Annotated in this window: 60 protein-coding genes and 1 pseudogene (1 of these 61 running past the window's edge); 15 read left to right on the top strand and 46 right to left on the bottom strand. The window is 36.4% G+C overall.

The annotated features are described in order from the left end of the window. From ilvN to ACIQ7N_RS12100, 5 genes are all read right to left on the bottom strand, one after another. Window positions 1-480, bottom strand: the 5' portion of a protein-coding gene (ilvN, locus tag ACIQ7N_RS12120) for an acetolactate synthase small subunit (protein ID WP_402932288.1). It extends 36 nt beyond the left edge of the window; 480 of the gene's 516 nt are visible here — the first part of the coding sequence; it begins with the start codon at window positions 478-480; its stop codon lies beyond the left edge, outside the window. Continuing rightward, window positions 477-2,243 (bottom strand): biosynthetic-type acetolactate synthase large subunit, encoded by a 1,767-nt coding sequence (ilvB, locus tag ACIQ7N_RS12115; RefSeq protein WP_402932285.1) that lies wholly within the window; start codon window positions 2,241-2,243, stop codon window positions 477-479. Before ilvB ends, ilvN begins: the two co-directional genes overlap by 4 nt. 572 nt (window positions 2,244-2,815) lie before the next feature. Continuing rightward, entirely contained in the window at window positions 2,816-4,486 is a 1,671-nt protein-coding gene (ilvD, locus tag ACIQ7N_RS12110) for a dihydroxy-acid dehydratase (RefSeq protein ID WP_402932282.1), read from the bottom strand. Window positions 4,487-4,851: 365 nt separating this feature from the next. Next, window positions 4,852-6,174, bottom strand: a complete 1,323-nt coding sequence (locus ACIQ7N_RS12105; protein ID WP_402932279.1) for a D-arabinono-1,4-lactone oxidase — start codon at window positions 6,172-6,174, stop codon at window positions 4,852-4,854. Continuing rightward, window positions 6,162-7,337: an amino acid deaminase/aldolase gene (locus ACIQ7N_RS12100; RefSeq protein WP_402932276.1), complete on the bottom strand. Its 1,176-nt coding sequence runs from the start codon at window positions 7,335-7,337 to the stop codon at window positions 6,162-6,164. The genes ACIQ7N_RS12105 and ACIQ7N_RS12100 overlap by 13 nt, the downstream gene beginning before the upstream one ends. Before the next feature lie 408 nt (window positions 7,338-7,745). On the opposite strand from ACIQ7N_RS12100, the gene ACIQ7N_RS12095 reads away from it, so the two are divergent. Together ACIQ7N_RS12095 and ACIQ7N_RS12090 are read left to right on the top strand one after the other, a co-directional pair. After that, complete coding sequence (locus ACIQ7N_RS12095; protein WP_402932273.1) at window positions 7,746-8,291, top strand: cysteine hydrolase family protein; 546 nt, start codon at window positions 7,746-7,748, stop codon at window positions 8,289-8,291. Between the two features lie 207 nt (window positions 8,292-8,498). After that, window positions 8,499-8,756, top strand: coding sequence for a GlsB/YeaQ/YmgE family stress response membrane protein (locus ACIQ7N_RS12090; RefSeq protein WP_079562065.1), 258 nt, complete (start codon window positions 8,499-8,501; stop codon window positions 8,754-8,756). 143 nt (window positions 8,757-8,899) lie between these two features. Here ACIQ7N_RS12090 and ACIQ7N_RS12085 read toward each other — a convergent pair whose 3' ends face one another. Beyond that, complete coding sequence (locus tag ACIQ7N_RS12085; protein ID WP_402932268.1) at window positions 8,900-9,595, bottom strand: lytic transglycosylase domain-containing protein; 696 nt, start codon at window positions 9,593-9,595, stop codon at window positions 8,900-8,902. Window positions 9,596-9,763: 168 nt separating this feature from the next. Here ACIQ7N_RS12085 and mscL point away from each other — a divergent pair, with 168 nt between their 5' ends. Continuing rightward, a complete protein-coding gene (gene mscL / locus ACIQ7N_RS12080; protein ID WP_274067643.1) occupies window positions 9,764-10,153 on the top strand; it encodes a large conductance mechanosensitive channel protein MscL in 390 nt (129 codons plus the stop codon). 57 nt (window positions 10,154-10,210) lie between these two features. On the opposite strand, the gene ACIQ7N_RS12075 is transcribed toward mscL, so the two are convergent. After that, the gene (locus tag ACIQ7N_RS12075; RefSeq protein WP_402932265.1) at window positions 10,211-10,759 is read right to left on the bottom strand and encodes a Rossmann-fold NAD(P)-binding domain-containing protein; all 549 of its coding nucleotides are present in this window, start codon (window positions 10,757-10,759) and stop codon (window positions 10,211-10,213) included. A 185-nt stretch (window positions 10,760-10,944) separates the two neighbouring features. On the opposite strand from ACIQ7N_RS12075, the gene ACIQ7N_RS12070 reads away from it, so the two are divergent. Both ACIQ7N_RS12070 and ACIQ7N_RS12065 read left to right on the top strand, forming a co-directional pair. Beyond that, the gene (locus ACIQ7N_RS12070; RefSeq protein WP_402932262.1) at window positions 10,945-12,078 is read left to right on the top strand and encodes a methionine biosynthesis PLP-dependent protein; all 1,134 of its coding nucleotides are present in this window, start codon (window positions 10,945-10,947) and stop codon (window positions 12,076-12,078) included. Beyond that, window positions 12,062-13,228, top strand: a complete 1,167-nt coding sequence (locus ACIQ7N_RS12065) for an aminotransferase class I/II-fold pyridoxal phosphate-dependent enzyme (protein ID WP_402932259.1) — start codon at window positions 12,062-12,064, stop codon at window positions 13,226-13,228. Before ACIQ7N_RS12070 ends, ACIQ7N_RS12065 begins: the two co-directional genes overlap by 17 nt. A gap of 81 nt (window positions 13,229-13,309) precedes the next feature. Here ACIQ7N_RS12065 and ACIQ7N_RS12060 read toward each other — a convergent pair whose 3' ends face one another. After that, entirely contained in the window at window positions 13,310-13,738 is a 429-nt protein-coding gene (locus ACIQ7N_RS12060) for an NUDIX hydrolase (protein WP_402932256.1), read from the bottom strand. Between the two features lie 90 nt (window positions 13,739-13,828). Here ACIQ7N_RS12060 and ACIQ7N_RS12055 point away from each other — a divergent pair, with 90 nt between their 5' ends. Continuing rightward, window positions 13,829-14,293, top strand: coding sequence for a GNAT family N-acetyltransferase (locus tag ACIQ7N_RS12055; protein ID WP_402932435.1), 465 nt, complete (start codon window positions 13,829-13,831; stop codon window positions 14,291-14,293). 25 nt (window positions 14,294-14,318) lie between these two features. Here the strand turns inward: ACIQ7N_RS12055 and ACIQ7N_RS12050 are convergent, their stop codons facing one another. The 5 genes from ACIQ7N_RS12050 to ACIQ7N_RS12030 all read right to left on the bottom strand — a co-directional run bounded on the left by ACIQ7N_RS12050 (window position 14,319) and on the right by ACIQ7N_RS12030 (window position 18,476). Further along, window positions 14,319-14,678, bottom strand: a complete 360-nt coding sequence (locus tag ACIQ7N_RS12050; protein ID WP_402932253.1) for a cupin domain-containing protein — start codon at window positions 14,676-14,678, stop codon at window positions 14,319-14,321. Window positions 14,679-14,692: 14 nt separating this feature from the next. Further along, a complete protein-coding gene (locus ACIQ7N_RS12045) occupies window positions 14,693-15,217 on the bottom strand; it encodes a GNAT family N-acetyltransferase (RefSeq protein WP_402932251.1) in 525 nt (174 codons plus the stop codon). A 367-nt stretch (window positions 15,218-15,584) separates the two neighbouring features. Continuing rightward, window positions 15,585-15,737, bottom strand: a complete 153-nt coding sequence (locus ACIQ7N_RS12040) for a YpzG family protein (RefSeq protein ID WP_082172689.1) — start codon at window positions 15,735-15,737, stop codon at window positions 15,585-15,587. Between the two features lie 90 nt (window positions 15,738-15,827). After that, window positions 15,828-16,613, bottom strand: a complete 786-nt coding sequence (locus ACIQ7N_RS12035) for a nucleotidyltransferase domain-containing protein (RefSeq protein ID WP_402932249.1) — start codon at window positions 16,611-16,613, stop codon at window positions 15,828-15,830. A 225-nt stretch (window positions 16,614-16,838) separates the two neighbouring features. Continuing rightward, window positions 16,839-18,476: a sensor domain-containing diguanylate cyclase gene (locus tag ACIQ7N_RS12030; RefSeq protein ID WP_402932247.1), complete on the bottom strand. Its 1,638-nt coding sequence runs from the start codon at window positions 18,474-18,476 to the stop codon at window positions 16,839-16,841. Window positions 18,477-18,685: 209 nt separating this feature from the next. On the opposite strand from ACIQ7N_RS12030, the gene ACIQ7N_RS12025 reads away from it, so the two are divergent. Further along, a complete protein-coding gene (locus ACIQ7N_RS12025; protein ID WP_402932245.1) occupies window positions 18,686-18,847 on the top strand; it encodes a hypothetical protein in 162 nt (53 codons plus the stop codon). A 346-nt stretch (window positions 18,848-19,193) separates the two neighbouring features. Here the strand turns inward: ACIQ7N_RS12025 and ACIQ7N_RS12020 are convergent, their stop codons facing one another. Further along, entirely contained in the window at window positions 19,194-20,294 is a 1,101-nt protein-coding gene (locus ACIQ7N_RS12020; RefSeq protein ID WP_402932243.1) for a C45 family autoproteolytic acyltransferase/hydrolase, read from the bottom strand. Window positions 20,295-20,381: 87 nt separating this feature from the next. Continuing rightward, entirely contained in the window at window positions 20,382-21,236 is an 855-nt protein-coding gene (locus ACIQ7N_RS12015; RefSeq protein ID WP_402932241.1) for a MerR family transcriptional regulator, read from the bottom strand. 266 nt (window positions 21,237-21,502) lie between these two features. Here ACIQ7N_RS12015 and ACIQ7N_RS12010 point away from each other — a divergent pair, with 266 nt between their 5' ends. Next, complete coding sequence (locus tag ACIQ7N_RS12010) at window positions 21,503-21,646, top strand: hypothetical protein (protein ID WP_402932239.1); 144 nt, start codon at window positions 21,503-21,505, stop codon at window positions 21,644-21,646. Window positions 21,647-22,000: 354 nt separating this feature from the next. Continuing rightward, window positions 22,001-22,582 (top strand): ATP-binding protein, encoded by a 582-nt coding sequence (locus tag ACIQ7N_RS12005; RefSeq protein ID WP_402932237.1) that lies wholly within the window; start codon window positions 22,001-22,003, stop codon window positions 22,580-22,582. 199 nt (window positions 22,583-22,781) lie between these two features. Here ACIQ7N_RS12005 and ACIQ7N_RS12000 read toward each other — a convergent pair whose 3' ends face one another. The 11 genes from ACIQ7N_RS12000 to ACIQ7N_RS11950 form a co-directional block, all read right to left on the bottom strand. Beyond that, window positions 22,782-24,074: an alpha/beta hydrolase gene (locus ACIQ7N_RS12000; RefSeq protein ID WP_402932235.1), complete on the bottom strand. Its 1,293-nt coding sequence runs from the start codon at window positions 24,072-24,074 to the stop codon at window positions 22,782-22,784. Between the two features lie 13 nt (window positions 24,075-24,087). Further along, complete coding sequence (locus ACIQ7N_RS11995; protein WP_402932233.1) at window positions 24,088-25,167, bottom strand: DUF1648 domain-containing protein; 1,080 nt, start codon at window positions 25,165-25,167, stop codon at window positions 24,088-24,090. 7 nt (window positions 25,168-25,174) lie between these two features. Then, window positions 25,175-25,552 (bottom strand): GntR family transcriptional regulator, encoded by a 378-nt coding sequence (locus ACIQ7N_RS11990; RefSeq protein WP_402932231.1) that lies wholly within the window; start codon window positions 25,550-25,552, stop codon window positions 25,175-25,177. A 412-nt stretch (window positions 25,553-25,964) separates the two neighbouring features. Beyond that, window positions 25,965-26,342: a carboxymuconolactone decarboxylase family protein gene (locus ACIQ7N_RS11985; protein ID WP_402932229.1), complete on the bottom strand. Its 378-nt coding sequence runs from the start codon at window positions 26,340-26,342 to the stop codon at window positions 25,965-25,967. A 210-nt stretch (window positions 26,343-26,552) separates the two neighbouring features. Beyond that, window positions 26,553-27,926, bottom strand: coding sequence for an argininosuccinate lyase (gene argH / locus ACIQ7N_RS11980; RefSeq protein WP_402932227.1), 1,374 nt, complete (start codon window positions 27,924-27,926; stop codon window positions 26,553-26,555). 83 nt (window positions 27,927-28,009) lie between these two features. Next, window positions 28,010-29,203: an argininosuccinate synthase gene (locus ACIQ7N_RS11975; protein WP_068984675.1), complete on the bottom strand. Its 1,194-nt coding sequence runs from the start codon at window positions 29,201-29,203 to the stop codon at window positions 28,010-28,012. Between the two features lie 679 nt (window positions 29,204-29,882). Then, a complete protein-coding gene (locus tag ACIQ7N_RS11970; protein WP_402932224.1) occupies window positions 29,883-31,223 on the bottom strand; it encodes a serine hydrolase domain-containing protein in 1,341 nt (446 codons plus the stop codon). Then, entirely contained in the window at window positions 31,210-31,665 is a 456-nt protein-coding gene (locus tag ACIQ7N_RS11965; protein ID WP_402932222.1) for a MarR family winged helix-turn-helix transcriptional regulator, read from the bottom strand. Before ACIQ7N_RS11965 ends, ACIQ7N_RS11970 begins: the two co-directional genes overlap by 14 nt. Window positions 31,666-31,891: 226 nt before the next feature. Next, window positions 31,892-32,059, bottom strand: a complete 168-nt coding sequence (locus ACIQ7N_RS11960; protein ID WP_402932220.1) for a hypothetical protein — start codon at window positions 32,057-32,059, stop codon at window positions 31,892-31,894. 240 nt (window positions 32,060-32,299) lie between these two features. Next, on the bottom strand, window positions 32,300-33,055 hold the full coding sequence (locus tag ACIQ7N_RS11955) for an SDR family NAD(P)-dependent oxidoreductase (RefSeq protein ID WP_402932218.1): 756 nt from the start codon (window positions 33,053-33,055) through the stop codon (window positions 32,300-32,302). Window positions 33,056-33,063: 8 nt separating this feature from the next. Further along, window positions 33,064-34,011 carry an MBL fold metallo-hydrolase gene (locus ACIQ7N_RS11950; protein ID WP_402932216.1) on the bottom strand — a complete coding sequence of 316 codons (948 nt, stop codon included), beginning with the start codon at window positions 34,009-34,011 and terminating at the stop codon, window positions 33,064-33,066. A gap of 566 nt (window positions 34,012-34,577) precedes the next feature. Between ACIQ7N_RS11950 and proC the strand changes: the two genes are divergently transcribed. Then, complete coding sequence (proC, locus tag ACIQ7N_RS11945; RefSeq protein ID WP_402932214.1) at window positions 34,578-35,384, top strand: pyrroline-5-carboxylate reductase; 807 nt, start codon at window positions 34,578-34,580, stop codon at window positions 35,382-35,384. Between the two features lie 196 nt (window positions 35,385-35,580). Continuing rightward, window positions 35,581-36,591 carry an NADPH dehydrogenase NamA gene (gene namA, locus ACIQ7N_RS11940; RefSeq protein ID WP_402932212.1) on the top strand — a complete coding sequence of 337 codons (1,011 nt, stop codon included), beginning with the start codon at window positions 35,581-35,583 and terminating at the stop codon, window positions 36,589-36,591. Window positions 36,592-36,697: 106 nt separating this feature from the next. Here namA and ACIQ7N_RS11935 read toward each other — a convergent pair whose 3' ends face one another. From ACIQ7N_RS11935 to ACIQ7N_RS11905, 7 genes are all read right to left on the bottom strand, one after another. Then, window positions 36,698-37,051: an immunity 51 family protein gene (locus ACIQ7N_RS11935; RefSeq protein ID WP_402932210.1), complete on the bottom strand. Its 354-nt coding sequence runs from the start codon at window positions 37,049-37,051 to the stop codon at window positions 36,698-36,700. An 80-nt stretch (window positions 37,052-37,131) separates the two neighbouring features. Further along, the gene (locus ACIQ7N_RS11930) at window positions 37,132-37,293 is read right to left on the bottom strand and encodes a hypothetical protein (RefSeq protein WP_248716286.1); all 162 of its coding nucleotides are present in this window, start codon (window positions 37,291-37,293) and stop codon (window positions 37,132-37,134) included. 314 nt (window positions 37,294-37,607) lie between these two features. Further along, a complete protein-coding gene (locus tag ACIQ7N_RS11925) occupies window positions 37,608-38,246 on the bottom strand; it encodes a DUF1963 domain-containing protein (RefSeq protein ID WP_248716287.1) in 639 nt (212 codons plus the stop codon). 205 nt (window positions 38,247-38,451) lie between these two features. Next, window positions 38,452-39,081 carry a hypothetical protein gene (locus ACIQ7N_RS11920; protein ID WP_402932208.1) on the bottom strand — a complete coding sequence of 210 codons (630 nt, stop codon included), beginning with the start codon at window positions 39,079-39,081 and terminating at the stop codon, window positions 38,452-38,454. Window positions 39,082-39,710: 629 nt separating this feature from the next. Next, complete coding sequence (locus tag ACIQ7N_RS11915; protein WP_402932206.1) at window positions 39,711-39,995, bottom strand: hypothetical protein; 285 nt, start codon at window positions 39,993-39,995, stop codon at window positions 39,711-39,713. A gap of 170 nt (window positions 39,996-40,165) precedes the next feature. Next, on the bottom strand, window positions 40,166-40,618 hold the full coding sequence (locus ACIQ7N_RS11910) for an SMI1/KNR4 family protein (protein ID WP_402932204.1): 453 nt from the start codon (window positions 40,616-40,618) through the stop codon (window positions 40,166-40,168). Window positions 40,619-40,966: 348 nt separating this feature from the next. Next, window positions 40,967-41,116, bottom strand: a complete 150-nt coding sequence (locus ACIQ7N_RS11905) for a hypothetical protein (RefSeq protein WP_248716290.1) — start codon at window positions 41,114-41,116, stop codon at window positions 40,967-40,969. A 673-nt stretch (window positions 41,117-41,789) separates the two neighbouring features. On the opposite strand from ACIQ7N_RS11905, the gene ACIQ7N_RS11900 reads away from it, so the two are divergent. Together ACIQ7N_RS11900 and ACIQ7N_RS11895 are read left to right on the top strand one after the other, a co-directional pair. Further along, entirely contained in the window at window positions 41,790-41,999 is a 210-nt protein-coding gene (locus ACIQ7N_RS11900) for a hypothetical protein (RefSeq protein ID WP_248716291.1), read from the top strand. 27 nt (window positions 42,000-42,026) lie between these two features. Then, on the top strand, window positions 42,027-42,995 hold the full coding sequence (locus ACIQ7N_RS11895) for a DUF2167 domain-containing protein (RefSeq protein ID WP_402932202.1): 969 nt from the start codon (window positions 42,027-42,029) through the stop codon (window positions 42,993-42,995). A gap of 375 nt (window positions 42,996-43,370) precedes the next feature. Here ACIQ7N_RS11895 and ACIQ7N_RS11890 read toward each other — a convergent pair whose 3' ends face one another. The 5 genes from ACIQ7N_RS11890 to ACIQ7N_RS11870 form a co-directional block, all read right to left on the bottom strand. Beyond that, the gene (locus ACIQ7N_RS11890) at window positions 43,371-44,258 is read right to left on the bottom strand and encodes a sensor histidine kinase (protein ID WP_402932200.1); all 888 of its coding nucleotides are present in this window, start codon (window positions 44,256-44,258) and stop codon (window positions 43,371-43,373) included. A gap of 14 nt (window positions 44,259-44,272) precedes the next feature. Next, window positions 44,273-45,055 (bottom strand): hypothetical protein, encoded by a 783-nt coding sequence (locus ACIQ7N_RS11885; RefSeq protein ID WP_402932198.1) that lies wholly within the window; start codon window positions 45,053-45,055, stop codon window positions 44,273-44,275. Further along, entirely contained in the window at window positions 45,048-45,971 is a 924-nt protein-coding gene (locus ACIQ7N_RS11880) for an ABC transporter ATP-binding protein (RefSeq protein WP_132359933.1), read from the bottom strand. The genes ACIQ7N_RS11885 and ACIQ7N_RS11880 overlap by 8 nt, the downstream gene beginning before the upstream one ends. An 82-nt stretch (window positions 45,972-46,053) precedes the next feature. Further along, window positions 46,054-46,725 (bottom strand): response regulator transcription factor, encoded by a 672-nt coding sequence (locus ACIQ7N_RS11875; RefSeq protein WP_402932196.1) that lies wholly within the window; start codon window positions 46,723-46,725, stop codon window positions 46,054-46,056. Between the two features lie 566 nt (window positions 46,726-47,291). Next, the gene (locus ACIQ7N_RS11870) at window positions 47,292-47,417 is read right to left on the bottom strand and encodes a LysR family transcriptional regulator (RefSeq protein ID WP_402932194.1); all 126 of its coding nucleotides are present in this window, start codon (window positions 47,415-47,417) and stop codon (window positions 47,292-47,294) included. Between the two features lie 251 nt (window positions 47,418-47,668). On the opposite strand from ACIQ7N_RS11870, the gene ACIQ7N_RS11865 reads away from it, so the two are divergent. Beyond that, window positions 47,669-48,694, top strand: a complete 1,026-nt coding sequence (locus ACIQ7N_RS11865; RefSeq protein WP_402932192.1) for a DUF2332 domain-containing protein — start codon at window positions 47,669-47,671, stop codon at window positions 48,692-48,694. A gap of 357 nt (window positions 48,695-49,051) precedes the next feature. Here the strand turns inward: ACIQ7N_RS11865 and ACIQ7N_RS11860 are convergent, their stop codons facing one another. From ACIQ7N_RS11860 to ACIQ7N_RS11830, 7 genes and pseudogenes are all read right to left on the bottom strand, one after another. Further along, complete coding sequence (locus ACIQ7N_RS11860; protein WP_402932190.1) at window positions 49,052-50,110, bottom strand: LLM class flavin-dependent oxidoreductase; 1,059 nt, start codon at window positions 50,108-50,110, stop codon at window positions 49,052-49,054. A 15-nt stretch (window positions 50,111-50,125) separates the two neighbouring features. Continuing rightward, window positions 50,126-51,067, bottom strand: coding sequence for a ring-cleaving dioxygenase (locus ACIQ7N_RS11855; RefSeq protein WP_402932188.1), 942 nt, complete (start codon window positions 51,065-51,067; stop codon window positions 50,126-50,128). A 52-nt stretch (window positions 51,068-51,119) separates the two neighbouring features. Then, a complete protein-coding gene (locus ACIQ7N_RS11850; protein WP_132359942.1) occupies window positions 51,120-51,563 on the bottom strand; it encodes a MarR family winged helix-turn-helix transcriptional regulator in 444 nt (147 codons plus the stop codon). A gap of 98 nt (window positions 51,564-51,661) precedes the next feature. Then, the gene (gene cdaS, locus ACIQ7N_RS11845; protein WP_142507065.1) at window positions 51,662-52,282 is read right to left on the bottom strand and encodes a sporulation-specific diadenylate cyclase CdaS; all 621 of its coding nucleotides are present in this window, start codon (window positions 52,280-52,282) and stop codon (window positions 51,662-51,664) included. Between the two features lie 593 nt (window positions 52,283-52,875). Then, window positions 52,876-53,106, bottom strand: coding sequence for an acyl-phosphate glycerol 3-phosphate acyltransferase (locus ACIQ7N_RS11840; RefSeq protein WP_132359946.1), 231 nt, complete (start codon window positions 53,104-53,106; stop codon window positions 52,876-52,878). Between the two features lie 236 nt (window positions 53,107-53,342). Further along, window positions 53,343-53,912, bottom strand: coding sequence for a DUF6434 domain-containing protein (locus tag ACIQ7N_RS11835; RefSeq protein WP_402932185.1), 570 nt, complete (start codon window positions 53,910-53,912; stop codon window positions 53,343-53,345). A gap of 259 nt (window positions 53,913-54,171) precedes the next feature. Next, window positions 54,172-55,601 (bottom strand): annotated as a pseudogene (locus tag ACIQ7N_RS11830) (DHA2 family efflux MFS transporter permease subunit). 169 nt (window positions 55,602-55,770) lie between these two features. On the opposite strand from ACIQ7N_RS11830, the gene ACIQ7N_RS11825 reads away from it, so the two are divergent. Next, window positions 55,771-56,313 (top strand): TetR/AcrR family transcriptional regulator, encoded by a 543-nt coding sequence (locus tag ACIQ7N_RS11825; protein ID WP_402932183.1) that lies wholly within the window; start codon window positions 55,771-55,773, stop codon window positions 56,311-56,313. 145 nt (window positions 56,314-56,458) lie between these two features. Here the strand turns inward: ACIQ7N_RS11825 and rnz are convergent, their stop codons facing one another. Beyond that, window positions 56,459-57,391 (bottom strand): ribonuclease Z, encoded by a 933-nt coding sequence (gene rnz, locus ACIQ7N_RS11820; RefSeq protein WP_402932181.1) that lies wholly within the window; start codon window positions 57,389-57,391, stop codon window positions 56,459-56,461. Between the last annotated feature and the right edge of the window lie 280 nt (window positions 57,392-57,671).

Genomic DNA, 57,671 nt, shown 5'->3' with positions numbered 1-57,671 from the left:
TTGTGTTTCACGAACAGATGCTGTAGCCCCTGTACGCGTTAATTCTTTAATACCATAAGGTCGAATTAGTTCAATAAAGGCATCAATCTTATCTGGATCTCCTACTACTTGATAGGTGACAACGTTTTTCGCTGTATCAATAATTTGAGGACGGAATGGTTCCACTATTGAATTCATTTCTAGTCGTAAGTTTGGTGGTGAAATTACCTTCACAAGCGCTAACTCGCGTAGCACGATTGATTTATCTGTAATATCATTGACCTTTAATACATCAATTTGTTTCGATAATTGCTTCACTAGCTGTTCAATTTTACGCTCATCCTCAACGTTTACGACAAAAGTCATTTTCGAAAAGTTTGGTTGCTCTGTGTGACCAACTGTAATTGATTCAATATTAAATTGACGCTTCATAAGTAAGCCTGTTAAACGATTTAACACACCGCTTTGGTTAATCACTGTTACTGTAATTACTCGTTTCAATTCTTTTTCACCCCAATCATTTCATGTAGGCCTTTGCCTGGTGCTACCATTGGATAAACACATTGGTTCTGTTTTACACGACAATCAATTAACACTGGCTCATCGGAAAGTAGTGCCTCACGGAAAATACTTTCCGCTTCATCGATTGTGTTTATTCGGTAGCCTTTAAGACCATATGCATCCGCTAATTTAACAAAATCTGGTTGGATCGGCATTAAGGAAGATGAATAACGCTCCTCATAAAATGTTTCTTGCCATTGGCGTACCATTCCTAGACAGCTATTATTTAAAATCACTACTTTTACCGGTAAGTTGAATTCTTGTAGTATGGAAAGCTCTTGCGCAGTCATTTGGAATCCTGCATCACCTACAATGGAAACAACTTTTTTGTCTGGCTTCGCAAACTGGGCGCCAATTGCAGCTGGGAAGCCGAAGCCCATCGTACCAAGTCCACCAGACGTTACCCATCCGTGATCATTGTTTAAGCGATAATATTGCGCAGCCCACATTTGATGCTGTCCAACATCTGTAGTGACAATTGCGTCACCTTCAGTAATTTTATGCACAAGCTCTAGTGCTTCCTGCGGTAAAATCTCTTTGTCCCCTGGCTCCTTGCTGTACCATAATGGATATTCTTTGGCATGGTTCTTTAAGTACGCTAGCCATTCAGTTGTATTAGGACCATCAAAGTCCTTTTTCAATAATGCTTTTAATGCTTCTTTGGCATCTGCAACGATTGGAATATCTGTCGGCACGTTTTTTCCAATTTCCGCTGGATCAATATCAATGTGTATAATTGTTGCATTTGGAGCAAATGTTGCTAAATTACCAGTTAAACGGTCATCAAAACGAGCTCCGATATTCAACAGTAAATCTGATTTTGTAATAGCTGTGTTCGCTGTTGCAGTTCCATGCATTCCTGCCATACCTATGAATAATTCATGTTCTCCATGAATTGAACCTAGTCCTAATAGAGTGTTTGCTACTGGAATTTGATATTTTTCAGCGAATGCTGTTAACTCTTCTTTAGCATCTGCAAAGAGGACACCAGCTCCAGCTAAAATGATTGGATTTTTGGCCAGTGAAATCGCCTGAATGGCCTTTTGAACTTGTAAATAATTCGGTTTGTATGTTGGTTGATAACCTGGTAAATAAATTTCATCAGGAGCCTGCGGTGGATTCTCCACATCAAATAACATTTGAGAAACGTTTTTCGGGAAATCAACTACAACAGGACCCTTCCGACCAGTGCCTGCAATATGGAAAGCCTCTTTAACAATACGCGGGATATCATTAACATCCTGTACCTGATAATTGTGCTTCGTAATTGGTGTCGTAATTCCCATAATGTCCGCTTCTTGGAAAGCATCTGTACCAATCACAGATGTTGAAACTTGACCTGTGAATACAACTAATGGGATGGAATCAATCATCGCATCTGCAATACCAGTTACTAAGTTTGTTGCCCCCGGACCGCTTGTTGCAATAACAACACCAGTTTTATTGGAAACACGTGCATAACCTTCCGCTGCATGGATTGCACCTTGTTCATGTCTAGTTAAAATATGACGAATCGGATTTTTATACATTGCATCATAGATTGGTAGTACCGCTCCACCTGGGTAACCAAAAACAATTTCAACACCTTGTTCATGCAGTGCTTGCACTAATACGTCAGCACCATCTTTTGCTTGATAGGTTTGTTCAGCTTTTACCGTTGTTACTAATTCTTCTTTCTCATTGATAGAAACATTCGTACTCATCAAATAGGCCTCCTTCTTATCATTCAATTTCACATCAGTAATGCTCATCATTGAAGTATTACAAACTGCTTATCTCCTTGAATAGAGATGACAGACTCTTTCTAACGTCCTAAAAAAATAAAAAGCCTTTTTCTCCACACGCAAAGAATTACCTTACGTAGGGATGAAAAAGACTTTCCATGGTACCACCCTTTTTTATAGCAAATAATTGCTACCTCGTGAATAAATATAAGCATTTATGCACCAATGCGAGAACATTCGCATCCAATACGGTGTCATAAATTATTTATTCATTAATAACGAGCACTTTCGATTATGCCCGGAGCTATCTAATGGCGAACACGCGTTTAATAGCTCACTCAGAGGGGATGTCGGATCTAGTTGTATTGCCGGCTTCCAGCACGACCGGCTCTCTGGTAAATACAAGGCTCTAGAACCTTTAACCTCATCAACGCTTTATCTTTATCAATTGTGCCTTGGCATAATTGCGTCTGGAATCGGCTTTGTGCTTGCACAAAGAACTCCTTTCCGATTCCATGACATCCGCCGGAGGCTTTAACTTCTGAAAGAAGTTAAATTTTCATAACGCCACCTGTAGAGGCGCTTGTTACTAATTTTGAATATCTTGCTAGCCAGCCACGCTTAATTTTCGGTTCAAATACCGGTAGTTTTGCACGACGTTCAGCTAATACTTCATCTGAAACTTCTAAATTGATAGTACGGTTTGGTAGATCAATTGTGATAATGTCACCGTTCTCTACTAAAGCGATTGGACCGCCTTCTGCTGCCTCTGGTGAAATATGTCCGATTGAAATACCACGAGATGCGCCTGAGAAACGTCCATCTGTAATTAACGCAACTTTTGTGCCAAGACCGCGTCCTTGAATCGCAGACGTTGGTGCAAGCATTTCAGGCATCCCTGGGCCACCTTTTGGTCCTTCGTAGCGAATGACGACTACATGGCCCTCTTTAACTGTCCCGTTATCAATATTTTCTTGTGCGGCTTCTTGTGAATCAAAGACGATTGCTTCGCCTCTGAATACTTTAATAGAAGGGTCTACAGCTCCTACTTTAATAACAGAACCATCTGGCGCAATATTACCAAATAACACTGATAAACCACCAACTGGGCTATATGGATTGTCTTTCGTACGAATAACTTCAGCATTTGTAATATGATAATCTTTTACAAGCTCACCCATTGTTACACCTGCAACTGTTGGTCGATCTGGGTGAATGGCACCTGGAATAGATGCTAATTCATTAATAATGGCGCTAACGCCACCTGCTTTATTAATATCATCCATTGAAATATCTGAAGCAGGCATGATTTTCGCTAGATATGGCACACGTTCTGCCACTTTATTTATATCTTCAATGTTATAATCGATTTCAGCTTCATTGGCGATTGCTAATGTATGAAGGACTGTATTTGTCGAGCCCCCCATCGCCATATCAAGTGCAAATGCATCATCAACTGCTTCTTTAGTAATAATGTCACGAGGTTTGATGTCCTCTTTAATCATACGGACTAATTGTTTAGCAGCTTCTTTAATAAGCTTATGGCGCTCTTCAGAAGTAGCTACGATTGTTCCATTACCTGGTAAAGCTACCCCTAGCATTTCCATTAAGCAGTTCATAGAGTTTGCAGTAAACATTCCTGAACATGAACCACATGTTGGGCATGCATTGTTTTCAATATCTAACAGCTCTTCAGCTGACATTTTGCCTGATTTATGAGCCCCTACACCTTCAAAAACGGATGTTAACGACAATTGCTTGCCAGTAACAGAAGTTCCTGCCTCCATTGGACCACCAGATACGAAAATGGACGGTACATTAGTACGAACTGCTGCCATTAACATTCCCGGTGTAATTTTGTCACAGTTAGGAATATAAAATACGCCATCGAACCAGTGTGCATTAATAACAGTTTCAGCAGAATCTGCGATAATTTCACGACTCGGTAAAGAATAACGCATCCCAATGTGACCCATTGCAATACCATCATCTACACCGATTGTATTAAATTCGAATGGAATACCACCCGCTTCAATGATGGCCTCTTTGACTACATCAGCAAATGTACGTAAATGAACGTGACCTGGTATAATGTCGATATATGAATTACAAACACCAATAAATGGCTTACCTAAATCTTTCGCTTTTACTTTGCCTGTTGCATATAAAAGACTTCGATGTGGCGCACGATCTACGCCTACTTTAATCATGTCACTTCTCATTTTAAACGCCCCTCATTTACCTCATTTATTGCTATGTTCGTTGCTATATACGAAATGTTCTGTCTATTCCATTTTTACGTATATGTTAATCTGTTAGAAGATTACTAACTGCTGTAACGAACGTTTTAAATTGTTGTAATCATAGTACGAAAAAAAGGTCTAGTCAACAGTATTTTTAGAATTGTTTGAACAATTTAAATAATACATAAAATTTGAAATCGTTTTCATGCTGATTAAGTGTCATTTTTATCTCGCTTTGAAGAATATTTTGACATTTTGTTCAAATTTTATTTTTTTAAATAATCTATCAATAATGTTGTCAAATCCTCCAAAAGTGGTTGGACAGCTTTTTAACAAGATTGCGCTTATAAAGTAAATATTTTTCTTAAGTACCTTGTCAAAAACACATGATCAGGATCATATTGTCTTCGAATGGCTAAAAATTTCTCGATATTTGGGTATAGTTCATAGACATATTTAGCAGTTAAATGACTTAGTTTCCCCCAATGCGGTCGTCCTTTATATTTCTTCATCATCGTATGGACCCATTCAAAATAAGGATCTTCCTGCATTCCTTTATACATATGGAAGGCAATAAACGCTGATTCTTGTCCTTGGGTAGGACTTAAAAAACCAGCTTCTCCTGCCGTTGTCCGACATTCTATCGGAAAATGCACATTAAAAATCCCACTTTTAAAGGTTGCGTGGATCTCTTCTATACATTCACCAAATTGTGCTAACGGAATAGCATATTCACTTTCTTGGAACTTCACGCTACGTGGAGATGGATAAATTTCATAGCTTATCCCCGTTTTCTCCCCCTTCACAACATTGGCTGCTGCTAGTTTACTCATAGTGCCACTTAACGTAGGCTTCCATTTACAAATTTCAGACATAGCGAAAAAAGCACCGTTCTCTACTATTTGAAGCTTCAATGTTTCGATTCTCTTATTCCAATTACTCTGATAAACAGGCGCTTTAGCGTTCATGCGCTTCACTTGAATGGTTTCGCTACCAGGGAAATAAAACCACTCAACATGTCGATGCAGTCGTATATCTTCAGCAAACATCGCCAGCCCATTTGCTAAAGTATCCTTTGTGCTCACATAATGTAAGCTATAAAGAGGTATCACCTTAATCGTTACTTTCACAAGCACACCAAGCATACCAAGTGAAACATGCAAAGCTTCAGATAAATCATCCATTCCTCTCGGATGCTCCCTATAAGTACCTGTACCATCTACAAACCCCCATCTTGTTACAGCTGAGGATAACGAACCGAGTGTTACACCCGTTCCATGGGTACCCGTTGACACTGCTCCTGCAATCGTTTGCTCTTGAATATCCCCCATATTGATTAGGGCAAATCCATGCTTCGCAAGCAATGGGCCTATTTCATATAAATACGTTCCAGCCCACAGTGTCGCCTCTTGCTTCTCCTCATTTACAGCTATGAGCCCACGCATATTATGTAAAGAAAGTGCTATATGTTCAGGCATCGCAACAGCGCTAAAGGAGTGAGCTGCCCCTGTGACACGAATCGTTTTTCCTAATTCACGTGCATGCTTCACGATATTTGTAACCTCTTCAATAGAGCGAGGCAAGTACATCTCAGATGGATAAGAGATGACATTACCAGCCCAGTTTGTCCACTTCTCACCATTTTTCCACTTATCTATAGAAAACATTGTCCATCCCCCCTATAGGTTGTATAAGCTCCTACATACTTGTCTCCTCTAATTCCATGTAGTTCTTGAAATCTTTCACAAAGTTCACCAGCCTTCGCATGTCGAAAATAAAGCGTGTCTCCTATATTAACTGTTTTACGCGTTACCTTAACGGGTGTTTGAACTTCTCCTGCTCCTTCTAAACTAAGATATGAAAAAAAGGTCGGCTCATAGAATACCGGTAAACGATCAGCACTAATTGCCCCAGACGCCGTATAACCTCCACCATGACAAACAACAATATTTCTTTCTGGCTTTCTTGTTACACTTAAAGCAAATCCAGCTGCCTTTTCCAGCTGTAGATGCGTAAATTGATCAAACAAAGCTGGCGCATAAAATGCAGAGCCAACCGTAATTTCTGTTATTTCCTTCTGTTGTGCCGTGTATGCCATACTTCCTGAACCACCACCATTCACAAAGTGCAAGCTTGGAAAATACGCTTTTATATGCGCAATTGCTAATCTACGAAACTGGGTAACCTGTTTTTTAGCTTGCAATTGCATTACTTCAATAAATTTCCCTTTAACAGCATTGACTGGACGATTACCGACTCCTGCAATTTGAGCCTCATAACCCATCGCTCCAACCACCTTAATAAATTCTCGATTTTTAATATAGTCGAGAAATGGTGTAAGTGACTCAAGTGAATGAAGCGAAGAACGTTTTGTACCAAAATAAAGCAACTTAAAATCGTTAGATACATTAATATCAATACATACTTGCACGCGGACACCTAGCTGTTGCCCTAGCTCCGCCAAAAATCTGACATGTTCCCGCTTATCCACCATAAAGGTCACCGTTTTTCCCGCCTTTACGAAACGTAATAACTGACGAACAGCAGCTACCTCCATCACCGGATATCCTATTAATAAATCATCAAAATGCTGTTGCAGTAAAAATATTGTTTCTGCCGCTGTAAACGTCATCAATCCCGTCACATTGGGTACATTCTTTTGTAAATAACGTAATATCTCCACAGAACGAACCGATTTCGTAGCGATACGTATATTTTTCTGTCCACAAGCATTGTGTACAGTTGAAATATTGTGATCCAATGCATCAAGATCCAACCAAGCAAATGGACGTTCTAGTTCATGAAACGCGTGATTAAATCTAGTGGTCATGCTATCATTCCTTTATTTGTACTTTGTCTTTAATATTTAAAAATTATATTAAAACAATAAAAAACAACCGTGGACATATAATCAAATTTGCCTTCACGGTTGTTTTAATAATGGACAAGCATTTAACTCACCTTTCTATTATGTTAAGAGATTACGAGGAAAATATGAAATCCGCTGCTAAATTTAACAATACTAGCAGATGTATGCCTGCAATCAGTAATCCTTGGCGATTTAAACGTTTCATAGCTGTCATATTCATATAGACCACTCTCCTTTTTTCACATTATACTCTCAGAAAAAACAATTTTCAAACTATTCGTAATATTGAATAAGAATCATTTTTCTGACAAACAGGCCCAAATATGGCATGATAAAAGTGAAATTATACCTATAGGGAGAGTGAAAAGGTTGAAAAAGGCTTTATTAGTTATTGATTATACGTATGATTTTGTCGCTTCTGATGGAAAACTAACTTGTGGAGAGCCCGGTCAAGCATTAGATAACAAAATTTCATCCTTAATTCAAAAATTTATGACTGAAAACGAATTTGTCGTTTTTGCGAATGATTTACATGAGGAAGATGATCCGTTCCATCCTGAAACAAAGCTATTTCCCCCTCATAATATTCGCGGCACTAAAGGACGTCATTTATATGGGCAAGTTGGCGAAATTTATAAGCTTCACAAGGATAAAGTTTTGTGGCTCGATAAAACTCGCTATAGCGCTTTTGCCGGAACCAATTTATCGATTTTATTGAATGAGCGAGGAATCAAAGAAATTCATTTAGTTGGCGTTTGTACTGATATTTGTATTTTACATACAGCAGTTGATGCTTATAATTTGGGCATTTCAACAGTTGTTTATGCAGATGGTGTTGCAAGTTTTGATGCTGCAGGTCATGAATGGGCATTACGTCACTTTGAACAGACATTAGGCGCAACTGTTATTAAGTAATCCATTTCGCTTGTAGTTTCTTCCCTAAAGAAAACACTAACAGTTGTTTTTTGCACAAAAATGAGGTATCAGCATAAGCTAAATAAAGATAAAACCTTTTTGTGAATTTGTAATAATTACTAAAGAAGCAAGGCGCGTTTAATATACTCCATTCAGGGCATAACTAAGCAATCGCCATTATATCTTAGTTTAAGGAGATGAAAAAAAATGATTAGCTTCATTTGGTATTTAATCATCGGCGGAGTATTAGGTTGGTTAGCTGGCGTAATTTTAGGTAAAGATGTACCTGGCGGCATTATTGGAAATATTGTTGCAGGGGTTGTCGGTTCGTGGATCGGTAGTATGGTTCTTGGCAACTGGGGTTGGCGAGTTAGTAATTTTTACGTATTCCCAGCATTAATTGGTGCTGTCGTGCTGATCTTCATCGTAAGCCTTATTTTAAAAGGTATGCGTAAAGCAACCTAAATATGTAATAAAGAGCCATCATTTTTTGATGGCTCTTTATATGTTGTTGAAAAAAATTTGTGTCCAAAAATAAAATGGCTCTTGGCAAAACGAGTGGTTGATCTTTGTTAGTAAAGTGTTTTTCATGCGAAAATAAACGCCATTTACTTTTCTTTATAATCGACTGCTTCCTTTAGCTCATCATGATAGTCGTTATACAAATTGAAATAATGTAAAACCTTTTTAACATACTCATCGCTATGATTGTACTTAAAAACAGCTTGCTTTATATGACCATCTGCTGCACCATTTTTCGATAAATAATTCGCAGCACTGAATATAGCGTCCTCAATATCATAAGGATCTGCTATGCCGTCTCCATTGGCATCTACGCCATATCCACCATATTTTTTTATGGTTTCTGGATTTATTAATTCAGCCTTCGATATATCCCCTTTTCCTAACCCCGAGCAGGAAGGGTGTTGCCAGCCGACAAAAGTACAAGGCATAAATTGCATCGGCCCCTCTGCCCCAGCTGGTGAAACAAGCGACTTCATTGAGGAAAATCGTGTTTCAATTCGATGATGGGCAGCAAGTAAAGTCCAAGGTACGCCGTATTTCTCTTCTGCTGCTACATAGATCGGAATATATTGCTCTGGAATTTTCATATCGAAATTTTGTTGAATTTCTTCCAGTGCTTTTTCTCGCGCTAATTTTTCAAATATAGGTAATGTTTGTAGCTCCTTCCATGCAAAAAAAGCGAAAACACAAACAGTTATCGCTATTGGTATTAATAAAGCTATCATGCCCAATTGAGCGGAAGGCGATAGCATTGGTTTTTTCTTGTTTTTTTTCGCCATATGTCACACCTAATCTTTTATTCTATTTCTATATTACCAAAATTTTTGATTATATAGCAGATTTTTCGGTATATAATTACCACTACTTTAATAGTTGAAAAGAGAGGGAAAAATATAGTAAAATATAATTCGATTATTTTATATGGATAATAATAGGAGGAATTGATTTTGTGGAAAGACTTTAAAGAATTTGCTATGAAAGGCAATATTGTCGATCTAGCAGTAGCAGTAGTAATTGGTGGCGCTTTCGGTAAAATTGTTACCTCTTTAGTTGAAAATATCATTATGCCATTAGTCGGTGTCTTAACTGGTGGTATTGATTTAACAAAAAGCTTTATGTATGGCTCAGGTGACGCTCAAGTAAAATTAGGCGTATTTTTACAGTCAATTCTTGACTTTTTAATAATCGCATTTGCAATTTTCATGGCATTACGAATTATGACTAAGCTAACTAGTAAAAAAGAAGAGGCTGTTGTGGAAGAACCAGCACCAGAATTAGATGCTAAAGAAGAGCTTCTAAAAGAAATTCGTGATTTATTAAAAAAAGAACAAGCTTAAAAAGAATCTGTCTAATTACCACTACTTTTCAGAGGTAATAGACAGATTCTTTTTTCTTTAAGGGCGTAAATTCCATGGTTCAAAAACGCCAACATGTTTTTCTGGTATTTCATGTTCTATTGCATCAATAATTCCTTGGGCAATTTCACTATTTGTTAGCCATCTTGAAGAGTTATTGTCTTCAATGATAAACCCAAGTTTCACCACTCTATAAGTTATGTTAGAAGGGATATTATTTTTTGTACGTTCATTATTTACGTAAGAGCTACTCCCTTTAATATGATATAAAATCACATTCTTCGTGTTAGGAATTGCTCGAAAAAGCGACTCCCAAACTCTTATATCAGAGCCATGAATCCAAGCAATAACACAATCAAACGAACCAAGCGTTTCTTGAGACTCTATTAACGCCGTTCTAAAGCTATTATAGTTCGTATAATCAACTATTAACGGTGACAATTTCAAAGAATAGTTCGCTTCATTTATCAAACTTTGCATTTTCTTTTGTTGTCTCCCGATAACGGTTACATGATTATCTTCCTGTATAAGCCATAAAGAAACACCCTTTAGCATTCCTGTTCCACCTATTACTAACCAATGTTTCATCGTTTCTTCCTCCCGCTCACATTTCCTACTATTCCTAGATGATTTAATATAAACAATCTCGCTAATTTTCTGAAATTATCTTGTTCTTCTTTAGTATACATGTTAAATTGGTAACAATTATTGAGAATATGGGGAAAAGAAGTAATAGACTCCCCTTTTATTATGATGAAGAAAAGAGTGACGACATGACAAACAGCAGAAGTATTGAAACAAAACTTGTACAACTTGGGAATTTAAGTGACCCTAGAACTGGCGCTGTCAGCCCACCTATCCATTTATCGACAGCTTATAAACATACAGGTATCGGTGAATCCACTGGTTTTGATTATACTCGTACAAAAAATCCAACTCGTGCTCTATTAGAAGCAGGAATTGCCGATTTAGAGGGCGGACATGCGGGCTTTGCCTGTAGCTCAGGGATGGCAGCTATTCAATTAGTTCTATCCTTGTTTAAGCCTGGTGATGAATTAGTGGTGCCTGATGATTTATATGGTGGTACATATCGACTTTTTAATTTCTTTGAAGACACATACAATATTAAGCCTGTCTACTCAAAATTTGAATCCGTTGAACAGGTAGAAGCATTAATCAACGACAATACGCGTGCTCTATTTATAGAAACGCCAACAAATCCGCTTATGCAGGAATTTGATTTGCAAGTATATGCAGAATTAGCTCACAAGCATGGGGCTTGGTTAATTGTCGACAATACGTTTTATACGCCATATTTCCAACGTCCAATCGAATTAGGTGCAGACATTGTCATTCATTCGGCTACTAAATATATTGGCGGACATAATGATGTGTTAGCTGGTTTAGTTGTCGCAAAAGGTGCTGCATTAGCCGAACGTATTGGCTTTATTCATAATGGCAGCGGTATGGTTTTAGGTGCAATGGATTCCTGGTTACTTATTCGCGGATTAAAAACGATGCATCTTCGATTAAAGCAGCACGATGCGAACGCCAAAGCAATTGCCTCATATTTAGAGGAAGAAGAGCTTGTTACTGACGTGCTATACACAGGAAAAGGTGGCATGCTTTCATTCCGCTTGGCAAAGGCGGAGTGGATTGACCCATTCCTTCGAAACTTGAAGCTAATTACTTTTGCTGAAAGCCTTGGTGGTGTTGAAAGCTTTATTACATATCCAGCTACTCAAACACATGCGGACATGCCTTATGAGGAGCGTATTGAACGTGGAGTATGTGACCGATTACTACGATTTTCTGTTGGCGTTGAAGAGGCTGAAGATTTAATTACGGATTTAAAACAAGTATTTGGTACCCTTAGAAAAGAGGTTAAAAATGAAGCAGCATATTGAAACAAGCCTAATTCACGCAGGTGTCCGTGACGGCTATGAAAATAAAAAAGGTGCAGTCAATGTGCCTATGTATGTATCATCTACTTTCCATCAGGAGAGTATCGATGAATTCGGCGAATATGATTATGCACGTTCTGGCAACCCTACGCGGGATGCATTAGAAAAAGCAGTAGCTGAGCTAGAAGGCGGAGTACGTGCCCATGCATTTTCTTCTGGGATTGCTGCTGTATCTGCAGCATTAATGCTATTATCTCAGGGAGATCATATTGTCATTACGGAGGATGTATATGGAGGAACATACCGCTTCGTCTCTAAGGTGTTACCACGCTTTGGTATTTCTCATACTTTCGTTGATTTCACAGATTTAGCAGCAGTAGAAGCAGCCATAACACCAGCTACAAAGCTACTCTATATGGAAACACCGTCAAATCCAACACTTGGCATCACTGATATTCGCGCAGTCGTTACACTTGCCAAGCGGTATAATTGCTTAACTTTTTTAGATAATACGTTTATGACACCTTTACACCAACGTCCACTTGAGCTAGGTGTCGATGTTGTTATTCATAGTGCGACAAAGTTTTTATCTGGGCACTCTGATATTATCGCGGGCTTGACAGTAACAGCTGACGAGAAGCTAGGTCAGGATCTGTACTTTATCCAAAATTCATTTGGCAATATATTAGGTGTACAGGACTGTTTTACTTTATTGCAAAATATTAAAACAACCGATGTGCGTTTTAGTCGTTCTGCTGAATCGGCACAAAAGATTGCAGAGTTTTTAGCTACAAATCCCGTTGTCGAGCAAGTTTACTATCCGGGACTTGCATCACATCCTGGCTATGAAATTCATCATAGTCAGTCTACGAGTGCAGGTGCAGTACTATCCTTCCGCCTACCAAGCTATGGAGCTGCAAAAGCGCTAGTAGAGGCGATGAAAATTCCAGTTTTCGCTGTCTCTCTTGGTGGCGTTGAATCCATTTTATCCTACCCTGCTAAAATGAGTCATGCTGCAATGGAGCCTGAAGAGCGTGCAAAACGTGGTATTACTGATGGACTTTTACGTTTCTCAGTAGGACTTGAGCATGTTGACGATCTAATCGCCGATTTCGCTCAAGCATTAGAGGTAGTTGTCGCAAAGGTTTTATAACCACAAAACAACCGCGTTTTCGATTTACGGAAACGCGGTTTTGTTCATTAAATATACCTTCTATATGTTTGTGCTTAACAATCAGTTGTTCACACGAGCTAACACTCTATATAAATAATCTCCATGTCCCTTCACCAAAGTTACTTCTTGTTCATCCGTTATCCAATAAAATGATAATTCTAAGCCTGCTTCGTTTACACCTGTCGGACAATGCTTCCAAGAATCTCGTTGTTCATTTGTCGTTAAATGATAAAAATAGCGTTTTTGTAATAGCCCTGAATGATGATTAAAATAATCCTGAGCAATTAACCCCTTCACTTCTAAAAAAGATAAACCTGTCTCTTCAAACATCTCTCGTGTTACTGCCTCTAGCGGCGTTTCCCCTTCCTCTACCGTGCCTTTAGGAATTTGAATTCCTGCTCCTTCTGTATTTTGCTCAAATACTAGCACTTGTAACTGACCCTCATGCTCTCTCGTAATATAGCCAAATGCCTTTTCAACAACTTGCATGAAGCCATCCCCTTTCGCGTCATTTAATGTTACAATAAATAGAAAAATTGGAATTGCAGGTGAAAAGTATTGATATCAATTATACGGCATATGCAAAAGAATGACATCATTTCTGTACAAGAAATTGCCAAAAAGAGTTGGCATCAAACATACAAGGGAATTATCCCAATTGAGATTCAAGATCGTTTTTTACAAGCTGCTTATAGTAGTGATCGATTACTAAGTCGTTTAGAAAAAAGTCTATTTTTAGTTGCTATACTTGAAGAATCACTAGTAGGCTTTGCAAATTTTTCACATGTTGTAGAGGGTGAAGCAGAACTTTACTCGATATATTTACTTCCAGAAATTCAGGGCAAAGGAATTGGTACAGCCCTATTACAGGAAGGAATCAAAATGCTTCCAGATTTAACATCACTATTAGTTTGTGTAGAAAAGGAAAACACAAAGGGCATGAACTTTTATCAAGCGAAGGGCTTCAAGAAATTGGAGGAGTTTGATGAGCTATTTGATGGTCATTTATTAAAAACAGTTAAACTAGGGTTAAATATAACTTAGTGTAACGGAGCTTTAACTTACCCCGTTACACATTTTTTATGTCATCTTTTGCTAGATTGATTTGCTCTGATTGGATGACAAGTGCTGTTAACCCTGAATTACTGCCAGATTCATGTGCTTCGCCTGTTTGCCAAAGAACACCTTCTCCAGTTTTTATAAATACTTTCTCTTGATCCTCACCACAAACCCATCCTTCACCCTGAATTACAATAAATAACTGCGGTACAGGCGCCTTATGCATCCCAACGACACCACCAGGCTCTATATACATGAAGCCAACATTTGTAGGCTCCTCTGTTTTCATGATTTTCCTATAAAAAGCATCTATCGATTGATAATTAGTAATTTGGTTAGCCAATTTTTGTGTGAAATTATATTTTTTCATGTAAGGATTTCCCTTCAAATTTTTACTACTATCTTGTACATTAAAATATCATCTATATATTCATTGTCTTGTAGCTTAATTTCATTTATTTTTCTTCCTTCTTCAACAAATCCCATCTTTTTATAGAGCGCAATAGCCCTTTCGTTCGTTGAAAATACACCAAGACTAATTTTTTCGATATAAGGGGTGTGCTCCGCCCATTCTAGTAGCTTTTCGATTAAGCGTTTGCCAATCCCTAGACCACGATATTTATTAAGCACCATCATACCAAATGTACCTGTATGTGCTAATCGTTTTCTTTGCGGCGATTGAAATACAAGCCACCCAACTATTTTCCCTTGATATTGTGCGATAAAAATTGTTTCTCGTTCATTTGTTATTTTCGCTTGTATCCATTCTCTTTGCTCATCAACCGTTCGCTGAAATTCATCTATTGTCGTGATTAAGTAAGTTTCTTCTGCTAAAACTTCTTTCTGAATTTCCAACAAGGCTTCAGCATCTTCTTGAGAAGCAACCCTAATTTTGATATTTTCTGTCATTAATCCCCTCTCCTTTTTTAATTCTTAGTTGAGTCATTTAATATTTTGTTGAATATGTAGCATCAAGTACTTGCTGAATCGCTCCTTTTAAACTATTGACAAGCTTTTCGTTTGTTTGAATATAACAAGTACATTAAGTTTAATCTCTTCGTCAAAACAGCCTGTTGTTCCTCACTTTCAACAAAAATAAATTTCCCTTCGAAAATTTACCGTATTAGTATAAGACGTTATCTTCATAATAAAAATGACTCCCTCTTTATTTGTTAAAGACTATATATAAAATAATAGTTGGATAAATTTACAATTTCAAGAAAATAAAAAACCCAGAATATTTTCTGGGCTTGATGACACTTACTTTTCTAGCTGATTAAAACTGACGGGCTTTTGCCTCACTTCTCAATATACGGTTATGGAGGGTAATCTCCGTTTCACCATTTACTTGAGATTTTGAGCGTTTAATCCTTGACCAGTTGCGGTGGATTTTCTGAGATTTTGGGTCTAATTGTTCGAACCTACTCATTTGCCATCCTCCTCATCAATATAGACTTCATAAGTGAAACCTTTTTTAGTATGACCTTACAATTAATAATTATTCAATTTCCCATCACCATTATCCCCAAACTTCTTGCAATGTGCTTCTAAATAACGCATCTAATTTTTGTGTAGGATCATCGACTTTAACATTAAGATTTTTACAGTATGTCTCAATATGCAGTATTTCTTTATCTAAATATTCATTGATACTGTCAATTCGCGGCTCCATATTTAGTTCATCACCTGCTATTTTCCTCTGTAAAAGTTGCTGAATTTCCGTTTTTAAGGGGCCCTCAGAAATTATTTCATTTAACAATTCCTGAAAATCAATTGGTGGAACCGTATTTTTTTGTTCGATCCATTTACATGCTAAGATTGGTCTTAGGACATAGAAATATTTTTTTATTTTTACTTCTGAGCTCTGTAAATACTCACGATAATTGTTTTTTGCCATATTTAAATAGTGATATAAGCTTGCATTTGGATAAAATACTTCTCTTTCTAATGATCGTACATTGTCAATAAATGAATATTGTTGGTCATAAATAATATTGCTTCGTAACCATTCTAAAAGAGGTGGATTACTTTTACGAAATAACCTTAGTGCTTTTGTTATTTCCCATCCACTAATATCCAACAAATCATTGATCGGTACTTCTATAACATCCCTCTTTGCGCCAATTCCTTGAGGGTCAATTGAAAGATACCACTGAGGTTGATGTATATATATGAAACGAACATCATAATCACTATCCTTAGAAGGAAATCCCCAAGCACGACTACCCGATTCTACAGCATATAAAATTTTCACTTGATACTCATTTTCAATTTCTTTTAATTTACTTAGTATAATTTCCTTCATATAAATACCACTTTCCTAATTTAGTGTTATCAATTATGCCTCGGCATAATTGGCTTCAGTACAAGCTTTGTGCTTTAGCCTGCAAATGCTTCTTGTGCGAAAGCGCAGTGCCAACGTAGCGACAGCGACAGATGTTTCTTATGCGAAAGAACAGGGTGTGGGAGACTCTGTACCTGTCGCTACGCTTTCGGTACAAAAAAATATCGCTTAAAGAAGCTAAAGCATTTACCTTGTATCAACTATACCTGTTTTATCACATACTCTAAGTTGGTTTCGACCGCTATCCTTTGCAATATAAAGTGCTTGATCCGCCTTGTCAAGTAGCTCGTAAAATGTTGAAATATTTTCAGAATCACCGTATCCTGCGATGCCAATACTCACTGTCACATTGATCTCAAAATCCGCAATATAAGGATGATCTTCAACATGTTGCCGAACTCTTTCCGCAATTTTCACTGCACTCTCTAGCGTAGTATTTGGAGATAAAATGACAAATTCCTCTCCCCCATACCTTGTAACAATATCGATTCTTCGCACAGAATTTGTAATAATGTTTGCGACATGCTTTAGCACCTCATCACCGATTAAATGTCCATAGGTATCATTAACCTTTTTGAAAAAATCAATGTCAATCGCTATACATGAACAATGGTGTTGTTCTTCTACACATTTCTGAAAGGCAAGCTCCCCCTGCTCAATCAAATAACGACGATTATACAGCTTCGTCAATTGACAGGTAATCGATAATTCTTTCAGTAAAATAGTATCTTTTCTCACTTTGTCGCTCATTTCATTGAAGGACGCACAAAGCTCCTGAAATTCTTGTGCGTATGGTGTCAGCTGTTGGTCATTTATTTGATATTCATAAAAACCTTGTTCTACCTTTCTCACACCTGTTAGAAGCTGCTGAATAGGTTCTTCAATTCTTTTAGAGAGATGTAACATCATTTTTATCATAAAAAATGACCCTACTACTAAACAAATGGTTATCCATAAAATTCTATTGATTAATGGTTTATAGGCCTCTAGCAGACCAATTTCTGATATAATAAACCATTTCCCTCCATTTATAGGCTTACTTTTAGCAAGAACCCACTTATTATTCGCGTCTTTATAAAGCTCGAGGCCGCTTGTTTTATTTTTTAAAGCTGCGTTTAGGATATGGTCATCAACTAAATAATTTCCTGAAGACTGTTGTTGTTTATTGTTAAATTCAGAGAGCATAGTACCTTCTTTGTCAATAATATAAGCATGACCTAAAAAGCCTACTCTCGATTCTTGCAGCAGTTGATTGATGATATCTAAATTTACTGCGCCAAAAACTACACCATTGAATTGTTGCTGTGCATTAAGAATCGGTGAAGCAAATGCAATAATAGGCTGCTTTGTAACTTTACTTATTAAAATATCTGTTATGTATGGTTGTTTCGTTTTTTTAGCAACTTGAAAATACTTTCGGTCATTAACATCCACGCTAACACCATTTTTACTGTATTCAGTAACTGTATCAACTTGCACGATGCCCTCTTTATTGACGAATATTAAGTCTGTGAAATTTGTTTTTTCTTTAAAATCTTGAAAAAATTTTTGTGATTTTTGAAAATTATAGTCCTTGACAAAATCAAAATTAGCTATTGTATGTATATCACTGGATCGCTCTGCTAACCAGCTTTCAAAAAAATAGGATTGAGCATTCAAATAATGTTTCATTTCTTCATTTTGATGTTGAATGGTTTGTCGATATTCAATATAAAGCGTTGGAATAAAAATACATAGACTTGTAATAAAAGTAATCCATACAAGTGCTCGATGAAGCTGACCTTTTATTGTGTTTGGCTGTGGAAACTTTTTTAAAACCCTCAAAACACTAACCTCCAAATTAATCTAAACATTTCCTTAAAATGGGCAATAAATAGTAATTTATTCATTAAAAATACCACAACCGTAAAATTACAGCAGTGATAAATTTAACTTTTTCAGAAAATGTTTTGGTAGCAAAAGGAAAGCGACAGCTATAATTATGCCGAGGCATAATTAATTTAGAAGAAACAAAGCTTTATGATATTGATAAAATGCAAAAATTTATTGATGAAATTTTACCTATTATTGAGAAATATGAATATAAGAAAGGTATCCCTTATAACCCCTTTAAAGCTTTAAACTATTCGTTTGATACCATTATTATTCCAACTAAAACAATATTATCCTTTGACTTTATTGCTATTGATATTTAAAGGGATACATTTATACATCATATCTTGCAAGAATTAAAAATGTAGAAAAAAGCCTTTTTGAAGAAAGATGAAGCTAAGACTCAAAAGTTGCTACAACTATCCAAAAAAAGGCGTTAATATTTTAGAATTCAATATCGAGATGAATTTATCCAAGTTGTAACAACCGAATTAAGTTACTAAACAATTATGTCCTATAAAAAGGAAAATTGACTACGAGTAATAGTGATTCTTTCTACTTATAATTTGTAAAGATAAGCTGAACTAATCCGAATTAGTTCAGCTTTTTAAATAAATTGTTATAATGTTGAACATTAATAAAAATCAAGAAAAGTTTTTTTGTTGTTTATTATTTTATGATTTTCCAAAACTCTGCTCCATAGGTTTTATTTTTAAATTCAACAGATGTTTGTGTTTTCGCAAAATTCTCACCAATATCTATCTTGTTTACCTGATTTTGTAATGGTGAGCCAAATGAAAATTCCATTTGCAAATCAGTAAGGTTAAACAAAATTGAATGTACTGTTCCAAAGCCTTCTTTGTAATTATGGACAGACAATCCTTTAGGGAACTCTGTTAAAAGAAGTTCTTGGATTTCATCTATAGATCTTTTTCCACTTTCTTTAAATTTCTCCTCTAAAATATTATATCTTAATTGAGAATGCTCGAGCTTGCCAGGCTCCATTTCTTGTATTGCGGAAAATAGTCCGTGGTTAGTTGCAATAAGATAATCTAGTTCTGCACGTTTAACCTCTTTTATTCCGTCATATGTTCCAATCAAAGCTGCATCGCCATTCGCATCAGTAATAAGTAAATTCATATTCGTTCCTACTGGCATAGTGTTAACCATATAAATTGCTTCTTCTACATTTCCGCAATCTTCTAACAGCGCTCTAACAATAACCATAAACTGTAATCCAGGTACTACTGGTGGTCTCATACCAGGATATTTGCCAATGGGCATGCCACAAGATGCATATGCAACACATAGTCCCTTCTCATTTAAACCTTCACTTCGACCGAATGTCGAAACTGAAAATCCTGTATGAGCATATTTCCCTTCAACACGAGTAGTACATAAGCGCATATCCGAAATATCAGGCGATAAATCATAATTTCTTAAAACATATGTTTTACCATCTGCCATTTTTCCAGGTAAAATAGCCCCTAAACTACATCCCCCAGGTATTAACCATGCATTTTGATAAAAATTTAGTTGTTCAGGTGCATAGCCAAAGCCTTCTGCGAAGCCTTCTAATTCTTTATTTAAGCCTGGGCAATACTGCTCTATTTGTGCTTTCATTTCTAAATAAGCGTTGTCAGCAGTTAAATTTTCCGTAAAGAATAGCGATTTTGCAAAAGGATTCTTTTGAAACTCTCGCGCTTGATGTTGTCCAATCTCATATGAACTACCTTTAAGAAATGCAAACTGTCCTGTATTTGTTTTCATCGATATACCCCATTCTATATTTAAGTTGCAAGACATTTCTTACCTTGCTAAATACAGAATAAAGTCTCCAGCTACTGGAGAGTTTAGCTAGTTTCTTAGTTTCACAAATACTTTTGTCAAAAAATCATTTGGATGTAGCTCAATATTCGGTTTAATATTAATTGGATTTACAACTTCAGTTGGGATTAAACCTATTATGTACTGCTCCATAAATGTCCCTTCTGCCTGAAGGGATTGCTCAGTCAGCCATTCCTGCAAGCGACTATAGCCAAAATGTAACTCTGAATAAGGTCCCTTTACATTTATACAAGCATACTTGCCTTCTGATATTACTTTAATATACTCCTCTTGTTGAGTTGCTTTTACTGGTAACAGTAGTTCAACATCTGCTATATTTTGGTTCCTGACTCTTTCGTGAAAAATTGCAACAAGCGCCCCATCTATCTCAAATTGATACGCATATATTCGTTCAAATAATTTTTGTACTAGCTTATCCATTTCTATAATATGTATCTTTTCACGGATAGAAAACACCTGTATGTTTGGACGTTCTTCTATGTAACAACTTGATAATATTGGCTTTTGCTTTGGATTAAACGTCTCAGTGTTCCTAATTGAATTTTTCACTTGGACAATATTTTGAAGTTGTTCAGCGATTACTTTTTGTTGGTGCTCTAATTCCTGAACTTTTTTATTTAATCTTATCTCTAAATCTTGCTTATCACTTCTACCTTTAATAATCTGTTCAATTTCGTTTAATGAAAACTGGCAATGTTTAAGTACCTGTATAGTATTTAGCTCTTTCATTTTATCGTAATCATAATAACGATAGCCCGTCACTTCGTCTATCAAGGATGGTTCGAGTAACCCAAGATCGCTATAATAACGAATCGTTTTTATCGGAACATTACACAGTTTCGAAAATTTCCCAATGCTATACATAATAAAACCTTCTTTTTAATTTAGTTGATTTCGATTCATCGTACTTTTAAGAAACACCTGTTTGTTTCATAAAGTTTAATACATCGTGCTTGAATAGAACAGAGTAAGCTTATTTTGTTACTTTTCTACGTAATCCATCTTCTCCAAATGTTTTATAGGTACGTACACAACGTATAATTTTGCGAATGATATTGTCATGTTATTTCGCTCGCTATTAATTTAGTCATAGCGAATTAAAAAATTCAGGTAAAGGAACGAGCCAAACTATGACTAAAGGGAAAAAGACAACGTTTGAGAAGCACATTAAAATCGTCGACTATTGTTTTAAGCAACAGAAAAATTATCAATTAGCAGCACAAACCTATGCTATTTCGTATTCAGTAGGTATACCATTGGGTAAAGAAATTTGAAGCGCCTAGTGAAGAAGGATTACTTGATTGTTGTGGCGCACAAAAGATAAGGTTAAATTAACCGTTGAGGAGAAATTGAGATTAGTAATTCAACGTATTGAGCATGAAAATGAGCGCTTACGTGCAGAAAATCTATTTTAAAAAAGTTAGAAGAAATTGAAAGAATGCGTCGTTAAACCTCTTAAAGTAATAAAGTAGTTATAAATAACAATTTAGTTTTGTTTAATCATTTTAATACGTTATATTAAAGGAAATTAACTATAGTGTCTTTATGCTAGGATTTTGAAAGATTACAATAAGTTTTTTTATACATATATCAAGAAGTGTTTGAAATTAAAAAGGAGATTTTAAGTTATGAAAAAAAAATTTCTATTAATTATCTTTGGTCCTTGTGGTGGGGGTAAAACATCTATTGCTAAAGGAATTGCTTCTAATTACACTTTCCCATTAATTAGCAGAGATACTATTAAAGAATTATTATTTGATTATATAGGATGGCGTGATAGAGACTGGTGTACAAAATTAGGCAGTACAAGTTATCAATTACTTTACTTCTTTACAGATAAATTACTTGAAACAGGGAGTACTTTTATATTAGAAAGTAACCAAATTAACTTTAAGATATTAGCAAAAAAAATAAACGATTTAAAAGATAGACATACTTATATACCTATTATTATACGCTGTTTTGCTGATAAGCAGATACTATTTGAACGAGCAATTGCAAGAGACGCTTCAGGTGAAAGACATCCAGGACACATATATCCAACAAACTATGAAGAATATAAAAAAATGTTGCTAGAACATGATGGTGAATTTAATAATGAGTTCAGTATTGAAGGACTCGATTTTGAATTTATAGATGTTGATACTACTGTCTTTGATAACAAAGTTTATGAACTACTTTATTCAAAGATTGATAAAATAATTATCTAAAATGAAAGCAAAGCAGGGATTCCATCCCTGCTTTTACTTACTCCTGGATAAAAATCGACACGCTAATTGTGCAGCAACAATTAATTCGCTTAAATTTCTACATGTTTCAGTTATGCTTAAATACTAATTATGAGCATTACTTTTTTCCCGAAGTATTTCTCCACTTCGCGCAAGTATTCGCCTTTCTACCGTGGATAGCTTAGTCTCTACCTCCATTCATTATAAACTGCTGAATGGCTGGCAGTAATTCTTTATGAAGTGGTAATGATGGGTCTGAATAGGTTGCTGCATTTTTCGTACGATCTGCTGGGGCATTTTTTAACACATGATTCATTCCGTCCATATATACAAGCTTGGCATCTGGCTTACCTTTTTTTAACGCTTCCGCATCCGTTGTAACTACTTGTAAATCGGTTGTTCCTTGAAGTATTAAAACTCGGCTATTGACTTTCGCTAACTCATTTGCAGGATTATATTTTAACCATGAAATCATATATGGTTGAACAGAAGACCGGAAAAGTGACTGTAAATCTGGAGAAACGTTCTTCACTAGCTCGCCTTTTTTCAAGGATGCAAGAGCATCTGTTGATTCTTTTAGAAGCTCTGGCGATAATTGACCTTTTAATTGCTCTAACAAAATTTCATCGGCTGGTCTACCAGAACCTGCTATAGAAACAAAGGACTCTACTTTTGTTTTTTGTGCTGCTAGTAAACCGATCAGTGAGCCTTCACTATGTCCAATAATATGAACACTCGAATACGCTTTATCGGCTAAAAGGGTATTAATCACTTGAACTGCGTCATCTACGTATTGGTCAATCGTAATATCCTCTTCCTTAGTTAAAAGGGACTGATTATCGCCAAGTCCACGTTTATCATAGCGAACAGTAGTAATACCGTCTTTTGCTAACCCTTCCGCTATCATTTTTAAGCTATCATTTTTACCAGCTATTGCTGAATTTCCATCCTTATCAGTTGGACCAGAGCCTGCTATAATAAGTGCAACTGGAGATGGCTCCTTGCTAGCCTTTTGAAGAGCCACTGTTAACGCACCATCTTTAACAGGAATCTTAGACGTTTCATACGTAACTGGTTGTTCTTTGAATGGCTTTAAGACAAGTGGGAATTTGCCACCATTTTGTTGAAACGTTGCTGCAATTTGCCCATCTTTTAATATTCCGTTAATGACAACAGCCGAGCCATTTAAATTGATCGAAACACTCACTTGATCACCATCGTATTTGATGCTTTTAAATGGATAATTGGATAAACCTTGGGCTGGTACTGATAATGTCCCACTATCTTTCTGCAAATCGACGATAATCGGAAGTGCTCCGTTTGGCGTTTTAATATTCCCTTCCCATTTACCTACTAGCTGTTCATTCATTTTATTGTCCTCCTTTACCTCTTTACCTTTTGTTGTGTTGTCCTCCTTTTGTGCGCATGCTGCTAATAATAAAAGTGTACAACAAAAAAATAATAGTTTTTTCATAAAATCTCTCCCTCTAAATGAAAATGACTAATAAGATTGGTAAAAATATTACAAGTAAAATAATATAGCTCCATTTATTCGCTAAATTCACAGTCCAACCAACGCCGTATTTCTTTTGCACTAATAGTGAAGGATCATTTTTATTGAGATATACAATCCCCCATTTCCAGTATCGATCATCGTCTGCAGCTGTTTCGTTTGTATGTAAATCAACAAAACGCTCATTACTGTTACTTAACTTCCAAATTAACAGGATAAGTCCTCCTAAAGAGACGAACATAAAAACAATAAAAAGCGGGAAAAAGTAAGAAGCTGTTTGATTTTTTAAAATAACTGTCGTGTAATGTAAAACAACAAGAACAATAGTCATACTATAATTAATCGCTGCTAAGTACCAGCTACCATATTTACGCTGGTTAAGCTCTCGATTTGCTGAAGCCTCTTTTGCTTGTGCACTCAATTGTATTTTGGCATTTTTCATACCGATACTGATGATGAAAAAGCTAATTTGTATCCCTAGTAAAATAAGTGGCATTACAATAACTGATAGCCATGTTTTTTCAGTTCTACCGTCTACCTCACCTGCTGCATTCCAATGGGTAGCAAAAACATCTGGGATGGCATTGTAATTCATATAGGTGAAAGTAATCAATGCTAAAGAGATAATAATCGGTAATGCGAAAAATGTAGGTGAAAGTACTTCATCTCGATCTCGAATAGATAAATCCATCACATAAACAGTTTTTACATGTGCTTCCCAATTTTCTTGTTTTTTCATACTTTTTGTTTTTATATGATAAAACATATAAAGTCCAGCTGCTATGAGAAGCACGACATACAGCAAAACAAAGGATAATAAAACAAATTGCTCCTCTTGAATTGACGTAAACAGTAGCAAAATTTGACCTATAAAACATGCAACTGCTATGCTCCCGACCATCATGCTGTAATGCTTTTTAAAAATAAGTAATTGTTGATGTTGCACATAAGGTTCTGGAATAGATACACCAAACACAGTTGTTTTTCTCGCTAAATATGGTGTTAAAGTTTCCAGTACACCTACAAAGATAAAGATGCTTACTATAAAAAGCATATTTCCCCTACTTCCATTGTTTTAAAATTCGATGAAACAAACTTGTCATTTGATCTTTTTCGAGACCCCGTGCAATGGCCTCTGCCATAATTGGTTTTAATGCATTTTCTACTTTTTCGACTTCCGTCTCTTCCAATTCTTTTTTTTGACCACCGATAATGATTGCCTTTGCTTTCGGTTTTAATTCGATTAAACCTTTTTCTTCAAGTTCATGATAGCTCTTACTAACCGTGCTGACATTAATCCCTAAATCCGCAGCCATTGAACGAACTGAAGGTAAAGTATCACCATTTTTTAGCTTTCCCTTAGCAATCAGCTCGATTAACTGATTCGCTAATTGTTTATAGAGCTGTAATTCACTGCTTGGATCTAAATGAATATTCATTTTATCCCTCCCATCTGTATCGCTTATCACCAAACAGAAATCTGTTATACACAGAGTAATACAGATTTCTACAAAAGTCAAATTCTCTCTAAAATGCGCAATAAAAAAGGACCCAGAAAAATTCTGGATCCCATGAACACTTATTTCTATTTGATTTGATCTGTATCGGTTTTTGCTTCTTCTTAACATACAGCAAAACAGAATATCCTCTGCCTCACTGATTCCATAAGATTTTAGAAGCTCACCCTATACAGTTGTGGCGGACTTTCCTGAGATTCCTGGTCTTTGGGTGTTTGACTACTCATTCTACATCCTCCCAATCATTTTAGATTAATAAGTGATTCCGCTCTTAATATGAACCGTTTCGTAAATGTTTATTCATGTAATATGCAATGTTATAAAATTAAAACGCCTAAGCTTCTTCTTGAAAGATTTGTTGCGCAATGGTTAAAGCATTTTGGACACGCGGAAAACCAATGTATGGTACTAATTGTAATAATGCTTCCACAATTTCTGTCTGTGTCAAACCTGCATGTAGACCACGTTTAATATGGGTTTTTGTTTGTGGGGCAGCACCTTGAGTTACTACCGCTGTAATGACAACAAGTGCACGGCTCTTTGCATCTAGCCCTGGTCGTGAATAAACATCACCATAGGCAAATTCAATAATCATTTTGCGTAAATCTGGTGCTATGTCGGCTAGTGCATCTGACTCAATCATTCGTGCCGCTTCTTCCTTTGTTACATACTGTTTAATTGTTTCTAACCCCTTTGTAAAACGCTCATTCATTGACAATCCCCCCATTATTATTTCTTTACACAAAAACCCCAATTCCGCGTCTCCAGAATTGGGGATTGTCCTTCACCTATGTAAGGGTCTCTTTTTCGTTTCACCCTCTGGCTCTAACGAAAAAGGAAAATGTTTTTTCATAGTGCCTCACTGGACAGCTTTAATGAATATCTATGCAAAAGTCACAAGGACATGCACGCTAAGTTATAGTTACGCGAGACAGGCTTTTGCCTTTTCAATTTGGGTAAGTACTTGATCAAATCCTGTTCCACCTAAAGAATGACGACGACGAACAGCAGCTTCAGGTGCTAATACATCGTAAATATCTGCTTCGATAAGCTCACTTTCTTTTTTCATGTCTGCAAGTGGTAAATCTAATAAGTAGATGCCCTGTTGAATACATGTGAATACAAGTTTTCCTGTCACTTCATGTGCTTCACGGAAAGGCATACCTTTTGTTGCTAAATAATCTGCAAGCTCCGTAGCATTGGAGAAGTCAGCGTGTACTGCCTGATGCAAACGCTCTGTATTGACAGTCATTGTGCGAATCATACCTTCAAAGATTTTTAATGAACCAAGAATTGTCTGGACTGTATCAAACATACCTTCTTTATCTTCTTGCATATCTTTGTTGTATGTTAACGGTGTTCCTTTCAGAACCGTTAATAAGCCCATTAAGTTACCGTACACGCGTCCCGTTTTTCCACGGATTAACTCCGCCATATCAGGATTTTTCTTTTGTGGCATAATAGAGGAACCTGTTGAAAAGGCATCATCTAATTCGATAAATTTGAATTCATCTGTCGACCACAAAATAATTTCCTCTGCAAACCGAGATAAATGCGCCATTAATAATGATGAATTACTTAAAAATTCAACGATAAAATCACGGTCACTTACTGCATCCATCGAGTTCGCATAAACTTCGCTGAAGCCTAAAAGCTCTGCGGATTTTATGCGATCGATTGGGAAAGTAGTACCTGCCATGGCACCTGCACCTAAAGGCAAAATATCAATACGCTTAAGCGACTCCGTAAAGCGTTGTTTATCACGCTCTAACATCCAGAAATAGGCCATCAAATGATGGGCAAATGAGATTGGTTGCGCACGTTGTAAATGTGTATAGCCTGGAGCAATTGTTTCTACATGCTCCTCAGCCTTTTCAAGCAACGTCTTTTGGAATATCTCAATTAAATCGATTGTTTCCTTCACACGCTTTTTCAAGAAAATATGCATATCCGTTGCTACTTGGTCATTTCGGCTACGGCCAGTGTGAAGCTTACCACCTACAGGACCAATTAAATCAATGAGCATTTTTTCCAAATTTAAGTGGATATCTTCATTAGCAACTGTAAATTCAAGCTCCCCTGCGATTGCTTTTTCTTGTAATTGTGCAAGGCCACCAAGAATGGTCTCTACGTCAGCTGCTGGTAAAATTCCTGTTGCGCCAAGCATCGTAACATGTGCTACGCTACCTTCAAGGTCTTCTAGAACAAGCTGTTGGTCAAAGCCAATCGATGCGCCGAACTCGTCCACCCATGCTTCTGCTGATTTTTGGAAACGCCCGCCCCAAAGTTTTGTCATAACAGCTCACCTTTTCCTTAAACTCTTTTTGAAAAAGGTGTAGTACAGCGTTTAATGCTACACTACACCCTGCTGTCAAAAGATTATTTTTTATTTACTGAAGAGTTAACCACTGTTGGCAGACCCCATAATTCGATGAAGCCTACTGCTGAAGCATGGTTGAATTGATCTTCTTTAGAATATGTTGCTAGCTTTTCACTATAAAGTGAATTTGGAGATTTTCGTCCTTCCACAATTGCATGACCTTTGTAAAGCTTCACGCGCACCGTTCCGTTCACAAACTTTTGTGATTCAGCAAGGAATGATTCCAGTGCTACACGTAATGGAGAGAACCATAAGCCATCATAAATTAATTCAGATAATTTTTTCTCAATGACTGGCTTGAAGTGTGCTAACTCTTTTACAAGCGTTAAGTCTTCAAGTTCCTTATGAGCCGTTAATAGAACTTTTGCTCCTGGAATTTCATATACTTCACGGGATTTAATACCAACTAAACGGTTTTCAACGTGATCGATACGACCAACACCATGTGCTCCAGCTACTGCGTTTAGCTCTTGAATTAAATCGGCAAGCTTCATTTCTTTACCGTTTAACGATACTGGTTTACCTGCAACGAATTCAATTTCTACGTATTCCGCTTCATCTGGAGCGTTTTCCACAGAAACTGTTAAACCGTATGCTTCTTCTGGTGGAGATACCCATGGATCTTCCATTACACCAGCTTCATTTGCACGGCCCCATAAGTTTTGGTCGATTGAGAATGGTGAATCTAATGTTGCAGGAATCGGTACATCATGTTTCATTGCATATTCGATTTCCTCATCACGGCTCCAGCCCCACTCACGTACAGGTGCTAACACTTCTAAGTCTGGATTTAACGCTTTGATAGAAACTTCGAAACGAACTTGGTCATTACCTTTACCTGTGCACCCATGAGCTACTGCGTCCGCACCTACTTGGTTTGCAATTTCCACTAGTTTTTTAGAAATTAATGGACGAGAAAGTGCTGATACTAGTGGATATTTTTGTTCATACCAAGTATGAGCTTGTAATGAGATTAATGCATATTCTTCAGCGAATTCATCCTTCGCATCTACCATATATGACTCAATTGCTCCTACTTGAAGAGCTTTATTTTTTACAAACTCAAGGTCTTTCCCTTCACCAACATCAAGACAAACTGCAATAACGTCCCAGCCTTGTTCTTTTAACCACGGAATTGCTACAGAAGTATCAAGACCTCCTGAATATGCTAATACTACTTTTTTATTCGCCATAAAAACGCGCCTCCAATTAATCTATTAGATATGTATGTTTATACATTCATTTAAAACTTTATACACGAATAGTATCATGTTATAAAAATAAAAACAAGTGTATTTTTATAAATTTATAGACTTTTATGTTTATTGTAAAAAGTGTGTCATTACAACACTTTAAGCGCTTGTACAAACTATGAATAGTTTTACTCGAAAAAACGATTTTTTACGCGCAACATGAATGTATATAGTATTAATTTCGGGATAGTAAATGGCAGTTCTGCAATACGAGGAGTTGATTTCCGTTCTAGATGGGACGTCCGATGAGCCGCTTCACTCGCGTTGCTCGCTCCAGGGTCTCATCTGTGACGCTGATCCCCGAGAAGTCGCCCATCCTCCACTCCAACAAACGCTTCACTTATCTTGCATGTCTTTTATAATTCTTTGTTTTTAAACGCTAATAAAAAGAACCCATTGTGTAAAATGAGTTCTCGTGCAACAAAAAGATAACTATTAATTTATGTTGTATAAATAAGCAAAAATTGATGTTGTTGGCGCTTTCCTCAAGTTTGGCTGGAAAACGAAACTCGATAGTTCGGTGCCCCTTACAAAGTACTCATTGTTAAGGCAACAATTCAGTTTTATATGCACAACGGTTTTATTTGTCCTAAAATTATTAATCTACAAAAATATTTTATTAACCTTTAAGCACGTGGTCGGTTATTTTTTTAGCGATCGTTTTTTGACCATCATTATTAACTGTTAATATATCTTGCTTTATCGTTACGAGAATGCCTAAACTGCGTAAGAAAAATTCATCTTCTTTTAGCGCATGTAACTCAAGTGGCATGGTAGCAGGTAGGAAAATGTATAAGCGATTATCCTCTTGTAACGCTATTTCCACTGTATGTTCAGGTTGTTCTTGGAGTTGATATTTACCTTCATAGCTCTGTAAAATTTCGACTGGTAAATGTACAGCTTTATATTGTTCAGGCTTTTTCGGTAAATGAAATTCATGTGTTATTACTGCTCGTTCAATCGCTTCACCAATAGCTATTTCATAATCCACTTCTTGTTCTTTACTGCGTAAAAATACAAAAATTGTCTTAGATTGTGGGTAAATTTTAAAAGTAGTTGCATACCCAGGCCATCCACCGTTGTGCCATACACATTTCCCCAGTTGTTCATCTTCGTAAATAATCCAGCCCATACCATAAGAAAAAGGTTGCTCTGCTGTAAGAGTTGAGGGGGTAAAGGCTTGCTCAAGTAAAGCTTCATCCCAAAGCTGTGCTTGAATAACAGCACGCCCTAATTTCCATAAGTCCTCTACCGTTGAATAGATTCCGCCATCGCCAGTAATATAATTTAAACAAGTAGTACTTTTCGTTTCTTCAAATTCTGAAGGGTCCACATATTGCCCGGAATATACATCAAACACGTAGCCATGCGCAATTTCATTGGTATATTGTTTTGTAAAAGCAGTGGACGTTACAGTTGTATGCATCATATTTAAAGGTTTAAATATAGCTTCATCCATAAATTCAGTAAAACTTTTATTCGCCACACGCTCGATTAAAAGAGCTAATAGGACATAACCTGTATTGCAGTATTCCATTCTCTCACCTGCTACAAATAGTCGAGGTGGTGCATATTGAATTAATAGCTGCAGAACATCTTCATTTGTGGCAGCTGTTGTTTCATCCCAATTTGAAAACAATGCCATATAATCAGGCAAACCTGATGTATGGTGTAATAAGTGGCGCACAGTAATATTTGTATAAGGTAAATGATCGAACCATTGGCTAATATCATCATCAAATGTTATTTTCTTATCTTGTACTAAAAGTAAAATTCCCAATGCTGTAATCGGCTTTGATACAGAAGCTAAGTTAAAACGTTGATGAAGTCCCATAGGTGCGTGTGTTTCTATTGAAGCTTCGCCATAGGCACCTTGCAATATAATTGTCTCATCTTGTGCAAGTAACACAGTGCCATTAAACGTATTTTCAAGCTGTTCTTTTACTTTATTCCAATCCATTTTCAATTTCCTCCTCAACAATTTGATATAAGCGCTGGATTAAACTACGCAATTGTTCTAAATCTTGCACCGGCATTTTGCTATAAATCTTTTCAATAATAAGTTCATTAATTTGCTCATCGCGATCATAATACGCCTCTCCGTTTTCAGCCAACATAACAACCACTTCCCGGCGATTGTTGGGGTTAATATCGCGTTTTAAATAGTTTTCTTTTTCAAGTCTCGATACTATTTGACTCACTGCACTCGGGGAGATTTCCATATAGTATGCGATTTCGCCCATTGTACACTTTTTATGCTTGTGTACAAAATCAATGACCATCGTTTGTTTCATCGATAAATCATCTGTAAACAGAGCTTCTTGAGCTTTTGCTAATTTTACATTCATTTCATAAGTATATAGATTAATGTCATCTACAATTTGCTTAATTTTTTCAGTCATTTTTACCAACCTTAATATTTTAGTTAACTTAAATATTAACCAAACAAAATGTTTTGTCAATAAACAGATCTTCTAAAATAAGAAAGGCTTGTCACTACAACGGAAGACACTGAAAAAAATCTGTCCTTTATTGGATTTATAAACTCAAAAAGTTGATTTGCATCACGTTTTTTCCTTAACAAAAATCAACTCTATCTACTTTATTAAGAAAGATGCTATCTATCCATTACTTATTTTCATTTTTTACTGTTTCAGTTGTACTAAATGAATTAACTATCTCCCCGACATTATCAATAATTCCATCCAACTCTTTCGTTATTTCTTTTACTTCAGGATCCTTCTCCGCATCTACCACTCCAATTCTAAATATCCAATCTTTTTTCTTCTTAGCCATTATTGCACCCACTTTATCGTTTATTTTCCTTTATAAAATTTAAATATGTTAATGCCAAAACTAAACAAATAATTCACCTAACAAAAATCTTTTCAATTAAAACAATATTTATCTTGTTCAATATTTTATTTAACTTAAATATTAATTATTATAAACATTTTTGTCAACAAAAAGGAGTTTTAAAAATAAAAAACTGTAAACACACTCAATTTTTACCTGAGTACATTTACAGTTTAATACCTATTTTCTATTGAAAAATGACTTACCTAAAAATTCAACGGTTGCAGGTGCGATTGCATAAAGCTTACTTGATAGCCCCATGATTTTTGGTAAATTAACTTCTCTTACAGGGCGCTCGATTGTTTTTATCGTAGCGCGTGCCACTTCTTCAGCTGTTAATAAAAACCTTCCTAAAGACTCGCGATAGCCACTTTCATCACTCGCCTTATCTAAAAATGGTGTATTAATTGGACCTGGATGAATCGCCGTAACTTTAACATTATACGGAGCCAGTTCCATGCGAAGCCCATTTGTAAAGCCAACAATCGCATGCTTTGTAGCAGCATAAACACTAGCCTTCGGTGTCGCTACCTTCCCTGCCTGTGAGCCGATAAAGATGAGCTGCCCTTGCTGACGTTGTATCATAGGCGCTGCTAGACGCTTTGCTAAATACATCGGTACACTGACATTTAGCTCTACCATTTGTCTAATCGCTTCATCTGATAAGTCAGGTGCTTTACCGAATTTACCTACCCCGGCAGATAAAATAGCTACATCAAGAGGCGGTAGTTGTGCGCATACTTCATCGATTGTAGATAAATTAATTAAATCTGCTTGGATCACATTTGCGCCTAAGCGTTCTAATGCTTTTAATGCAACCGCATTGCGTCCTGTTGCATAAACCGTATGACCCTGTGCTACTAATAATTCTGTTATTTTCAATCCTACACCACTTGTTGCACCTGTCACGAAGATGGTCTTTTTATTCATGTTCATATTTAAACCTACTTCCTTTGAAATAAATAGATACCTTCTTCCGTTTTTGTAGATGTAATGAAATTGTTGGCCTCTAAGTAATCTAAATGACCGAGCGTTTTGGACAACGTCAGACCAAACTGACGCTGAAAAACAGCTGGGTAAAAGCGCTTCGTTACTTGTACAGCAGTTAATGATTCATCTCCAAATAATTCACAAACCTTCAAAGATTGCTGATGCTGACGTTCTAGTCGTTTATCAATTATATCAGGAATATTTTCTAGCTCAGCACCATGTCCTGTAAACATCTTTTTTACGGGTAATCGACGTAAAATTTCTAGTGATTCATTATATTGTAGTAACGATTTAGTACGTCCTAATGTCCGGTCTAGTGGTGGCTCAATTAATGGGTTTGGCGTTATTTTTGCAAGCAATAAATCTCCACCTATTACATCATGTGTTTTTTCATCCCAGAATATGAAGTGACTTTGTGCGTGTCCTAATGTTTCAATAGCCTTTAATCCTGGATGTCCTGGCACTTCATCTCCATCGTTAAGAATTTGTGTTAAAGATCGTTCACCTACAAGCTCTATTTCACGGCGGACATGTACACTCGGCTGGATATATTCTTGAGGAACTCCGTGCTCAAATAAGCGCTCACTGTAAAACTGCACATGGTAACGTAAAAAATCCTCGTCATGACGAAGCCATTTATCATTATAGGCATGCCCTAAAATTTCTGCGTTCGGAAAGGCATCCACCCAACCTGCATGGTCTGGATGATGATGGGTTAACACAACCTGTTCAATATCTCGCATATCAAAGCCCATTGCTCGAATACCCCTTTTAAGTGCTTCATAGGCTTCCATTGTTTTTGGACCAACATCAAAAATGGTCAATGCATCTCCTTTTACAACAAATGCATTCACATCTCCTACTTCATAGGGTGTTGGTATTTCTATTTTGTGTATAGACAAAAGCTGTTTCCCCCTTTAATGCAACTAGTGAATACCTATTCATTCTATTTTACAAGTTTTTCTTCTTTTCGTCACCCTCCTGTTGACAGGTTGACGTATTATTAATATAATTTTGAATAATCTAATTATTTTTGTGCGTTGATGAAGCCAAGTACGTAATTGGTGAAGGTGTCTTAGAGAGTGTTACATTTGCTGAAAGTGACATCACCCGCTCCCATTACCGAACCTACTTCTGAGCAGTTATGAAAACATAACCGTTTCCCTTGCGATAAAAGGGCTATGAGTTGTGCCAATTGGCAAACAAAGGTGGTACCGCGGAAACAACAGCGTTTTCGTCCTTCTTTATAAGGACGAGAGCGCTTTTTTTATCTTCATTTCAGCAAATGTTTTGGTAGCGAAAGCGAAGCGGCAGCTACAGATATTTTGGTAGCGAAAGCGAAGCGGCAGCTACAGATATTTTGGTAGCGAAAGCGAAGCGGCAGCTACAAATGTCTTCTGTAGCGAAAGCAACGCGGCAGCTACAATTACGCCAAGGTAAATTGATTTCGAGAACTGGAGGTTTTATCATGAAAAAAATACTATTTATTGGTGCAGGCTCTATGGCAGAGGCATTGATTCAGGGCTGGATTAAACAAAAGGTATTTACAGCACAAGAAATTTACGTCACCAATCGCACAGACAAGGAACGCTTACAATTTTTACACGACACATATAATGTAAATAGCAATTTTGATGATGCTATTTATCAGCAGGCTGATTTAATCATTCTAGCGATGAAACCAAAAGATGCTGTTGTAGCGATGCGTGAGCTAAAGCCTAAAATTACAGAGCAATCAGCCGTTCTTTCTATTTTAGCTGGTATTGCCATTACTACTATTACAGAACATTTAGGTGCTCGTCCAGTCTCACGCGTTATGCCTAACACTTCTGCTACTATTGGGATGTCTGCGAGCGGGATTGCCTTTAATGACGAAGTGACAGCAGAACAACGCGCTCTTTTCTTACAGCTTTTAGAGGCGATTGGTTCAGTTATTGAGGTAGATGAGGATCAATTACATGCTGTAACCGCCCTTTCCGGGAGTGGGCCAGCATATATTTATTATTTAATGGAGGCATTTGAACGAGTTGGTACAAAGGTCGGTCTCTCGAAGGATACAGTACGACTATTAATGACGCAAACACTTGCTGGTACTGCAGAAATGCTGAAGCAATCCGTCGACGAGCCTGATGTATTACGCCAAAAAGTAACCAGTCCGGGCGGTACAACAGAAGCTGGAATTAAAGCTCTAGAACAATATCAATTTAATGAAGCCATTGAAGCATGCATTAAAGAAGCTGAAGCTCGATCTCGATTACTTGCAAATAGTAAATAATGTGTGCAAAATAAAGTGAAACTTTAATCAGTGGGGTTTCTTCAACCCCCACTGATTATTAGTTGAACGAATCGGGCTTTTACGGGCAGTTTATCTCTCATCTAACTTCTTTGCTTGTGGTAAAATTTTAAGGTGGAAGTATTACTGCCCGTTAATGCGGGATAAAGTATATCACTAGGGATTAGGGGGCTTTAAATTGGCTAAATTATTCGAACCTTATCAATTGCAAAATATCACTTTAAAAAACCGTGTAGTGATGGCGCCGATGTGTATGTACTCGGCACAGGATGATGGACTTGTCACACCTTTCCACCAAGTACATTATGCAACGCGGGCTGCTGGTCAAGTTGGTTTAATTATTGTCGAAGCTACAAGTGTTGTACCAGAGGGTCGTATTTCTAGTAACGATCTTGGTATTTGGGATGACGCTCATATTGAAGGTTTAAGTCAATTAGTTCAAGGAATGAAAGTATACGGAGCAAAAACTGGCATACAGCTGGCACACGCTGGACGTAAAGCAACTGTAGATGGAGAAATATTTGCGCCATCAGCTATTGCATTTAGCGATGCTTTTAAAACGCCAACAGAAATGACACTAGAAGACATTGAATATGTTGTAGAAGCATTTAAACAAGCAGCTGTCCGGGCAGCTAAGGCAGGCTTTGATGTTCTTGAAATCCATGGAGCACATGGCTACTTACTAAGTGAATTTTTATCACCAGCAACGAATAAACGCAATGACCAATACGGTGGCTCTCAAGAAAATCGTTATCGATTATTACGTCAAGTCATCGATGCTATTCGTAGTGTTTGGGAAGGCCCTTTACTAGTACGGGTTTCCGCTGAGGACTATGCAGAAGATGGTACAACAATGGATGATTTCATCGTCTTCAGTCGTTGGATGAAATCACAGGGAGTCGATTTAGTGGATGTTTCTACAGGTGGTGTCGTGCAAGCCCATATTAATGTTTTTCCAGGCTACCAAGTAACGCATGCTGAAGCAATTAAACATGGTGCTGATATTCCAACTGGAGCAGTCGGCCTTATTACGACAGCTATTCAAGCAGAGGAAATTTTACAAAATAATCGTGCTGACTTAATCTTCCTAGCGCGTGTTCTTCTGCGTGAGCCATATTGGCCACTTCATGCTGCTAAAGATTTAAGAGAAGAAGTTAAACCTCCAGTGCAATACGTACGTGGTTGGTGAAAAATAGCGGTATAGCGACTATTCATCAACATATAAAAAAACAGCTTGTTGCTTTATGCTAACAAGCTGTTTTCGTGTTAATAAACAGGATTTTGTTTAAACTCCTTTAATCCAATTCTGCACGAGAAAATAAATCCGTAATAGACGATTCATCTTCACATGTATTTTTAAATGAAATAGCAAACTTCTCTAATGCTTCTTTATCGAAGGAATATGCACAAAACAAGCTAGCTTCTGAATCAAACTTGACAATACCTTTTAATTCAGGCATTTTTTCTTCAAGAAAGACAATCGCCAAGGATTCCCAATCATAACCTCCTCCTTCAAATCCCTCATCAGATCGAGTATCAAAAATCTCTTTCTTATATTCCCCAACATCTAAACATAACGACGCAGAGTCCCTATCATGATCCACCCAAAAAAACGGAGCAATTTTCTGTTTATCATTAATAAAATTCATCGTAACCCTCCACTAAAAAAATTTAAATAGCAGGCATCAATTCCCTGATGTGTTTGCAACAACGATTGCATCATCAGGATCTAACTTTCTTCGTAATCCATATATTTTAATTCTCCTGTTTGGAAATCAATCCAAAAATCATTGTCTGCATGATTATCAGCAAAAGGGATATGAAACAGAGGGAAGTTCTCAAAATCCTCGTAATAATCAATCCTTCTATCTTTTGCTCTTTTTATGGACATTGTATATTAAGAATCCCCTTCATCATCGGTTAACAGAATATGAAAAAACTCCTAACCTCTATCTAGAAATAATCGTTAGCTAGTTTATAAAAATAATTAAGGTAAATATATGCCCCTTTAGTAAACACCCCTCTATTTTTAGCAAGATAAAACTCTATAAAATCTTTTTCCCCTTGGAAACTCATCAGATACAATTTCGTTAATCTTTGGAGCCGATATCCCCTACCAAGAATTTTCAAATAAAATATCTTTATTCAGAAATTCTAAATGTTACCTTTAGTATTATTGTTCATTTTAGTTTACTCCTTCTTTTCTTAAGTACATTGTGTAAAAAAAACACCTGCATGTTTTTGATCAACATTTTTATTTAAAAACAAATATCCGACCGAGTCACTAAGGCTAAACACATCCTGGAATCCTTCAGGAAAGTCACCACCATAAATTTGTAGGCAAAATTGATAATCATCCAAACCCATATCTTCTACTTGTAACAAAGATGGTTTATTACCAATCAACGAACCACAGTAAATCTCTAGATCATCTAAATTTCCCTCTTCAACTTCTTCTAAATCTACTTCTTCTCCCAAAATGAACTTTTGTGCTGGTATTAGATAATCTGACTCATTTCGAATATCACCAGCTTTATGTAATAAAACTTTTGTATATCCTTTTTTAATATTTTTCAACTCTTCTTGATCTCCATGAAAAGTGATTGAATCTAAAAAGTAATCATCCCTCTTATAAGTTGTAAAAACGGATAGCAGCTGTTCTTTTGGTAAGTTTACATTTAAAGTTTCATTAAGAAAATTCGTAGGTAAACTAAGTACAAGTGTTAATTTATCTCCATCTGGATTTAATGGCCAATCAATATTTTCGGGTAAGAAGCTATATCCGCCAAGACGAGCCAAATTAGATTCATTTTCCACATCATTAAAAATAACTTCAATTGACATTTTTTCAATACTATCCTTATTTTCTATGTATATACCTTTAAAATCATAGTTCTATATGTTTCCCTCTTCGTTCCAATCCAGCGTAATCTGTCCCGTAACATGGTCATTTCCAAATTTTTATATACTTACATACATCTCATTTAACACCCAATCATGGAATAGACTCCTCTATTTTTACATCCTGTTTGAACCCTATCTCTAACAACTATGAATATTGCCAATATCCTACTATTAGAGTCTTTATCGAATCCTCCGTCACAATTGCATACAAATACACAGCACCAAACCCAAATGGAAGACTAGTTCTTGAATCGAATACCCCATCTGGATAACCGTCCTCATCAATTTGACACAAGAAACTATATTTATCTTTTTCTAATTCTGTGAAATAATATTCTTCTTCTTGAATAAGGAAGGGATTTCCTCCATATTTAATAAAAAAAGGTGTATCGAAAGCTTGTTCTTCACTCACATTAATACCTTCTGATATATAGTGTTTAACTATTCCAAATTCGGTATAAGTAGATGACATACTTTCTTTCGAAATTGGATGTTCGAACACGAGCAATGAGCAGTTTGGATAAATATTTTTTGAAATACGATTTTGGTACTCTTTTGGTATAAATATAGAAATCATATTATTTTTATCTAGTGGACTTACAAAACAAAGATAGAAGTGATATTCAAATTCAGTTTCACTAAAAAGTTCACTTTTATCATCGAAGTACGCTGGAGCATTTCCACCAAACCATCCATTACCTACATTTCGGTTCTTGTCTAGTTGAAATATAATACTTTCTTTTCGCTCAACTAATATGTTATTTTTATTCTCCATATTATTTATCCAAATAACTTAATTCGGATTTCCCCCTTTGCATTTAGTACTTTCTACAGATTAACTATGTATTTCAACATATTCTATTACTTGTTTTTCTTAATTCCATAATTTTTTTCAGTTGCAAATGCGGCATGGATTTCCTCCAATTTAAATGTGACTTACTCTTCAAAGTATTTATAAGATTCTCTTATACATCCACTTGCAACATGTCTCTATAAGGCGTATCTAATTCTGTTCCCTAGACCATCATTAATACAAGCTATCCAATAATTATATTAACCCCCTTAAATGTTAGCTCATCAAAGCCGATTTCCTTAATGCTATTTCCCTTCGTATCATGTGCAAAATGTTCAGTGGAGGAAAAATCACAAAACATCTCGTAGAAAAAGCTTTCTAATTATTATAAAATTTTATAAAGCACGAGTCTCTTTTAATTGGTGCTTCCATTATTTATATTAATCATCTCCATTAATTAATTCTAGATTTTCACTTAGCGTCCTTACCAATTGCTTTTATCTTTTTCCAGCTATTCTATAATTCCATTCGACAAAATAAGATTGTATTCTTGAGCCACAACTTCAATAACTTCATCGTAACATTCAAGAAAATAATGCTTAAATCCCTTTTCAAACAGTGTCTTTTCCTGTTTCAAAGTCGGAATCAATCACTTCACAAAAGCACGTATCCAATAAATTTTCGTTAAAATAATCCAGACCACAAAGTCCAAACTTGACTACATTTTTAAAAATGAAAGAAATATCAATGTATCGTTCTTCTGTGGAGATATTTGATGCCAACGCTGTTGCTAAATTTAACGAAAGTTCAACTTCTCTTGGATATCGATCCATTATTAACTTTTTTAAAATCAACGCATCTCTAGCATCTATTACACCCAACTGTTGTTGTATCAATAAATTCGGTTCTCATTATACCTCCATATTTTATGAGCTAAAGGCAGGTTTTCGGTCATCATAACAAAATCTATCAAAGTCCTTGCGATGGGGCTTCCAGCGATTTTTCCTTCCTTACACAGGGAGACAAAGAAGAGAGATTATACACTTTCCTTACTCCTCTTCTAGAATTAAGCATCCTCGCAGCATTCATCCTCACATTTTTCAAGATTATTTATGAAGGTTTCAAAGCTGTTTGATAAAAAATTAATGCATCTTTCTGTAACTTCCCCTAAGTCCATCCAGATAAGAACGACATTACCGGTTTCTAGATCCATGCAAAATAAATTACCACCCCAATCATTTGCAAACGGAAGATATTTTTTGGGAAGTGCACCCCTATTTATAAAATCTAGGTAGCTTTCTTCTAGTAAAGTTGAGCTATTTTTATATTTCATTGAAGAAAATGCGGCAATTTCCGTTTCAAGGTCAATATCTTGCGCATAATAACAAGGTTTAACTGGAATCCCACCATTAAATTGTAAATAATGTTCTTTCAACTCTTCTGGTAAATTAAATCCCAATTTAGTTTCTACATCGTTTAAATCGCTTATTGTTAGTTCAGTAGAACATTCTATAAACATCTCTTCACTCCTTAGTAGCTATTTTCATGTCATTTTTTCTTGATTGATTATATTTATAGCAAGACATAGTCCTTATCCAGCCTCCCAAATGCTTACAACCATTTTACTAATAATACTATAAATTACTTAGATTGTAATTCTCTTAAAAGGAAGTCCCTGAATCAAAAACCAAAGTTTCAAAGCATTTTACATTTCTGAAGCCGATGTAAAAACAAAAAAAAAATATGCAAAAGAAGGATTTAATACCTCCCCGCATATGCTTTGAAAAAAGAGCTTTCCATAATGCAACCCAAAAAAATTTAGATTATATATAGTGAAAAATCTCCTTCAACTAACAAAACTAACCTATTAAACTTTTAAACAAGATAATATAGTAACCAACTGTTCTTTGATTTCTACAAACTTTAAGTCCTCACCAAAATCAAATATTTCAACGATATCTTCTATTAAAGCTGGTTTCCCGAATTTCAATTTATACGCTAATCGACCTCTCCTCATCGATACCTTCATTGTTAAGGATAAACAATTAACCCAGTTCCATTATTTAAAAGAAACTGTAGTTAATAATCGGTTCTATATTTCCTACCTTTTCTTCACTTTTTTGAAGAATATACATAGGAATCATTTCGTTTCCGAGAACACCTGACCAAGTACATAGCGAAAGATCAATTTTTTCACCGGCACCTTCCAATTGTATTTTAGGCCATTTTTTCTCACCCTTTACTTCTACTAAACCGTGTATGACTGATGAAATTCAATCGCATATTTTAGGCATCCTCAATATACGTATTACCAGTTACTGTCTTGTGCGATAACTATAATTAAAAATAGGTTAACATAAAGACAAAGCAATAAAAACGAATTATTGTCTAACAACCCCGAAAATTTGGTAACAATTTTGCATTGGCGTAACTGTGCTGCCGCTTCGCTTTCGGACAGATAAACAATGTGACCGGATATTGAATTGTGCCCGCATAATTCAATATCCTTAAATATTAGTACTTTGGTAAATCGTTTTTATATAGAAAATCCGTAATTATTAGAAATATCCTTTTATTTCTAATGATTCATAATTACTACAGAACACATATGACTATTTACATCGTTGTCACATTTTGGGTTATATGATAATCTACAGAAGTATTTTCCATTATTAAGGGGAGGGTTAGTTATGTTACGTACTGGTATTATTTTTTTAATTTTAGGGTTAGGGGCATTCATACTACCGCAATTCGGTATTCAATTCAAACTATTTACCGTTTTTGGCAAAATTTTTGGCGGAGGGGAAACCTTTGTTGAAATTGCTTTTGCAGGTATCGGCGCTGTCCTAGTAGGCATTCATTTATTTAAAGGAAATAAGGACAAGTCGTCCGCAGCGTAAGAACACAGATTTGGGAGGAAGCTATTTTTGAAATCGTTGATTGCAAAACTATTAAAATCAGTAACTGTTATGACACTTATTTTGATGGCGTGTGCGATTCCTGCATACGCCGAAGAGGAGCTGAAATGGGTAGAAGGTGGACAGAAAGTCGATGTAGGAACCAATTTAGCGGAACTTCAATTAGGTAGCGATTTTATTTTTCTTGATGCCGAAAATACGAAAAAGTACATAACGCAGAGCGGAATGGAGCCGAACGGGGAAGAAATCGGTGTGGTTTTCCCAAAGGATGAAAAACAGAATTGGGCTGTTTATTTCGAATATACAAAATCTGGACATATAAAAGATGACGAAAAAAAGGATATCGATGCTGACGCTTTGCTGGAAAGCTACAAAGAAGGCACGAAAGAAATGAATAAAGAATCAAGTCCTGAAAATCAGTTATTCGTTGACAAATGGGATGTTCCTCCGTTCTACGACAACGACTTACACAGTTTGTCATGGTCTTTATTGGCACATGATAATCAGAATAACGGCGTTATTAACTACAATGTGAGACTTCTATCGCGGGAAGGCTATATCTCGGCGATACTCGTCTCAGATCCGGAGAATTTGAAGAAGGATCGTATAGTGTTTAACAACAAAATCCTGTCGCAGTTTAACCTAAAGAAGGGACAACGGTATGAGGATTTTGACAGCAAAACCGATAAGGTGGCTGATTTCGGCTTGACTGGATTAATTCTTGGAGGCGCGGGTCTAGCGGTTGCCAAAAAAGTGGGCTTTTTTGCTATAATTCTCCCACTATTGAAGAAATTTTGGATCGTGCTTGTGCTGGCTGTGGGCGCGATTTGGGCCTTTATTCGCAAAAAACTAGGATTGAAGAAAGAGCAGTCAGAGCTGCAATCGGAACAGTCGGAACAACCGGCACAATCGCAGCAACAGGAACAACCAGAACAGGATCCGGCGAGTGAACGCAGCAAGGTTAATTCGCATGAGTAATAACCACTAAGGAGTGGTTAATGTATTGTTCCAAAAATAAGAATAATCTAAGCCCCTCCTAGCACGATAACTGAGTGCTTAGGAGGGGCTTTTTATCAATGGTTTTATATCCATACAACAGTTATAACATTGTTTTTCCCGCTAAAAATCGCTGATAGAAATGCAAGTAGCGCTGATAGAACCCCGAACATCGCTGATTAAAGTGGAAGAATCGCTGATAGAACCTCGAACATCGCTGATTAAAGTGGAAGAATCGCTGATAGAACCCTGAACATCGCTGATTAAAGTGCAAAAATCGCTGATAGAACCCTGAACATCGCTGATTAAAGTGCAAGAATCGCTTATTGCAAGATGCACTAAACTACTTGGCTACTTCTATTTCAAATCCTTTTTTACACACACTAAAAACTCAATCATGCCATTTTCTATTTTAGCCATAGCACTTCCACCTAATTTTTCTGCTAGCAGCCTGACAATAGATAACCCTAGTCCAGTATTTTTACGTCTGGAATTGTCTGTTGTATAAAATCGATCAAAGAGCTGGTTAGGATTCAGTTGACTATTTTCATCAATCGGATTTTGAAAACAGATATATGCATGTTCTTCTTCTAACCACATCTTGATCGTTACATCCCCTTGCGCATGCATGATACTATTTCGTACTAAGTTTTGTACAATGCGTAAAAGCATTTCTTCATCAGAGTGAATAATGAGCGGCTCAAAATTTGGTAAGTTGACGGCTATTCCTTTTTGTTCAAATTGTACAAAGGCACCAGCAATCTCTTCAAATACTATGTTTGAAATATTAATACGATCTTTTTTGGGCTTATCTTCATTACTATGCAAATAGGAATATTCAAAAAATGTTGCTAATAATTGCTCTAGTCTTCCAACATGTTTTTGTGCGATTTCAAGCTTTGCAAGCTGCTTTTCTGTTAAGGGTTCTTTTAAAAGCATTTGTTGATAGCCCTTTATCGCAGTGAGTGGCGTACGAAAATCATGCGAAATGTTTGAAATCATTTCCTTATAGTATTTTTCTTCCCGCTTAATATACGACCTTGATTTTTGTGATTCTATTAATATGCGATTTATATTTGCCACTAGTTGATTTATTTCTTTGTTTAATAGCTCTACGCTAATTGGCTGTGTATATTGCTCATGTAGACGTTGTGACAATTGAATGTTCATCAATTGTAGTTGCCTTTGTATATAAAAAATATAAAATAGTAATCCTACAATGATTACAATTGCCACAATCCACATTCCCTACCATCTCCTTACTTGATTTCTGCTTTTCTAAATGTCATGAATGTTACATATAAAATGACTACTATAAATACGACACAAATGGAGACGGCCGAAATTAAATCACCTTTACTCATGCTTAAATTAATCGCAAGATACTCCGCTGAATAGGGTGTGAAGGACAATACTTTATCTACCATCTTAAATGAATCCTGAAAACTAGCAACTTGCCCAAAGAACATGGACATCATGTAATACGCAGCTACTACAAGCACCGATTTTCTGAAGGCAAACGCCAGTAAAATACAAGTCGTTAACTGCGCAAGATAGACTATTGTCATAGTGCTCATTATTGTTACGTAATCGGCAAAGCTGCCACTAGTAGTCGCCGTTAGAATGCTTAAAAAACCTGCTGCTTTCCCGCCCATACTAAACGTGCTGTCCATGGATAAACCAATTATTGTCACGATGATATAAGGGCTTACAAGAACAATAAGTAAGATCCAAAAAACAATCGCTTTACTTATGACTATTTGGATTCTTGCAAAGCCGCTTATAATCGGATGATGGATATTTTTTGTATCAAAATCTGAACAAATAAGTGTAGTGGCAAGTACTGCGCCTACTATTGACATCGTATTCATATCAGATAGTAAAAAACCAACGTTGCTGATGCTTTCATTTATTGAGTTATTGCCTATACCATAAGCAATACTAAACATTGCTGTTGCAGAACATGTTGTAAGAGCCAGTAAGACCCAAAACATTTTGGATTTAGTTGTTTTATAGAGGTAAGCACGTACTAAATTAAACATGGCGCTCACCTCCAATTAACGTAAGGAAGTAGTTCTCTAATGTGTCTCCTTGTAGACTAAATTCCGTAAGTGTTATCCCATTTTCAAATAAGGCGGTTGATACGTCTCCAAGATTCTCTAAGAAATCATACAATTTAATTGTTTTATTTGGCATGACTTGAAAATTTTGTGTTTTAAGAATTGTTTCTAATACATGTGCACATTGTTCGGGAGCTGTACAACCAATGCGAATATAATGTCTACATTCTTCGTCGAGCTGTTGTTGCGTCATTTGTTTCATAATTTTCCCTTTATGAATAATGATATAATCAGTTGTTGTTTGATAAAGTTCCGGTAAATTATGACTCGAAATTAAAATCGTCATCTGTCGCTCTTCACAAAGACGTGTTAAAAGCTGACGAATTTCAACAACACCTATAGGATCTAACCCATTCACTGGCTCATCTAAAATCAATAGCTCTGGATTAGTTAATAACGCAATAGCAATGCCTAAACGTTGTTTCATGCCGAGTGAAAAATGCTTAGCTTTCTTATTGTTTGTACTCGTCAATCCAACCAATTGCAGTATTTCATCTTCTAGCTCCTCATTCGGAATCCCCCGCATTAAACGATGATATTTAAGGTTTCCTTTTGCGGTCATATCAGGGCTAATCGCTGGTTGTTCAATCATACTGGCAATCCTTTTTCGTTGCTGCTGTATTTCCTTGTCAGATGATTTCCCAAATAACTCAAACGAACCTTCTGTTTGAAAACTAATCCCTGAAACAATCTTCATTAATGTTGTTTTTCCCGCACCGTTTTCACCAATAAGCCCATAAATACGTCCTTCTTTTAATTCGATTGATACGTCGTGAAGTACTGTATGCTTTTTATATGTTTTCGTTAATTGATTCGTTTTTAATATGGTTTCTCCCATATTAAGCACCTCCCTTTCATATTCATAGATTACTCATGAAAGGTATAGATAAAGTAAAGATGACGTATAGATTACGGATGATTTATGGACGTAAACGATAGCCAAGCCCACGAAGCGTCTCGATATAATCTGCTTGTGGATTTTTTGTCTTCAATTTATGTCGAAGATTACTAATATGAATTTTAATAATATGTTCATCTCCTAAATATTCTTCTTGCCAAATGGATTCATATAAATTTGCTTTCGTGAATACTTTTTCTTGGTTTGCCATAAACAATTCTAGCAATAAATATTCCTTTGCAGTTAGTAAGACCTCCTCACCACCCACTGTAACACGCTTAGCGACATCATCCAGCACTATATCCTTGTATTGCAGCTGCTTCATTGGTGTAGCTTTTTTAACACGACGTAATATCGATTCAATACGAGCGAGAACCTCACCAAGGTCAAAAGGTTTCGTAATATAATCGTCCGCTCCTAAACGAAGCAAATCAATTTTTGTTGACACTAAATCTTTTGCTGAAATCATAACAACAGGTACATCCGAAATAGCGCGAATTTCTTTTAATAATTCATCACCACTTTTATAGGGAAGCATAATATCAAGAAGCACAATATCAAACTCATTTTGTAGAAATGCTCGATGTCCTTCTATTCCATCCATCACACTTGTTACCTGATAATCTGCTTGCTCAAACAATTCTGTTAACATTGCATTTACATCTTCATGATCCTCAACCATTAAAATTCTCATTACAACCACACCTTTAATAAATATGCCTCGGCATAATTGCGTCCGGAATCGGCTTAGCGCTTAAGCCTGCATAATATTTTTTTGCGCGAAAGCGTAGTGTCAGCAGCAGGATGCAGGTCGTTCTGCTCAGGCCTTCCGTCGCTTCGCCTTTTCTTTCCTTCGTTCTGCTCGGGCCTTCCGTCGCCTGCTCTTCCATCCGTCATTCTGTTCGGGCCTTTCCGTCGCTTCGCCTTTTCTTTCCGTCGTTCTGCTCGGGCCTTTCCGTCGCCTTCTTTTCCATCCGTCATTCTGTTCGGGCCTTTCCGTCGCTTCGCCTTTTCTTTCCGTCGTTCTGCTCGGGCCTTTCCGTCGCCTGCTTTTCCATCCGTCATTCTGTTCGGGCCTTTCCGTCGCTTCGCCTTTTCTTTCCGTCGTTCTGCCCGACCTTTCCGTCTCTTCTCCTTTTCGATTCGTCTACATCCGCCAGTGGCTTTACCTTCTTTGCTGAAAAAAAGTTAAAATATCCCTATTAATATTATATGGGAATTCATGTTAATAAACATTAAATAATTTTATTAACTATCACCCTATTGTTCTAGCTGATGCATATGAACTGTAATACTTGGCAGCGATAAATGAAGTTCTTCTGCGGCTACTCGAAAATTACAAGTTTTAGTGGCAACTACAAAAGACTGTATCCATTTATAATCCAAACGCTCTCCTCTTTCAATCGTTTATGCCTCGGCATAATTGCGTCCGGAATCGGCTTTGTACTTGCACAAAGAACTCCTTCCTGATTCCGTGACATTCGCCGGAGGCTTTAACTTCTTTCAGCGGCTATTTGAATACCCGCTGAAAGATTAATCTTTTTAATCAACTTCATTAACTATATTTAATTCACTAAATTATCCAACAATAATACACTAAAATTAGCTCGTTTACTTTTAACAAAGGGGAGAATTGTATGTTAGCTAAATTAAGTAAGCAATTTCGTACTTTTGCCAAAAATGAATGTGAAAATTCAAGTCCACTATATGAATATTTAGCCAATAAGATTGCCGATGATGATGAAATATTGAAAGTTGCCGCAGTTATCCCAAAAGGACAACCTGTACCTAATTTATTATTAGCTGGCGTTCAGTATTTACTGTCATCAACCAAAGACGATTTATTTAATTTCTATCCATCCTTAACGACAACACCAAAACCAATAGATGAAGTGTATCCTGTTTTTAAAGCGTTCGTCTTAGCCCATTCAGATGAATTGAAGAATTTATTTCAAGAAAAACTTGTCCAGACTAATGAGATTCGCCGTTGTACTTACCTTTATCCGATGATGACAGAAATTTATGAACGCCATCAAAAACCTTTAGCCTTAATAGAAATCGGGGCAAGTGCAGGACTTCAACTTGGGATGGATCAATATAATTACTGCTATAATCAACAGCTTCATATAAACCATTCAAACAGCGCTTTCGTTTTGTCCTCAGAAAATCGCGGAGAACCGCTTCCAGCTTCCATTACAAATGCACCTGTTGTTTGTAAACGTATTGGGATCGATTTAAATCCGATTGATATTCATAATGAGGAAGAGCTTCGATGGCTCCAAGCATTAATTTGGCCAGAGCATCAAGAACGTAGACTTTTATTACATCAAGCACTCCCTATTTTAAAAGAACTTGATTTAGAACTGATAAAAGGAGATGCTATCAAACTGATAAAAGAAATTAGTAGAGATGTTAATCAAGATGCGCAATTAGTTGTTTATCATACGCATGTGGCCAATCAAATCCCAATGGAGTTACGCCTTGAACTAATTGAACAATTAAAAGAGATCAGCATGGAACGCCCTCTCTATCATTGTTATAACAATTTATTTGATATACAACTGCATCAAGATTTTATTGATCAAGGTGAAATAGAATCTATCCGAATAATGGAACGCCCTGATGGTCATGCTCGATGGTTCAAGTGGTCCAACCAAAAATAAAAGTTGCCACGAAAAAACGCTACATGAGATTTTTCTCTCATGCAACGTCATGTTGATTAAAAACTATTAAATCAATGAAATTAAGTTTTCTCGGCAAAACGAGGGGTTGATTTTCGTTCCGGCTGGGCGCTTTGTAGCTGCCGCTTCGCTCCGCTGCAGGGTCTCGGGCCAACAGATGTTTTTTGCGCGAAAGCGTGAGTGCAACGTAGCGACAGCAGCAAGATGTTGGTCACGAAGGCGTTATCACAGGATGTGATGCTTTTAGCCTTCGTTCCTCTATTGCTGATCCCCAAGGAGTCGCCCAGCCTCCACTCCAATCAACCGCTTTATTAAGCAAGTATCTTATAGTATATCACTCTATTTTTTTGCAGTATATTTTCTAATTGCTGGTAAAATATCGTTCCCGATAATTTCAATATTTTTCATTAATTTATCGAATGGCACACCGCCAAAATCAATTTGTGCCATAAATCGTTGCATGCCATAGAGCTCGTATTGATACAGTAATTTTTCAATAATTTGCTCCGTACTTCCGACCATTAAGGCATCTTTTGTATCCGGTGCTTCCGTAAATTGTTGCTTTGGATAACCTGCGCCGCGAATTGCTTGGAATCCACCATTTAAATGGGGATACATCCCTTGTAGTGCCTCTTCCGTCGTATGTGCGACGTGGAATAGGCTTGTTGTAGCAATCGGTAACTCTTTCGGATCAAAGCCATTTCTCTCCGCTGCCTCCCTGTAGGCATCAACTGATGGCTTAAAGTTAATAGCGGGACCACCTAATGTCGTTAGCATCATCGGAATGCCCATATAACCTGCTTTAATGGCACTTGCAGGTGGTCCACCAACAGCTCGCCAAATTGGTAACGACCCATTTTTAGGTTGTGGCAAAATTTGCGCATTATGAAGTGGTGCACGGAATTGTCCTTCCCAAGTGACCAGCTCGTTGTCATTTATTTTTTTCAGTAACGCTAATTTTTCTTCAAAAATTTCTTCATAATCCTTTAAATCGATACCTAGTAATTGATATGCACCAACTCGAGAGCCACGCCCTGCGACTATTTCTGCACGTCCATCTGAAATTAAATCAATCGTTGCAAAATCTTCATATACGCGTACAGGGTCAGAGACACTAAGGACTGTTGCAGAGCTTGCTAATTTAATTTTTGATGTAGCGTGTGCGATTGCTCCTAAAACAACTGTGTGTGCCTGTGTCGTAAAGTACGATTGATGACTTTCGCCAACAGCAAAGACATCAATACCCGCTTGTTCAGCAAGCTGACTTACTTCAATTAGCTCTTGGATTCGTTGTTGAGCTGAAATACGTTCACCTGTTAATGGATTTGGAATATGATCCCCTAATGAATATAGGCCAAATTCGATGCCTTTCGATTGATCAATACGGTATTTATCCATGATGAATATCTCTCCTTACTCTAGCGGCTCTAAAATAGCTTCGATTTCTGCACGTCTTTCTTCTAAAAATGGTGGAAGATCAAGTTCTTTACCAAGATCCTCTATTGCCGAATCAACTGTAAATCCTGGGCCATCTGTTGCCATTTCAAATAAAATGCCATTACGATCTCTAAAATAAAGACTTTGGAAATAATAACGATCCACAATGCCAGTACTATCAAAGCCCTGCTCCTTAATTTTGAGATCCCACTGTTGCAATTCCTCCACTGTTCCAACACGTAGTGCAAGATGGTGAATACTACCACGTCCAGGTTTCTCACTTGGTCCTTCTAATTCTTGAACGACGATTTCTCCAATCACTTCACCAGGAATTGATTGCAATACTGCTTCTTTTTCACTTTCTGTTACAACTGTGTAATTAAATAGCTCTTTTAATAAGCTTACTGTCCGTTGCAAGTAACGAACTGTCATTTCAACTGTACCCATCCCTAAAATACGATGTTCTGCAGGGATATCAGAGCCGTCCCATGGTTGCCAATGAGCTGGTGTTTCATGACCATGATTGTTTAACAGCACCATTCTTAACCCTTCATGATCCTCAAAAAACAATGCATCTTTACCTGCATAAGTTGTTATTTCACTATGCTCAATCTCTAACTGTTTAAAACGATTTTTCCAATATTGCAGACTGTCATAGCTTGGCACTAGTAATCCAATACGTGTAATGGCATTTGTTCCGCGCACTGTCCGACCTGCTACAGGCATTTCAAAAAATGTTAATTCTGTACCTGGTGCTCCAGTTAAGTCTCCATAAAACAAGTGATACATGGAAGGCGAATCTTGGTTTACTGATTTCTTTACACGACGTAAGCCGAGAAGTTTTGTGTAAAAATCATTATTACGTTTACCGTTTTTTGTTAGCATTGATATATGATGATGTCCACTTAATTTGTTCATGAATGTTTCCTCCTTGTTTTCGCTTGACTAAGCAAGTGATTGTGTAAAAAAATCACGCTGGTGGTAATTTTTTATCACGACTATGCTTCTCTATTTTCGACATTAGTGTATTTAAAGTTTTCAGTTCTTCTTCTGTTAATACTTCTTCAAAAAATGAAGATTGAAATTGTAGCTGACTTGGTGTTGCCATATCAATCATCTGCTCGCCTTTTGCTGTTAGTGAAATTGTTTTAGTCTTCCAATTTTGCTTCCGTTCAATAAGTCCATCTTTTTCAAGACGAGCAAGCATCCTAGACATACCACCTTGCGTCACTATCACTTTCTCTGCTAATTGGGATTGCGTTAACGGTGCATATGTCTTAATTTGGATTAGGACATCAAATTGTGCGGTCGTTAAACCAAAGCGCTTTAAAAACTCATTGGATAGCTGATTACTTTGATTTGTAAAACGCATCATCCGAATCCACGTCACTGTTCCGAGCGTATGTTTTCGCATCGCTTTCTCCCCCTCTCATTTGTCACTTTACCACGCAAGTGATGTATAAGCAAGAAAAATATCTTGAATTCAAGATAATTTTTAGTGTGAAGCTCACACTATATAATGCCATGTGTCGTAATTGGATATAAGTTTCCTTTAAAGGCAAAGGAAATTCTCCCTGTTTCTTCAGACACTATCATGACAAGCGCATCACTTACTTCACTTAACCCTAATGCTGCTCGATGCCTTGTGCCTAATTTCTTTTCCCCCATATATCTCTCTGACAGTGGCAGTACATTTGCTGCTGATTTAATTAGATTTTGGCTTATTAAAACGGCGCCATCATGAAGTGGATTTCCAGGAAAAAAAATAGATTCTAATAAGGAATGCGTTACTTCTGCACCAATATGAATACCAGGCTGTATAATAGATGCTACAGAATCCTCTCGTTCAATAACAATTAGTCCGCCGTGTCTTCTTTTAGACATATTTTGTACGCTATGCGAAAGCTCAGGATATTTTTCAGTAAACGGCGAAAGATAGCAATTCAAATAAAACGTAGCAGCCTTCATTTCAATCGTTACAAATTTCTCTTTTATTTTTTCAAAATTCCCAAGAAGACAGTTTGTATCCGTATCCATAGCTTCTACACTTTGCTGTAATGAATGTATGACCTGCAAAAGCTCTTCCTTTAATGTTTGTTTCATTGGTGAAAAATCGCAATTTGTTGGATCCATAAAAAAACACCCCGCTTTTCAAATTTAACATGAAAAAACTCGTATTTTTAGTTTCTCTCTATGGAATTATTTTATTCGCCTTGAATTCAACATACACACTACATAAATTGTAGATTAATCATCCTTTTCACGCTAAGTGAAGCGTAATAAAGAAGCAGTAGCGTACTTAATATAGGCTCTAGCGCTGCTAACAGTATGGCTGTTTTCTTCGAAGTTAAAAAGCGTATTCAAATTGTAATTGAATACGCACGCTAATCTTCTACTGATAAATTTTTTTATAATCCTTATTTATAGAGATAATGGATGTAAATCCGTTTTTCCCTATTAGTACTACTTGGATTCTCTCATAAAATTGCAATTCCTTGCCCCAATTTTCCAGAGGATAATGAGCCACACTTTTTTCACAAATCATCGTAAGTTAAACGGTATTCTTATTTTTTCCCAAGTAATTGTGGGGGCCATTTTCTAAATCGGAGGATTTAGAGTTTTGACTTCTACTATCAGTAATAACTTTAACAATATGACAATAAAGACTTCAAAAAAAAACACGTGTATCCATTAGATAAACTAAAGAATACACGTGTTGTTATTGCTTACATTTGTCCAGAACGAATTTTCTTGACGATACTAAATGTTGTGTAGGCAGCGGCCGGTGCAAGCACTACAATAAAAATAAGCCAAACCGTTAAGTTGTCCGTCGCTTTTAATGTGTCATAATTGGAGATAACAAACATAATTAGTCCAAATAATAATAAATAGCTCAGCACATTGGGAAAAATAACGATTAAACGCAATAGTGCTGGTGGCATCTTTTGCTGATTCATATAAAACCACTCCCCTTTAATCAATTATACAAAAATTAACTATTAATCGCATTATAATTCTTCTATATTCCAAATTTTCATTCTAACTATTACTAACTTGAAAGGTAGAGACTACTTAATTAAATGGTCTGTTTTCTTAAATTACCTACTAATAGAGAAGACGTATTGGTTTCGCTAGTTTGCAAATAGTAAAAAAATGCTAATTCCACTCGTTGAAAATTGCCTCAACTTAAAGACTAATTTTCAGGTATATATTTGTTACTTCCAGGGAGTTTCTTAATTTTATGCCAAGCTTCAATTGCTTCTGCACGACTTTTCCCTTTATTTTTTGAATCAGAGAAAAAGTCACGAATGAATTGATTGTATTCAAACTGAGGTGGAATTTTTTTCTGGTGTGATGGGTCTTTTTTGCGTTTTTCTTCTTCATACCAAGCGTCCACAACATCACGATACGTTTTTCCAATATTGTTTTTAATGTAGTTTTGGATATAGGTAGAAAAATGAAAATTTGGAATTACCTTCTTGAAAAATGCTCTCACATCTTGACTACAACGATGATTTTCCGTAATGACTGTATCAAGACTTAATTCACTGTTAGTTCGAGGTTTAGTATTAGCTTTTGAATTTCTTTGTGGTTTTTTTATCTTTCCTGTCCGAAGAAAAGTTTCAATTCTATCAGAAATCTCAATCTTAGAGCCCGACGCGCTTATGCCATTATCTCTACAAAATGATTGCAATTCTTCTTTTAACCAATAAAAATCCATAAAATCTTGACTACTAATTTCTTTTGTAAGAATAGGTCTCATGTATAACACTCCTTATATGTACACATCCATATTATAGAACATTTGCTCGTTAATGTAAGCAAATTTTTATTAAAAAAAGCAACAAACTTTACGAATAAAAACATAGGGCTGGGACAAAAGTTTTTTAGCTAAAGGAAAACCCGAACAAATTTGCAAGACACTCATACGGTGTTTTGCCATTGTTCGGGTAATTCGGCTTTCGCAAAGAGCTAATAGTTATGTCCCAGCCTTTTAAAGTTGTTCTTTGAATGCTTAATCATTAAGCTTGTTGTTTAAACTTATTTTTAGCTGGCACAAATAGAGTTAATACAAATGCAATGATCGCTAAGATTGTCATGAAATAATAGGCATCACTTGAACCTAAAATTGAAGCAAGTGTACGAATACCTTCAGCCGTAGCATTTGGTGTTTCTACTAGCAATGTTTTTGCATGATTTGTCGTTTGTGCTGTGAAAATTGTAATAACGACAGCAGATCCAATTGCGCCTGCGATTTGACGTAATGTATTATTCACTGCTGTACCATGTGTGACAAGTGTCTTCGGTAAAGCATTCAAACCAGCTGTATTTAATGGCATTGTGATAAAACTCAACCCTATACGTAGAAAAATAGTACGTATCATGATAAAGCTATAGGTTGTTGTTTCTGATAAATCCGTTACAACCCACATTGACGGAATGACAAAAATCAAACCGATAATAAATAACGGCTTTGCTCCAAAGCGGTCATACATTTTTCCTGTCACTGGAGACATAAAGGCATTTACAAGTGCACCCGGTAATAATAATAAACCGGCATCTAAAGCTGTAAACCCTCTTCCGTTTTGTAAATATATTGGTAATAAAATCATATCCGCATACATCATCATTGTAACAATAATGTTGATAATGGACGTGAGTGTAAATAATTTATTGTTAAAAACGGATAAGTTAAGAAGTGGATCAGATGATTTCATTTGACGAAGACAAAACATTGCCGTAGTTATTATCCCTACAAGTATAGTACTTATTACAACTTTATCATCCCAGCATGGCTTCCTGCATTACTAAATCCATACAAAATAAGACCAAAGCCAATTGTTGATAAAATAACACTGATACCATCTAACTTTGCCTTTGAGGTTTCTGAAACATTCATTAAATATTTCATTGCCATAAATAAAATAATCACGACAAATGGAATGATGCCGATAAATAACCAACGCCAAGAATAATTATCTATTACAAAACCTGCTAATGTTGGTGCAATAGCTGGAGCGAAAATCATAGCTAGCCCAATTAACCCCATCATACTACCTCTTTTTTCAGGAGGGAAAATAAACATCACGATACTCATTAGTAATGGCATAATAATTCCTGCCCCTATTGCTTGAATCATACGACCTATTAGTAAAGTAGTGAAGTTCGGAGCTATTGCACAAAAAATAGAGCCTACTAATAAAAACAGCATTGAACTTATAAATAATTGGCGTGTTGAGAAGCGTTTCATTAAGTATGCTGTAATAGGGACTAGCACCCCGTTTACTAACATAAAACCAGTAGCTAACCACTGAACGGTTGTCGCAGAAACAGAAAATACGTCCATTAAATTACTTAATGCAACGTTTAACAGCGTTTGATTTAGTGTAGATAAAAAACACCCAAAAATTAAAACTGTTAATAGTACTTTTTTATTGATCGATTCCGACATGACATTCTTCCTCTTTCTACTTGTTTTATTAACACTATGTCAATAAAATAGATAATAACACGGTTATTTTTTGATTCCTATTTACAATTTTTTAAGAACTGTCAATTAAACAACAAAGTTAAAAATACTATTCATTAAATTTGTATTTAATAGATAAAGGAGAATTAAATTGACCACACACAAAAAGCAAGACCCACGAGCTATTCGCTCTAAACGGGTATTTAAAGAAGCTGTCGTAGATATATTAATTGAAAACCCAGATATTTCGAAACTTACAGTACAAAAAATAGCCCAACGTGCAGAGCTAAATAGAGCAACGTTTTATTTACATTTTATAGATATTAATGATTTATTAAAGCAAGTAGTTTACGATATGTTCGACGACTTGTTGTCGGAGATCTCTCCTTCTTTACAAATTGATAATTTAAATAATCAAGAACAATTAATTACATTTTTAGATTACTTTTATAAGCACAGAAAAATTTTAGCTGTTTTATTTGAGCACCCTGGTTTCATTAAAAAAATGCATAGGACATTAAAGGATTTGATTGTCATACAACGTAAAAGTGAAGGGGCTAATAGTACTAACACAACTCTATCAATGGATATTCTCGCATCCTCAATACTTGGCATTATCATGTGGTGGCTCAGAAACGGGGTTCACTTTAGCTCCGAATATATAGCCAGTCAAATTATCGAATTATATCGTTAATTATTCGTACTAAAAAATGGCTGAACTCAAAATATTGGGTGTATTTTTGCTGACGCTTCGCTTTCGCACAGAAATACATGCGCTGAATAACGATAAAAGTACCCTTTAAATGAAACGTCATCTAAAGGGTACTTTCTGTTTTTGCTTAAGTTAATTTGTTGTTATTCCAAGAGAATACAGATTGATCGGATGTCAGGAAGGTCTGTGGGAAAACCTCCTGTGCATCTGCTAAAAATTTTGGTAAATCATGTGGTAAAAAGCGGGCACTTAAATGGTTTAGCAATAAATAGTTCGCTCCTGCCTGTTGTGCCACCTTGGCTGCTTCGACATTTGTAGAGTGTCCGTAGTTCGCTGCTAAATCTGTCGTTGTACCATCAAAGGTCGCTTCATGAATCACAATATCTGCTCCATTAGCTAATGAAACAGCCTCTGGACAGTATTTAGTATCTCCTAAAATAGTAAGCGTAAAGCCTTTTTTAGATGGGGCGACAACATCTTTCGCATATACAACGGTGCCATCCGCTAGCTCAATATCTTTCCCTGCTTTTAATTGTCCTAGCAAAGGACCTTTTGGCACACCAAGAGCCTGTGCTTTTTCCATTAATAGTTCGCCAGGCAAATCCTTCTGCTCAATACGGTAGCCGTAGCATGGAACTACATGTCGTAATTCACTTGCACTTACTGTAAAATGTTCATCTTCATAAATAATACCTTCATGAACTTCCACAAATTGTAATGAATATGTTAAATGCGTCTTTGACAAGGCTAAACTTTGCTCAATCCATTGCTGCAAACCTTGTGGGCCAAATATTGTTAATGGCTCATCCCCGCCTTGAAATGAACGAGAGCTTAAAAAGCCAGGTAATCCAAAAATATGGTCACCGTGTAAATGTGTAATAAATATTTTCGTTACTTTACGTGGCTTTAATGATGTATGCAAAATTTGATGTTGGGTCGCCTCCCCACAATCAAAAAGCCACATTTCCCCCACTTCATCCAAAAGCTTTACCATTAGGGCACTTGTATTTCGTTCCTTTGAAGGCATTCCTGCGCCTGTTCCTAAAAAATGTAGTTGCACATATGCCACCTCACTTCTATTTCTATATCGCTTTATTGTACCCTATCGCTTCCAATAAAAAAAACCTTTGGTCATCGAAAGAATATAGGGTAAATAGTATAATAAAATAAAATCAGACCTTATATTTAGAGTGTTTTAGTTTGATTATATATAATCAAAATTTATAATCAAACTTTTATTTGTATGACGGATTGTAATATTAAGTGCAACACCCAGAAGTCAATATAAAGGAAGCCCATAACGACCTCGTGTAAAATGTAGTTACCACACAAACATTCAA

Source organism: Lysinibacillus sp. NPDC095746 (genome assembly GCF_044763535.1).
In the GTDB taxonomy this organism is placed as follows: Bacteria; Bacillota; Bacilli; order Bacillales_A; family Planococcaceae; genus Lysinibacillus.
The sequence above is the reverse complement of the archived record's forward strand: the minus strand, read 5'-3'. Positions and strand labels throughout refer to the sequence as shown.

Bases quoted from the DNA above. Each gene is read 5' to 3' on its own strand.
- ACIQ7N_RS11910 (WP_402932204.1), bottom strand. From the start codon at position 40,618: ATGTTTATAGAATGTTCTACTGAACTAACAATAAGCGATTTAAACGAT.
- ACIQ7N_RS12055 (WP_402932435.1), top strand. From the start codon at position 13,829: ATGCAAAAGAATGACATCATTTCTGTACAAGAAATTGCCAAAAAGAGT.
- ACIQ7N_RS12005 (WP_402932237.1), top strand. From the start codon at position 22,001: ATGAAAAAAAAATTTCTATTAATTATCTTTGGTCCTTGTGGTGGGGGT.
- argH (WP_402932227.1), bottom strand. From the start codon at position 27,926: ATGACAAAACTTTGGGGCGGGCGTTTCCAAAAATCAGCAGAAGCATGG.
- ilvB (WP_402932285.1), bottom strand. From the start codon at position 2,243: ATGAGTACGAATGTTTCTATCAATGAGAAAGAAGAATTAGTAACAACG.
- ACIQ7N_RS11850 (WP_132359942.1), bottom strand. From the start codon at position 51,563: ATGCGAAAACATACGCTCGGAACAGTGACGTGGATTCGGATGATGCGT.
- ACIQ7N_RS12000 (WP_402932235.1), bottom strand. From the start codon at position 24,074: ATGAAAAAACTATTATTTTTTTGTTGTACACTTTTATTATTAGCAGCA.
- ilvD (WP_402932282.1), bottom strand. From the start codon at position 4,486: ATGAGAAGTGACATGATTAAAGTAGGCGTAGATCGTGCGCCACATCGA.
- ACIQ7N_RS11875 (WP_402932196.1), bottom strand. From the start codon at position 46,725: ATGAGAATTTTAATGGTTGAGGATCATGAAGATGTAAATGCAATGTTA.
- ACIQ7N_RS12070 (WP_402932262.1), top strand. From the start codon at position 10,945: ATGACAAACAGCAGAAGTATTGAAACAAAACTTGTACAACTTGGGAAT.
- ACIQ7N_RS12010 (WP_402932239.1), top strand. From the start codon at position 21,503: ATGACTAAAGGGAAAAAGACAACGTTTGAGAAGCACATTAAAATCGTC.
- ACIQ7N_RS12105 (WP_402932279.1), bottom strand. From the start codon at position 6,174: ATGTTTTCTATAGATAAGTGGAAAAATGGTGAGAAGTGGACAAACTGG.
- ACIQ7N_RS11925 (WP_248716287.1), bottom strand. From the start codon at position 38,246: ATGTCAATTGAAGTTATTTTTAATGATGTGGAAAATGAATCTAATTTG.
- ACIQ7N_RS12015 (WP_402932241.1), bottom strand. From the start codon at position 21,236: ATGTATAGCATTGGGAAATTTTCGAAACTGTGTAATGTTCCGATAAAA.
- ACIQ7N_RS11860 (WP_402932190.1), bottom strand. From the start codon at position 50,110: ATGGATAAATACCGTATTGATCAATCGAAAGGCATCGAATTTGGCCTA.
- ACIQ7N_RS11935 (WP_402932210.1), bottom strand. From the start codon at position 37,051: ATGAATTTTATTAATGATAAACAGAAAATTGCTCCGTTTTTTTGGGTG.
- ACIQ7N_RS12025 (WP_402932245.1), top strand. From the start codon at position 18,686: ATGCAAAAATTTATTGATGAAATTTTACCTATTATTGAGAAATATGAA.
- ACIQ7N_RS11965 (WP_402932222.1), bottom strand. From the start codon at position 31,665: ATGACTGAAAAAATTAAGCAAATTGTAGATGACATTAATCTATATACT.
- ACIQ7N_RS12100 (WP_402932276.1), bottom strand. From the start codon at position 7,337: ATGACCACTAGATTTAATCACGCGTTTCATGAACTAGAACGTCCATTT.
- ACIQ7N_RS11960 (WP_402932220.1), bottom strand. From the start codon at position 32,059: ATGGCTAAGAAGAAAAAAGATTGGATATTTAGAATTGGAGTGGTAGAT.
- ACIQ7N_RS12035 (WP_402932249.1), bottom strand. From the start codon at position 16,613: ATGAAGGAAATTATACTAAGTAAATTAAAAGAAATTGAAAATGAGTAT.
- ACIQ7N_RS12090 (WP_079562065.1), top strand. From the start codon at position 8,499: ATGATTAGCTTCATTTGGTATTTAATCATCGGCGGAGTATTAGGTTGG.
- ACIQ7N_RS12085 (WP_402932268.1), bottom strand. From the start codon at position 9,595: ATGGCGAAAAAAAACAAGAAAAAACCAATGCTATCGCCTTCCGCTCAA.
- ACIQ7N_RS12075 (WP_402932265.1), bottom strand. From the start codon at position 10,759: ATGAAACATTGGTTAGTAATAGGTGGAACAGGAATGCTAAAGGGTGTT.
- ACIQ7N_RS11865 (WP_402932192.1), top strand. From the start codon at position 47,669: ATGTTAGCTAAATTAAGTAAGCAATTTCGTACTTTTGCCAAAAATGAA.
- ACIQ7N_RS11880 (WP_132359933.1), bottom strand. From the start codon at position 45,971: ATGGGAGAAACCATATTAAAAACGAATCAATTAACGAAAACATATAAA.
- ACIQ7N_RS11955 (WP_402932218.1), bottom strand. From the start codon at position 33,055: ATGAACATGAATAAAAAGACCATCTTCGTGACAGGTGCAACAAGTGGT.
- ACIQ7N_RS11905 (WP_248716290.1), bottom strand. From the start codon at position 41,116: ATGAGGAGAGGTCGATTAGCGTATAAATTGAAATTCGGGAAACCAGCT.
- ACIQ7N_RS11990 (WP_402932231.1), bottom strand. From the start codon at position 25,552: ATGAATATTCATTTAGATCCAAGCAGTGAATTACAGCTCTATAAACAA.
- ACIQ7N_RS11840 (WP_132359946.1), bottom strand. From the start codon at position 53,106: ATGAATCAGCAAAAGATGCCACCAGCACTATTGCGTTTAATCGTTATT.
- ACIQ7N_RS12065 (WP_402932259.1), top strand. From the start codon at position 12,062: ATGAAGCAGCATATTGAAACAAGCCTAATTCACGCAGGTGTCCGTGAC.
- ACIQ7N_RS12045 (WP_402932251.1), bottom strand. From the start codon at position 15,217: ATGACAGAAAATATCAAAATTAGGGTTGCTTCTCAAGAAGATGCTGAA.
- ACIQ7N_RS12020 (WP_402932243.1), bottom strand. From the start codon at position 20,294: ATGAAAACAAATACAGGACAGTTTGCATTTCTTAAAGGTAGTTCATAT.
- ACIQ7N_RS11930 (WP_248716286.1), bottom strand. From the start codon at position 37,293: ATGTCCATAAAAAGAGCAAAAGATAGAAGGATTGATTATTACGAGGAT.
- ACIQ7N_RS11970 (WP_402932224.1), bottom strand. From the start codon at position 31,223: ATGGATTGGAATAAAGTAAAAGAACAGCTTGAAAATACGTTTAATGGC.
- ACIQ7N_RS11855 (WP_402932188.1), bottom strand. From the start codon at position 51,067: ATGAACAAATTAAGTGGACATCATCATATATCAATGCTAACAAAAAAC.
- ACIQ7N_RS11885 (WP_402932198.1), bottom strand. From the start codon at position 45,055: ATGTTTAATTTAGTACGTGCTTACCTCTATAAAACAACTAAATCCAAA.
- proC (WP_402932214.1), top strand. From the start codon at position 34,578: ATGAAAAAAATACTATTTATTGGTGCAGGCTCTATGGCAGAGGCATTG.
- cdaS (WP_142507065.1), bottom strand. From the start codon at position 52,282: ATGGATCCAACAAATTGCGATTTTTCACCAATGAAACAAACATTAAAG.
- ACIQ7N_RS11920 (WP_402932208.1), bottom strand. From the start codon at position 39,081: ATGGAGAATAAAAATAACATATTAGTTGAGCGAAAAGAAAGTATTATA.
- ACIQ7N_RS11995 (WP_402932233.1), bottom strand. From the start codon at position 25,167: ATGCTTTTTATAGTAAGCATCTTTATCTTTGTAGGTGTACTGGAAACT.
- ACIQ7N_RS11835 (WP_402932185.1), bottom strand. From the start codon at position 53,912: ATGAGACCTATTCTTACAAAAGAAATTAGTAGTCAAGATTTTATGGAT.
- ACIQ7N_RS11975 (WP_068984675.1), bottom strand. From the start codon at position 29,203: ATGGCGAATAAAAAAGTAGTATTAGCATATTCAGGAGGTCTTGATACT.
- ACIQ7N_RS12040 (WP_082172689.1), bottom strand. From the start codon at position 15,737: ATGAGTAGGTTCGAACAATTAGACCCAAAATCTCAGAAAATCCACCGC.
- ACIQ7N_RS11900 (WP_248716291.1), top strand. From the start codon at position 41,790: ATGTTACGTACTGGTATTATTTTTTTAATTTTAGGGTTAGGGGCATTC.
- ACIQ7N_RS12060 (WP_402932256.1), bottom strand. From the start codon at position 13,738: ATGCAAGTTGTTGAAAAGGCATTTGGCTATATTACGAGAGAGCATGAG.
- ACIQ7N_RS11985 (WP_402932229.1), bottom strand. From the start codon at position 26,342: ATGAATGAGCGTTTTACAAAGGGGTTAGAAACAATTAAACAGTATGTA.
- ACIQ7N_RS11890 (WP_402932200.1), bottom strand. From the start codon at position 44,258: ATGTGGATTGTGGCAATTGTAATCATTGTAGGATTACTATTTTATATT.
- ACIQ7N_RS12050 (WP_402932253.1), bottom strand. From the start codon at position 14,678: ATGAAAAAATATAATTTCACACAAAAATTGGCTAACCAAATTACTAAT.